Raw genomic sequence first — 54,960 nt, 5'->3', positions numbered from 1 at the left:
GCAGCACCTTGGGATCGCCGGCGAGGGCACGGGCGATGCCGACGCGCTGCTTCTGGCCGCCGGAGAGCTGGGCGGGGTGGGCCTTGGCCTTGTCGGCGAGTCCGACCAGGTCGAGGAGTTCGAGTGCCTTGCGGGACCGTTCCTTCCCCGACTTGCCGAGGATCTCCAGCGGCAGTTCGACGTTGTCCTGCACGGTGCGCGAGGAGAGCAGGTTGAAGTGCTGGAAGACCATGCCGATCCGGCTGCGCGCGCGGCGCAGCTCCTTGCCGGCACGCGGGCCGCGCCCGGCGAGGGCGGTGAGGTCCTGTCCGGCGACGGTCACGGTGCCGGAGGTGGGGCGCTCCAGCAGGTTGACGCAGCGGATGAGGGAGGACTTGCCGGCGCCGGACTGGCCGATGACGCCGTAGACCTCGCCTTCGCGGACGTGGAGATCGACGCCGTCGAGGGCATGTACCTCACGGCCGCGGGAGCGGTAGACCTTGGTCAGGCCCGAGGTGGTGATCACAGGATTTCCGTCACTGTCAGTTGCGCGGGCGTGGGTGTGCCCGGGCACGTGTGCATGCGGTCAGGCATGAGGAGTGGATGTGCGTCTCGTACGGAATGCGGCGCACGGACATGCCACGGCTCTCGCTTCGGGGCGCGAGGCTCAGCTGATGCGGGGGCCCTCTAGAAGGCGCACATTCGACACATCAGGCGACACATACAACGAGCACCGGGCGTCATGGTCGCCTCGGTCGCAAGGATGCGGCAGCTCGTCGTGGTCATGCGATCAGTAAAGCAGACGTACGGTGCTGACCGGCCGCCGCCGTCCGCATGGTGGACAGCGGCGGACAGCCGGTGACGTGGCGTCAGCGGCGGACGGAGACCTGCACGCCCCCGTCGGTGACCAGTGCCGACAAGGCCGACAGGTCCTGGACCACCAGGTCGGCGTCGAGTTCCTCGGCGCGATGGGTTGTGGCCAACGCCACGGTGGTCATTCCGGCGGCGCGGCCCGCCTGGAGTCCGGCCGGGGCGTCCTCGAAGACGACGCAGTGGGCCGGGTCGACACCGAGCTGCCGGGCGGCGAGCAGATACGGCTCGGGGTCGGGCTTGCCGCGCGTGATGTCGTCGGCGGCGATCAGCGTCTTGGGCAGGATGCCGACGGCGTCCAGGCGGGCCTCGGCGAGCCGCCGGGTGGCGGAGGTGACGACGGCCCACCGGTCGGCCGGCAGGGAGGCCAGGAAGTCCCGGGTCCCGGGCAGCAGCCGTACCCCTCCGTCGGGTACGTCGTCCACCTCCAGCTGCTCGACCCGTGCGACCGCCTCCGCCACCAGATGGGCGGGCAGCAGGTCGGCGACTATCTCGGCGGCGGGCCGGCCGTGCAGGGCCACGCGCGCGAAGTCCTCGGCGGTGACCCCGTACTCCTGGGTCCAGCGGGTCCAGCAGCGCTCGACGGAGTCGAGGGAGGAGACGAGGGTGCCGTCGTTGTCGAACAGGAGGGCGTGCGCGTGGATCGTCATGCCTGGACCCTACGGCGTGGTCTAGACCCTATGACCCACGGGCGGGGTCGGCGGCCGGCGCCCGTTTCGGCCGTAATAAGGTCACCGCATGCTCAATGCCCTGACGCTGGTGACCGGTGTCGCCGCGCTGCTTCTCGCCGCCTGGTGCGGCTGGGCCGCCTGTCGCGACCAGCCGACCAAGGACTGGCACTTCATCGGCATGGCCGTGGTGTCGCTGCTGGCCGTGGTCCAGTTGGTGGTCGGGATCGTGCAGCTGGCGCGGGGCGAGAAGCCGGAACAGGGCACGACGATCTTCGTGGCGTATCTGCTGGGCGCGTTCGCGTGCGTTCCGGCAGCGGGATTCATGTCACTGGCCGAGCGGACCCGTTGGGGCTCGGTGACGGTGGCGGCCGGCGGTGTGGTGCTGGCCGTGCTGGAGGTGCGGCTCTATGACATCTGGGGAGGCTGAGGTGACGGCGGTGGAGGAGAAGCCGACCCGGTTGATCAGCGGGCCGGGCATGCTGCTCGTCTGGTTCTACGGCGTGATGGTGGTCGGCGCGGTGTCGCGTTCCGCGTTCGAGATCAGCACGGAGTTCGATCGGGCCCCGCTGGCGTACTCCTTGTCGGCCGTGGCCGGGCTCGTCTACGCGTTCATCACGTACACGCTGGTCCGGGGCGGGGAGACGGCTCGGCGGGCGGCAATGGTGTGCTGCGCCGCCGAGCTTGCGGGAGTGCTGATCGTGGGGACGTGGACGATCGTGGATCCCTCGGCGTTCCCCGACTCGACCGTGTGGTCGAAGTACGGGATGGGCTACATCTTCATCCCGGTGCTGCTGCCGCTCTCCGCGATGTACTGGTTGCGGAAGGCACCCGCGCAAAGGGACGCCTGAGGAACGCCGGCGAGTGCGGGAGCTCTGCGGTCGCCGGCGCAGTGACCCGGCGCCCCTTTCGGGCGCCCCGGCTCACGCCGTTTGGACGAAAGCCCCTGCGGGCTTCTCCAGGATGATCATCTCCACCCCGTCGGCGCCCCTGGAGCGGCCCACCGTCTCGTAGCCCGAGCGGCGGTACAGGCGGAGGTTGCCCTCGCTGCGGTGGCCGGTGAAGAGGCGGAAGCGGGTGGCGCCGCGCTCCTCCGCCAGTGCCGCTTCGGCCGCGCGCAGCAGACGTGCGCCTATGCCGTGGCCCTGGAGGCGCGGGTGGACGCAGAGCTTGCCGATGGCGGCCGTGCCGTCCTCGGTGACCTTGCCGCGCACCGAGCCGACCACCTCCTCGCCGAGCCGGGCGACGAAGACGCAGTCGGAGGCGACCTCCTGGCGGACGGAGTCCAGGGTCTGGACCAGCGGGTCGATGCGGTAGTTGCCGTACAGCGCCGCCTCGCTCTGGAAGCACAGGTACTGGAGCCTGAAGATCTGCTCCGCGTCCTGCTCGGTCGCCACCGAGATGGTCACGCTCATGCCCATGTGCGCATGCCTCCCGCTCACCTGATCACCTGTCGTTCCTCACTCCTATCCCCGCACTTCGCGGGAAGCAACCTCCGGTGTGAGCAATCGGCGCAGACAACCCAGACATCTGGAGCGTTCCGGACCAAGACTGCCCTGTGAGATACCCAACTCCCCCGCGATCTCCCGGTATGTCAGGTCCTTCGGGGAGAGCAGGGCCTCGATGAGCCGGGGGCAGCGGCCGGGCAGGCGGCGCACCGCGTCGCGCAGGGCGCGATGCCGGGCGGTGGTGAGAACGTGCTGCTCGGGGTCGGTGCGGGCGTCGTCGGCCGGCTCGGCGCCGTACGGACGTTCCCGGCGGCTGGTACGGCGGCTGCGGCGGACCTCGGCGCGCACCGCCTTGCGCAGCCAGCCGTGCGGGTCCGGTGGCGGACCGTCGGTCTCCAGGCGCTCCAGCAGGCGGAGCCAGACGGCCTGCTCCAGGTCGCCGGGCTCGCTCCCGGCCGCATATGCCTCGGCCGATGCCTCGGCGGTGAGCAGCGGATGCAGGGCGGCCACCAAGTCGTGCGTCATATGCGGAACGACGTGCCGCCCCGGGAGCAGGTTGCCGGGGCGGCACACAGCCACCCGAACGTGGTGCGGGAAGGGCCGTTGGTTGACGAGGTCAGCCCGCCAGGAAGTCCGCGCGGGCGAGCACGCCGGTGTCGGCGTTGTCGGTGAAGACGCCGTCGATCCCGGTGGCGAAGTACCTCTTGAACGCGCCGAAGGAGTCGCCGTAGGCGTCGGCCGCACTGCCCTTGCGGAACTCGGCCGGAAGGAAGGGGTTCTCGTTGCGCATGGTGTAGGGGTGAAGGATCAGTCCCACCTTGTGCGCGTCGGAGACCAGGGTGGTCGGCTTGCCCAGGGTGCCGTCGGCGTTCTTCGGGATGATCAGGTCCAGGGTCGGGCCGATACCCTGGGCGTAGCCGGCGATCTCCCGCAGGCCCTTGGGGGTGATGAGGTCGGCGACGGTGCGCGGGTCGCCCGACTCGACGAAGTCGTAGGGGCGGCTGTCGGCCGAGGAGAGCAGCACGACGAGCGGGTTGTCGACGAGCTGGTTCAGCTTCTGGATGCTGGTGGGCTCGAAGGACTGCAGGATGACAGGCGAGTTCCGGCCGTCCTTGCCGTACTTGCGCAGCAGCTTCGCGACCCGCTCCTCCAGGCCGAGCCCGAGCCTGCGGAAGTAGGTGGGGTGCTTGGTCTCGGGGTAGATGAAGACCTGCTTGCCGCGCTTGCGGGTCTGCTCGTCCTGCCACTTCAGGACCTCTTCGAACGTCGGTATCTCCCAGCGCCCGTTGTAGAGGGTGTTGTGCGGACGGTTGGCCGGGATGCGCTCGATGGCGCGCAGGGTCTTCAGCTCGGCGAGCGTGAAGTCTTCGGTGAACCAGCCGGTGGTGGAGACGCCGTCGAGGACCTTGGTGGTCTTGCGGTCGGCGAACTCGGGATGCGCGGCGACGTCCGTGGTGCCGCCGATCTCCGGTTCGTGCCGGCAGACGAGATGACCGTCCTTGGTGGGCACCAGGTCACCGGCCTCGACCACGTCGGCGCCCAGATCCAGGGCCAGTTCGTAGGAGCCGAAGGTGTGCTCGGGGCGGTAGCCGCTCGCGCCGCGGTGGCCGATGATCGTGGGCACCGGCAGGCTCTTCAGCCCCCGGCCGCCGTACCCGCCCGTCCGGGCCCCGGCCGCCTCGGCCATGCCCGGCAGCCCGAGGACCGCTCCGCTCGCGCCGAACACCGCCGCGCCGAGGATCGCCCGCCGTCCGGTGCCCTGCGTCTTGTCGTTCGCCTGGTCGCTGCCCATCAGCGCCCTCCTGCCGTTCGCTCGTGAGTGCGGGCCGATCGTAGGGGCGCGGACATGACCGAAGGGAGTCCTGGGCTCGAACACGCGGGTGGTGCGGGGTGTCCTGTGGGAGGCACGCATGACGGGCCGTCGGCGGAACGGGAGAAGTGACGGGCCGTCGGGGTGGGACGACGACCGCCCGGGGAGGCGAGTGACGGCGGCCGCGGGCCGGAGCCGAGTGCGGCGGCCGTGAGGCGAAGCCGAGCAACGGCGGGCGTGGGGCGAAGCCGAGTGCGGCGGGCGTGGGGCGAAGCCGAGTGCGGCGGCCGCGGGCCGGAGCCGAGTGCGGCGGCCGTGAGGCGAAGCCGAGCAACGGCGGGCGTGGGGCGAAGCCGAGTGCGGCGGCCGCGGGCCGGAGCCGAGCAACGGCGGCCGCGGGGCGAAGCCGAGCAACGGCGGCCGCGGGGCGAAGCCGAGCAACGGCGGGCGTGGGGCGGAGCCGAGTGCGGCGGGCGTGGGAGGCCGGTGATGGCGGGGCGTCGGACGGGCGCGTGGGGTCGTGCCGCCGGACTGGAGGGGCGTCCCGCGCGATCTCCGTCACACCGTCACCAGGCCGTTACGGCCCGTCCCCGGCGCGTCACCGCAGGTAAACCCGCGTCAACTCTTCGTAAGACCTCGGTGAACCGGGCGCACCCGATGTGCGCCCGCCCCGGGGCCGCGAGTAATGTCCTCACCTGCACAGACACATATCGATCCCCTCGACATCGGAGGACCCGTTGTCCCGCTTCGCGCTCATCAAGGCAGTGCTCGGACCGATCATGCGCCTGATGTTCCGCCCACAGGTGGAGGGCGTGGAGCACATTCCGGGAGACGGCCCGGTCATTCTGGCCGGGAACCACCTCACCTTCATCGACTCGATCGTGCTGCCGCTTGTCACCAAGCGGCAGGTGTTCTTCATCGGCAAGGACGAGTACGTCACCGGCAAGGGCGCCAAGGGCCGGCTGATGGCCTGGTTCTTCACCGGCGTCGGCATGATCCCGGTGGACCGGGACGGCGCGAGCGGTGGTGTGGCCGCGCTGATGACCGGGCGGCGGATCCTGGAGGAGGGGAAGATCTTCGGGATCTACCCCGAGGGCACGCGCTCGCCCGACGGCCGGCTGTACCGGGGCCGTACCGGTATCGCGCGGCTGACGCTGATGACCGGTGCGCCGGTGGTCCCCTTCGCCATGATCGGCACGGACAAGCTGCAGCCGGGCGGCCGTGGCATCCCGCGGCCCGGCCGGGTCACCGTCCGGTTCGGCGAGGCCATGGAGTTCTCGCGGTACGACGGGATGGACCGGGACCGCTATGTGCTGCGGGCCGTGACCGACTCCGTGATGGCCGAGGTCATGCGACTGTCCGGGCAGGAGTACGTGGACATGTACGCCACCAAGGCGAAGGCCGCCTAGACCTTCCGGTGGACCGGCACATGAGCGGGCCGGTGCACCGCCACCGTCCGCCTGCCGGTGTAATCTGCTCCGACACTTCAGCCATTCCGCCGCAATCTACCGGCCATATGAGCACACAACATGTCTTATTCAGACATGCAGAAACCTTCGCGGCGTACCCTGCTCCGTGCTCCGATCGCCACCGCCGGGGCGGGGCTCCTGGCGGCCTGCTCCGGTTCCGGCTCCGAACACCCGTCCCGCCCCCAACAAGGAAACGGGACGGGCAGATTCGTGCCACCGGGACCCAAGGGGTACGTCAACCCGTCGGATCCGGAGGTTCTTGCCGCCGAGCGCAAACGCGGGGCCGGGCCCGTACGCACGTTCAGGTTCACTGCTGCCGAGTCGACACTGGACCTGGGCGGGAAGTCCGTCCGGAGCTGGGCGTACAACGAGACGCTCCCGGGCCCGCTGGTCCGCGTCACCGCCGGTGACGTCCTCGACCTCACCCTCGCCAACCGGCTGCCCACCACGACCACACTGCACTCCCACGGGCTGCGTCTGCGCTGCGACATGGACGGCACCCCGGACCTGACCCAGAACGCCATTCCCTCCCGGGCGGACTTCACCTACCGCTTCGTCGCCGCCCACCCGGGCACATATCTCTTCCACTCGCACGTCGGTCTGCAGCCCGACCGCGGCCTGTACGCGCCCTTCATCGTCGACGATCCCAAAGAGCCCCTCGCCTACGACAAGGAATGGGTCGTCGTCCTGGACGACTGGGTGGACGGGGTGGACGGCTCCACCCCGGACGAGGTGCTCGCCCAGCTCAGGCCCGGCGGGAGCGATCCCGCGATGACGGGCATGGCCATGGGCCCCGGACACGGCACCCAAAGTCCCGGCGGATCGGCGACCGGACACGCGAGGCCGCCGAAGCGGTCAGCGGCGGGCGGGCACGGATCGTCGTCCCGGACACGCGCGGGGGGTCCGTCCCGGGTGCTGCACGATTCCCACAGCCGCCTGCTCCACGGCGAGGGCGGCAGCGTCGCCTACCCCCACTACCTGGCCAACGGGCGGCTGGGCACCCGCCCCTCGCTCTTCCGCTGCCGCCCCGGCGACCGGGTCCGGCTGCGGCTCATCAACGCGGGCTCGGAAACCGCCTTCCGGGTCGCGCTCGGCGACCACAGGATGACCGTCACCCACACCGACGGCTATCCCGTGGAGCACAAGGAGACCGACGCCCTGCTCATCGGGATGGCGGAGCGGTACGACGTCCTGATCACCGCCAAGGACGGTGTCTTCCCCCTCGTCGCCCTCGCCGAGGGCAAGAAGGGCACGGCGCTCGCCGTTCTGCGCACCGACAAGGGGAAGGACCTTCCGGCACCGGACGTCCGCCCGGACGAACTCGACGGCAGGGTCGTCCCCGCCCGCCGGCTCAAGCCCGCCGATTCCGTCGCCCTCGCCGACCGCGACCCCGACCGCGAGATCCGCATCCGGCTCACCGGCACCATGGAGAAGTACGACTGGGGGTTCGACCACAAGCCCTTTGACGTGCGGCAGCGGCATCCCGTCCGGGCCGGCGAGCGCGTCCGGCTCACCCTCATCAACGCCACCGGCATGTGGCACCCCCTGCATCTGCACGGCCACACGTTCGCGCTCGCGGGGCTGGATGCGGTGGGGGCCCGCAAGGACACCTCGATCGTGCTGCCGCATCGCAAGCTGGTTGTCGAGTTCGACGCCGACAACCCCGGGTTGTGGATGCTGCACTGTCACAACCAGTACCACTCGGAGAGCGGGATGATGACGGTGCTCGGTTATCTCCGCTGACCTTCGGGACGGTTCAGGAGCGTTGCCGGGTGGCTCACCCTGCGCTTTCCAGTTTCTGGCCCTTCAGCAGGAACCAGGCCGCGACCGACGCCAGCAGCAGGACCGCCGCTCCCACGCCCGAGGCCAGGGCCAGGCCGTGGACGAAGGATTCGCGTGCCGCCGTCAGCAGGGCGTCCGCCGTGCGGGCCGGCAGGTGTGCCGATGCCTCGACCGCCGCGCCCAGCGACTCGTGGGCCGCGGCCGGGGTGCCCTTGGGGCCGGTGAAGTCACGGTAGACACCCGTCACGACGGAGCCCAGCAGGGCGATGCCGAGAGCCGCGCCCAGTTCGTACGCCGTCTCGGAGACCGCCGAGGCGGCGCCCGCCTGGTCCTTGGGGACGCTGGAGAGGATGACGTCCGCGGTGACCGTGAAGGAGAAGCCCGCGCCGATCCCCACGACCAGGAGGGCGGCGCCGAGAACCGGGTAACCGGTGGACTGGCCGAGCGCCGCCAGCGCTGCCAGGGCCAGGCCGACGGCCGCCAGACCGCCCGAGACCACCGCCCGCACCGAGAAGCGGCGAGCCGCGCGGCCCGCGACCAGACCGGCCGCCACCGCACCGACCGCGGCGGGCAGTTCGGCCAGGCCCGCCTCGAACGGGCGCCTGCCCTGGACGAGTTGCAGGTACTGGGAGAGGAAGAAGACCAGCCCCGACATGCCGAGCACGGTCAGCAGGTCGGCGAGGACCGCCCCGCTGAAGCCGCGACGCCGGAACAGGCGCATGTCCAGCAGCGGGGCCGGCATGGTGAGCTGGCGGTGCACGAAGCCGTGGAGCGCGGCGGCGCCCAGCAGGCCGGCGGCGAGCGTGGGCCAGGTGAAGCCGTGGGTCGCCGCCTCCTTGACGGCGTACACGATGCCGATCACACCGACCAGCGACAGGAGGACGCTGCTCAGGTCCCAGGGACCGGGGTCGGGATTGCGGGACTCGGGCAGGGTGCGGATGCCGACCAGGACGAGGACGGCCATCACAGGCAGGTTGATGAGGAAGACCGAGCCCCACCAGAAGTGTTCGAGGAGAAAGCCGCCGGTGATCGGGCCGACGGCCGTGCCGGCGGAGGCGGTCGCGCCCCAGATGCCGACGGCAAGGCTGCGCTCGCGCGGGTCGGGGAAGATGTTGCGGATCAGGGCGAGGGTCGCGGGCATCAGCGTCGCACCCGCGACACCGAGCAGGGCCCGCGCCAGGATCATCAGTTCGGGAGTCGTCGCGTAGGCGTTCAGGACGGACAGCGCGCCGAACGCCGTGGCACCGCCGAGCAGGATCCGCTTGCGGCCGATGCGGTCGCCGAGGCTGCCCATGGAGACGAGCAGGCCGGCGATGACGAAGGAGTAGACGTCACCGATCCAGAGGAGCTGGGTGCCGGAGGGAGCCAGGTCTTCGCTGATGTACGGGGTTGCCAGACCGAGGACGGTGGCGTCGACGGCCACCAGCAGCACGGCCAGGACGAGGACGGAGAGCGCGAGCCAGCGGCCCGGGCGCTTCACCGCCTCCGTCGCCTTCGCCGGCTGCAGGGTGCTGGTCATGATTCCTCTCTTCGTTGTGCATGGGTACGTCGGGCGCCGCCGAGCAGCAGCTCGACGATCATGTAGGTGAAGTCCTTGGCGGCCACCCGGCCCTCCGCCACCGCCCAGGCGCCGGAGGCCAGCAGGCCGTAGAGCGCCTCGGTGAGCCAGGCCGGGGTGAGGTCGATGCGGAACTCGCCGCTCTCCTGACCGCGCCGGAACAGGGCCGTGAGGCGTTCGTCGATGCGGGCCCAGCCCTGGTTCTGTTCCTCGCCCTCGAAGAGCTGGTTCTCGGTGTAGAGGAAGGCCAGGAGGCCGGCCGAGGGCTCGATGGCCTGGATCAGCCGGTGGACGGCCTGGCCCGCCGGGCCCTCGTCCAGGCGGGCCGCGTCCAGGGCCGCCTCGCACTCCTGGATGCCGAGCGCCTCCAGCGCCCGGACGAGCGCGTCGCGCCCGGCGAAGTGGCGGTGCAGCGTGGCCCGGCTGATCCCGGCGGCCTTGGCGACCTCGTCCATGGTCGCGGTGGATTTACGGGTCAGCAGGGCGGCGGCGCTGCGCAGCACCTGGTCACGATCGAGGGCCATGAGACAAGGATAGCCCATGTGAGACATTCATGTCTCACATTAGGCATGAGTGACTCTCCACTGCTGGTCGGAGCGGGTGATCGTCAGTGCCAGGGCAGCTGTCCGCGCCGCTCCCAGTAGACGTGCGGGTCCTCGGCGAGCGCGGCGAGACGCGTCAGCTGGTCCGCGTCGAGGTCGACGGCGGGGGCGTGGAGGTTGGAGGCGAGCTGGGTGACGGTCGCGGCGCCGGAGAGCACGACACCCACCCAGGGCCGGCGCAGGATCCAGGCGAGGGCCACGGCGTCACAGCCGAGTGAGGCCTCCTCGGCGACCCTCTTCAGCGCCTCGGGTGCGTGCGGCTCCGCCAGCCGGCCATTGGCCATGCCCTCCTTGACGATCACGGTGAGCCCGGCGTCGTGCGCCTCGGCCAGTGCGGGGGCCGCCGACGTCTCCAGCACGTTGTACGTCGACTGGACCGTACGGAAGAGGGGCTCGCCGTCGACGGTCACGGCGAGCGCGGCGCGGACGGCGTCGGCCTGGTCGGGGCCGCTGGTGGAGAAGCCGACGGTCAGGCCCTGGGCGGCGGCCTCGGCGAGCCGGGCGTGCAGGTCCTTGTCGGTGAGGGCGGGGCTGTCCGGGGTCACCGAGTGGATCTGGTAGAGGTCGAGCCGGTCGCCGAGCAGTGCGTCGGTCTCGGCGCGCTGCCGCTCGTACGTGGCGAGGCTGTGGTCCTTGACCTCGTGCTGTTCGGCGTCGGTGGACCAGCCGGCGGTGTAGGTGTAGCCCCATTTGCTGCCGACGACCACGTCGTCGATGCCGGGGCGGGCGTTCAGCCAGTCGGCGAGGAACTCCTCCGAACGGCCGTAGGAGCGGGCCACGTCGAAGTAGCGCACGCCCTGGGCGTAGGCGGCGTCGAGGAGTTCGTGGGTACGGGTGCGCAGGGCGTCCACGGTGCGCTCGGCCGGGAGGTCGTCCTCCCGGCCGAGGTTGATGTAGCCCGGACGGCCGACGGCGGCGAGACCGAGGCCGAGGTGCGCGGTGGGCGTGGTCGCGGCGGCCAGGCGGCTGAACGGCATGGGGGCTCCCTGCACGATCGGCTGAGGATCTCCAATGTACCCAGCCGCGGGCGGTTCAGCCCGTGCTGACGCAGCGCGGCACGAAGGCGGGGTCGGCCGGCCCCTTCCGCCCCAGGGCGTTGAGGACCCACTGCTCGACCAGCGGGGACTTGGGCGCCTGGTCGTGCTCGGTGGTGTCGAGCGGGCAGCGGTCCTGGAGCAGCACGTTGGTCACGTAGGAGGCGGAGCCGTTGAGGAAGGCACTGGTGTACGGCACCACGACCTCGTCGTACTTGGTGGCGATCGCCGTGTAGTCCGGGCCGACCGGCGTCTCCGGGTCGGAGTTGAGCTTCTTCAGGAAGTCCGAGCCGGCGGTCTGGTCGACGCAGGAGGGGCAGACGGTGGCACCGGCCGCGAGGGCGAGCGGGTTGGTGGTGCCGTGGTTGGAGGGGACGATGCCGACCAGGTCGTCCACCTTGGTCGCGCCGCCGAGGAACTTCACGTAGTAGCGGGGCATCATGCCGCCCTGGCTGTGGCCGACGATGTCGACCTTCCTGGCGCCGGTCGCACCGAGCACGGCGTCCACGAAGTCGCGCAGCTCGGCGGCCGAGTCCGGGATCGGGGCGGTCTCCAGGTCACCGTAGTCGAAGGAGAAGACGCAGTATCCGGCGCTGACGAGGTCGGGCGAGAGGGTCAGCCAGTTCTCGTACGAGGTCTTGAAGGTGCCATTGACCAGGACCACGGGCTGCGGATGGGCCGAGTCCGGCTTGCAGGACCAGTTGTTGGCGCCGGGTGGCGGGGTGTCGGCGGCGCTCGCGGAGGTCGTGAGGCCGAGGGCGCAGAGCGCGGCCGCCGCGGTGACGGCGAGGAGGCGGGCTGTCCGTCGTGTACGTCTGGCGCGCATGACGTCCCTTTCATGCTCGACATTGATCGACCGGTGTTCGGCATTGCCGACCGGTAAGCGGAATAGTTACCTCCACGTATCCCGGCGTCAAGGTTTCGGCCACTGGCCGAATCTCATCTGTTACCCGAGCCGTGATCCGGCCCGCTGCCGGGTCTGTGACCCGAGCGGCCCCGGGCAGCACGAAGGGCCCGGACGAGATGTCCGGGCCCTTCGTCTTCTCGTACGGCTTCTCAGGCGCGCTTGGCCGTGGCCCACGCGTGCTGGGCGGCCACGTCCGCCTTGACCTCCGCCAGCTGTACGGCGACCGCGCTCGGGGCCGTGCCGCCCCGGCCGTTGCGGGAGGCGAGGGCGCCCGGGACGTTGAGGACGGTCCGCACCTCGGGAGTGAGGTGGGCGGAGATCTTCGCGAACTGTTCGTCCGTGAGGTCGTCCAGTTCCTTGCCCTCGGCCTCGGCGACCTTCACGCACTCGCCGGCGACCTCGTGCGCCACGCGGAACGGCACACCCTGCTTGACCAGCCACTCGGCGATGTCGGTGGCGAGCGAGAAGCCGGCCGGGGCCAGCTCCTCCATGCGGTCGCGGTGCACGGTGAGCGTCGCCGTCATCCCGGTGAACGCCGGGAGCAGGATCTCCAGCTGGTCGACGGAGTCGAAGACCGGCTCCTTGTCCTCCTGGAGGTCGCGGTTGTAGGCGAGGGGCAGGGCCTTGAGGGTCGCGAGGAGACCGGTGAGATTGCCGATCAGACGGCCGGACTTGCCGCGTGCCAGCTCGGCGATGTCCGGGTTCTTCTTCTGCGGCATGATCGACGAGCCCGTGGAGAACGCGTCGTGCAGGGTCACGAAGGAGAACTCCTTCGTGTTCCAGATGATGATCTCCTCGGCGATCCGGGAGAGGTTCACGCCGATCATCGCGGTGATGAAGAGGAACTCGGCGACGTAGTCACGGGAGGCCGTGCCGTCGATGGAGTTGCCGACGCTGCCGTGCTCGAAGCCGAGGTCCTGCGCCACCGCCTCCGGGTCCAGGCCGAGGGAGGAGCCGGCGAGGGCTCCGGAGCCGTACGGGGAGACCGCCGTACGCTCGTCCCACTGGCGCAGGCGCTCCGCGTCCCGGGACAGGGACTGGACGTGGGCCAGGACGTGGTGGGCGAACAGGACCGGCTGGGCGTGCTGGAGGTGGGTGCGGCCGGGCATCGCGACGTCGGGGTGGGCCTCGGCGAGGCCGATCAGGGCGTCCTGGAGGTCGGCGATCAGGCCGCCGATGATGCGGGCGTGGTCCCGCAGGTACATGCGGAAGAGGGTCGTCACCTGGTCGTTGCGGGAGCGGCCCGCGCGCAGCTTGCCGCCGAGGTCGGGGCCGAGGCGCTCCAGCAGGCCCCGTTCCAGGGCCGTGTGGCAGTCCTCGTCCGCCATCGTGCCCACGAACGAGCCGTCGGCCACGTCGGCTTCGAGCTGGTCGAGGCCGGCGATCATCCGGTTCAGCTCGTCGTCCGTGAGGAGCCCGGCCTTGTGCAGCACGCGCGCGTGGGCACGCGAGCCGGCGATGTCGTACGGCGCGAGCCGCCAGTCGAAGTGGACGGACGCGGACAGCTTCGCCAGGGCCTCGGCGGGACCGTCGGCGAAACGGGCGCCCCAGAGCCGTACGTCACCGCTGTTGCTGCTCACTTGCGCTGCTCCTAGAGAAAGTGGTGGATGTGGGGACCGTACTCACGCGAGGTCTCGCCTGGCGGCGATCTTCGACGACAGGCTGTAGATGTCGATGAAGCCCTTGGCGGCGGCCTGGTCGAAGGTGTCGCCGGTGTCGTAGGTGGCGAGGTCGAAGTCGTACAGGGACGACTCGGAGCGGCGGCCGGTGACGACCGCGCGGCCGCCGTGCAGGGTCATACGGATGTCGCCGCAGACGTGCCGGTTGGCCTCCTCGATGAACCCGTCGAGGGCACGCTTGAGCGGGGAGAACCACTGGCCGTCGTAGACCAGTTCGCCCCAGCGCTGCTCGACCTGCCGCTTGTAGCGGGCGAGTTCGCGCTCGACGGTGACGTTCTCCAGCTCCTGGTGGGCGGTGATCAGGGCGATCGCGCCAGGAGCCTCGTACACCTCGCGGGACTTGATGCCGACGAGGCGGTCCTCGACCATGTCGATCCGGCCGATGCCCTGGGCGCCGGCGCGGTCGTTGAGCTGCTGGATCGCCTGCAGGACGGTGACGGGCCTGCCGTCGACGGCGACCGGGACGCCCTCCTCGAAGGTGAGGATCACCTCGTCGGGCTCCCGGGGCGCCGCCGGGTCGGCGGTGTACTCGTAGATGTCCTCGACGGGGGCGTTCCAGATGTCCTCCAGGAAGCCCGTCTCGACGGCGCGTCCGAAGACGTTCTGGTCGATGGAGTACGGCGACTTCTTGGTGGTGGCGATCGGGAGCTGCTCGGCCTCGCAGAAGGCGATCGCCCTGTCCCGGGTCATGGCGTAGTCGCGGACCGGGGCGATGCACTTCAGGTCGGGGGCGAGGGCGGCGATGCCGGCCTCGAAGCGGACCTGGTCGTTGCCCTTGCCGGTGCAGCCGTGGGCGACGGTCGTGGCGCCGTGCTTCTTCGCGGCGGCGACCAGGTGCTTGACGATCGCGGGCCGGGACAGGGCCGAGACCAGCGGGTAGCGGTCCATGTAGAGGGCGTTGGCCTTGATCGCCGGGAGGCAGTACTCGTCGGCGAACTCGTCCCTGGCGTCGGCGACCTCCGCCTCGACGGCACCGCAGGCGAGGGCGCGCTTGCGGATGACGTCCAGGTCCTCGCCGCCCTGGCCGACATCCACCGCGACGGCGATGACCTCGGCGCCCGTCTCCTCGGCGATCCAGCCGATGGCGACGGAGGTGTCCAGGCCGCCCGAATAGGCGAGTACGACGCGCTCGGTCACGGGTCTCTCCTCAACACTGCACCTGCTGTCATGCATGAGTATGCAGAGGTCTGCATGATTCGTCAATTCTCGGGACCGTTGAACGAGGGCAACCGCTTTCCCGTAATCACCGGCAGACGCAGGCGCCGCGTCGGTCACCGCTGAACCCACTCCTGACCCAAGTGAGGCATCCGCATGTCCAGGGCTCTTCCGAAGTACCACAAGCGTCGCGTGGCGATCATCGGCGGCACCGCCGCCGTGGCACTCACCGGCGCGGTGATCGCAGGCTCCGCCCTCGCCGGAACGCCCCACCGGAGCGGCGCCACCGCGAACGCCCGCACCCTCGCAAGCCCCGGCACGATCACCTGCCCGGACGTCGCCTCCAGGCTCCCCGCCGTCCCCGCCGCCGCCAAGGCCGAGGTCGACCGCAATCTCACCCTGCTGCAGACCCAGATCCAGGAAGCCGACAAGCGTTTGCAGACCACCGTCGGCCAGGGCGGACCCAACTTCGTCAACAACGCCATCCTCGGCCCCCTCAAGGACAAACGCGCCTCCACCATCGACCGCATCACCATCGCCATCGGCCGCACCACCACCAAGCCGACAGGACTCGCCTCCCTGGCCGCCTGCGCCCTGAACGCGAGCGGCAGCGCGGCGGCCGGTACCGCCGCACCGAGCACGGCCGCCTCCGAGCAGACGGGAACCGTCGGGAAGCCCGGAGGGAACACCGGAGCCGGCACGATCACCTGCCCGGACGTCGCCTCCAGGCTCCCCGCCGTCCCCGCCGCCGCCAAGGCCGAGGTCGACCGCAATCTCACCCTGCTGCAGACGCAGATCCAGGAAGCCGACAAGCGTTTGCAGACCACCGTCGGCCAGGGCGGACCCAACTTCGTCAACAACGCCATCCTCGGCCCCCTCAAGGACAAACGCGCCTCCACCATCGACCGCATCACCATCGCCATCGGCCGCACCACCACCAAGCCGGAAGGACTCGCCTCCCTGGCCGCCTGCACGCTGTCCCGGTGAGGCGACAGGCAGCCGTGGCCGCCCCGGTCTGCGCCGGCCGGGGCGGTGGACCTTTCGCGGAATTCCTTAGACAAGCGAAGGAGTTGCGCCAATAATCGTTAGACATGGGAAAGACCTATGAGCGCATCGACGGCAGGCTCCGGACGTTCATCGAGGAGCAGCCCCTCTTCTTCACCGCGACCGCCCCACTGTCCGGCGACGGCACGGTCAACCTCTCCCCCAAGGGCCTCAGGGGCTCCTTCGCGGTCCTCGACGGACTGACCGTGGCCTACCTGGACTTCGCCGGGTCCAACGCGGAGACCATCGCGCACCTCAGGGAGAACGGCCGGATCACCCTGATGTGGTGCGCCTTCCAGGGCCCGCCGAACATCGTGCGCGTGCACGGCCGGGGCGAGCCCGTCTTCCGGGACGACCCTCGCTTCAAAGAGCTGCTCGCCCACTTCCCGGACATCGACCCGACCCCGCACGGACTGCGCGCGATCATCGTCGTACACGCGGAGCTGGTCCGGGACACCTGCGGGTACGCCGTCCCCCGCCTGGCGTACGAGGGCGACCGCGACCTGCACGAGAAGCGTTTCGCACGGGAGGACGACGTCACGCTGGGCGCGTACTTCGAGAAGAAGGAGCATGTCGCGAAGAGCCTGGACGGACTACCCGGGCTGCCGTTGCCGCTTCCGCCGTCTACCGTCTGAGCCATGCGCCCCGGTGTCGTACTGGCCCTCGTGTCCGCGTCCTCGCTCGCCCTGCTCGGCTCCGCCCCGGGCACCGGGTCCGAGTCGCTGCCCGCGCGGATGACGGACACCGGCGGCGGCAGCCAGCTGATCATCGCGCAGGCGGACAGCGCCGCCGCCACCACGGGCACGCTCAGCTGGTGGGACCTGAAGGGCGGGCAGTGGGTGCAGGCCGGTACGGCACCGGCGCGGTTCGGGGCGAACGGGCTCGTCGACGGCGGCTCACGCGTGCAGGGCACGGACACCACGCCGACCGGTCTGTACGCCCTTCCGTTCGGCTTCGGGATCAAGGCGGCGCCGAGCGGGACGAGCGTCGAGTACCGGGCGGTGAAGGAGAGCTCCTGGTGGTGCCAGGACAATGACTCGGCGTCGTACAACCGGTGGGTGGATCCGCTGCCGGGCGACTGCCGGGCGTCCGAGTCGGAGCACCTGATCTCCTACACGACGCAGTATGCGTACGGACTCGTCATCGGGTTCAACTACGACCAGCCGGTACGGGGGCGTGGCGCGGGCATCTTCCTGCATGTCAACGGGCGGGGGGCAACGGCTGGTTGTGTGTCGGTGCCGGAAGACGCGATGCGGCGGATTCTGCAGTGGGCCGAGCCCGGGAAGGACCCGCACATGGCCATCGGGACGGCGGACGGGGTGACATCTCTCACCCGGTACTGAACTCGCCGTACGCCCGCGCGGCAAAGCCGCATGTCGACAAAGCCTCGCGCCCTCAGGCCGGCAGGCTGACCCGGAATGTCGTGGAGCCCGGGGTGCTCGCCAAGTCCACACTGCCGCCGTGCGCCTCCGCCACCGCCGCCACGATCGACAGGCCCAGGCCCGTGCCGCCGCCGGGGGCGTCCGCTCGGCGGCGGTGTTCTGCTCGGGTGAAGCGTTCGAAGACGTCGGGCTGGATGCCCTCGGGGACACCGGGGCCGTCGTCGTGGACGGAGAAGAGGGCCGCGTCGGTGGTGGTCTCCAGGGTGACCGTGACCTTGGTGCCGACAGGCGTGTGCAAACGTGCGTTGGCCAACAGGTTGGCCAGCACTTGGTGCAGTCGGTGGGCGTCTCCCGTCACCGTCACCGGTTCCTCCGGGAGGTCCAGGGTCCAGCGGTGTTCAGGGCCGGTGGCGCGGGCGTCCGTGACCGCGTCCAGGACGAGGCGGGTCAGGTCGACCGGGCGGCGTTCCAGCGGGCGGCCGGCGTCGAGGCGGGCCAGCAGCAGCAGATCGTCGACCATCTCGCCCATGCGGGCGGACTCGGCCGTGATGCGCCGCAGGGCGCGGGTCACCTCCGGTGGTACCGGGCCCGGATGGAGGAGGGCCAGTTCGGCGTGGCCGCGGACCGAGGCGACCGGGGTGCGCAGCTCGTGGCTGGCGTCGGCGGCGAAGCGGCGCAGCCGTTCCTCGCTCGCGTGCCGCTTGGTCAGCGCGTCCTCGACATGGCCGAGCATGCGGTTGAAGGCCCCGGCGACCCGGCCGACCTCGCTGTCCGGGTCGGCGTCCGGAGCGCGCGCCGGCAGCGCCACCTCGCCGCTGGCCAGCGGAAGCTCACTGACCCGGGTGGCGGTGGCGGCGACCCGGCTGAGCGGGCGCAGGGACCAGCGGACCCAGAGGGCGCCGGCCACGCCGGTCATCACGAGCGCGAGGCCGAAGACGACCCCGGCGACCAGTTCCAGGCGGTGGACCGTGGCCTGGACCGGCTCCAGCGGCAGGCCGACGATCAGCACGTCCCCGTCCCGTCCGGCGCAGGCGACGACCCGGTAGTCGTCCAGGGCGGAGAGCTCGACGGTGTGGGGCCGGCCGTCGACCGGTACCCGGGCCAGGCGTGCGCTGTCCTGTGCCGTCAGGTCGACGTTCAGGTCGGCGGACGGGTCGCCGCCCCGGATGAGGCCCTTGTTGGTGACCGTGCCGTTCAGCAGACGCGCGCCGAAGGTGCCGGTCGCCATCCGACGGGTGTCGCCGTGTTCGTCCCCGTCATGGTCGTCGGGATGGTCGTCGGGCAGCCTGCCGCCGCGTTCCAGGCTCTCCGGGAACCGGGTGCCGACCTGGGTGAGCTGCTCGTCCAGGCGCTGGGTGAGGAAGCCGTTCAGCTCGACGACCGCCGCCAGGCCCACGGCCGCGCAGCTCACCGCCAGCAGTACCACCAGGCCGAAGGTCAGCCGGGCGCGCAGGGTCCGCAGGCGGGGCAGGCGCAGGTGTCGCACGGCCCTCACTTGGCCACCGGCTTCAGGACATAGCCCGCTCCGCGCACCGTGTGGATCATGGGATCGCGGCCCGCGTCGACCTTCTTGCGCAGGTAGGAGATGTACAGCTCCACGACGTGGGCGCGGCCCCCGAAGTCGTACGACCACACCCGGTCGAGTATCTGGGCCTTGCTGAGCACACGGCGCGGGTTGCGCATGAGGAAGCGGAGGAGTTCGAACTCCGTGGGCGAGAGTTCGATCAGTTCCGCGGCCCGCGTGACCTCGCGGGCCTCCTCGTCCATCACCAGGTCGCCCACGATCAGCCGCGGCCCCTCCTCCTGCTGCCGGGCCATGCCCGCCCGGCGCAGCAGACCGCGCAGCCGGGCGACGACCTCTTCCAGGCTGAAGGGCTTGGTGACGTAGTCGTCGCCGCCCGCGGTGATGCCCGCGATCCGGTCCTCGACCGCGTCCCGTGCCGTGAGGAAGAGGACACAGACGTCCGGCTTGACCTCGTGCAGGCGGCGCAGCACGGCGAAGCCGTCGGTGTCCGGGAGCAGCACGTCCAGGACGACCGCGTCGGGCAGCAGTTCGCGGGCGGTGGTCAGGGCCGAGGCGCCGTCGCCGGCCGCGCGGACCTCCCAGCCCTCGTAGCGCAGGGCGCCGGTGAGCACCTCCGCGAGGTCGGGGTCGTCGTCGACGACGAGGACGCGCAGCGGGGTGCCGTCGGGTCGGGTGAGGGCCGGGCGGCCGGAACGGGTGGTGTTCATCGCGCTTACCAGCATCACCCAGGTGGCCGAGTGGGACGTACCGCCTGTCCTCTGAGTTTTCTCTGAGTGCGGGCGACGATCAAGAGCGGCAGGCTCACGGACGTGACGGCCGTGCGGTACCCGCACGACAACGCCCGCGACCAGGAGATCAACAGCTACGCACTCCCCCAGCTGCGGCGTGCGGCGCTGGCCGCACAGAGCGCGCAGATCGACGCCGTGTCGGGAGCGACGTACACCAGTGACGGATACCGACGGTCACTCCGGTCCGCGCTGGACTCGGCCGGACTGTGAGGCGGGGGCCTCTGAACACCCAGCGCATGCGGCACGTATCTCTGGGCCAAGGGTCAAGTCCCCACGGAGGAACCGTGACCACCACGCTCGCAGGCGGACGTGCCGCCCGCCGCCAGACGATGCGCCGCATCCGCCCGCGCCGCTCCCCGGCCGTCCCGCTGCTGCTCGCCGTCTGGGCGGGCGCGGCGGCCGTGCTGTGGCTCTGGTGGCACAACACACCGGCCGTCGCCGACGACAACAGCAGGATCCTCAACGCGGGCCGGATCACCGGCCTGTTGGCCGGCTATCTGATGGCGCTGGTCGTGCTGCAGATGGCGCGCGTGCCGGCGCTGGAGCGGCGGGTCGGTTCCGACCGGGTGGCCCGCTGGCACGCGATGAGCGGCCGCTACACGCTCTGTCTGATCGTGGCGCATGTGTTCCTCACCATGTGGGGGTACGCGCTGCAGGCGGGCAAGTCGCTCGGCGACATCGTGCAGCAGACCGTCGACTCCATCAACCAGCTGCCGGACATGGGCAAGGCGGCCATCGGCACCGGCCTGTTCGTGCTCATCGGGCTGACGTCGATCGGCGGGATCCGCCGCCGGATGCCGTACGACACCTGGTACCACGTCCACCTGATGACGTACGCGGCGGTGTTCCTGACGTTCTGGCACCAGATCACCACCGGCAACGACTTCGCGGTCGAGCCCGCCGCCAAGACCTTCTGGTACGGGCTGTACGGCACGGTCACCGCGCTGGTGGTCTGGTACCGCATCCTCACCCCGATCCGGCTGAACCTCCGGCACCGGATGCGGGTGGAGGCGGTCATCGAGGAGACGCCGGGCATCGTGTCGGTGCTGATCGGCGGACGGAGGCTGCACCGGATGGGCGCGGAGGCGGGGCAGTTCTTCCGCTGGCGCTTCCTCGCCCCCGGGATGCGGTTCAGCTCGCACCCCTACTCGCTGTCGGCGGCGCCCCGCCCGGACATGCTGCGCATCACGGTGAAGGCGATCGGCGACCACAGCGAGCGGCTGCGGGAACTGACGCCCGGCACCCGGGTGTGGGCGGAGGGCCCGTACGGCGCGATGACCGCGCAGCGCCGCAGCCGGGGCAAGGTGCTGCTGGTCGCGGGCGGGGTCGGTATCACGCCGATGCGGGCGCTGTTCGAGACGCTGCCCGGCGCGGCCGGTGACATCACCCTGCTCTACCGGGCCAACAGCACCCAGGACCTGGCGCTGTGGGACGAGCTGGCGAAGATCGCCGACGAGCGGGGCGCCCGGCTGATGTACGCGGTGAACAGCCCCGAGGGCGAGCGGCCGGACATCTCCGCGGAGAACCTCCAGCGGAAGATCCCGGACATCGACCGGCACGACGTGTTCATGTGCGGTCCGGCCGGGTTCGCGCAGTCGGTGTACGAGGCACTGCGCGGCGCGGGGGTCCCCGCCCGCCGCATCCACCACGAGTCGTTCGAGATGTGAGCAGGAGCTGCGAAGCGATGAGGAAGAGCCACCCGATCCGGCGGGTCGTCCTGGCCACGGCCGCCACCGTGTCCGGTGTCGTGCTGCTGCTGTCGCTGAAGCCGGCGTCCGATCCGGCCTCGGCGTCGGCGGTGGGCGCGGCGCCGCCGCAGGGCGCGGCGGCCCAGCAGTCACCGCAGGGCGGCAGCCAGGCCTCCGCCGGCTCCGGCACGGTGACCGGTGACGCGGCGCAGACGCAGTACGGGACCGTGCAGGTACGGCTGACCGTCTCCGGCGGCAAGGTCACCAGGGCGGAGGCGGTACAGGCACCCAAGGGCGGCCTCAGCGACCAGAAGACCGCCCTGGCCGTGCCCAGGCTCAACCAGGAGGCCGTCGCGGCGCAGAGCGCGCAGATCGACTCGGTGTCGGGGGCGACGTACACGAGCGCGGGGTACAAGAAGTCGCTGCAGTCGGCGCTGGACAAGGTGAAGTCGGCGCCGGCGTCGAACGCCGGATCCTCGGGGACCGCGCAGGCGCGCACCGTCACCGGGAAGGTCGCGCAGACCCAGTACGGTCCCGTCCAGGTACGCGTCACCGTCGCCGGCGGCAAGGTCACCAGGGCGGAGGCGGTACAGGCACCCAAGGGCGGCCTCAGCGACCAGAAGACCGCCCTGGCGGTGCCGAAGCTCAACCAGGAGGCGGTGGCGGCCGGGAACGCGGACATCGACGCCGTCTCCGGCGCCACCTACACCAGCACCGGCTACAAGCAGTCGCTGCAGTCCGCGCTGGACCAGGCCGGTGACTGACACGGTGGCCGAGCCTGCCGAGGCTCCCGCCGCGGTGCGTCATGCGGAGGAGGTCATGGGGACCGTCTTCTCCTTCGACGTCCGCGGCGGGGATCCGCGTGCGGTGCGCGAGGCGCTGGCGGAAGCGGTCGCCGGGCTGCACCGGGCGGACGCGGTCTTCAGCACCTATCGGGAGGACAGCGAGATCTCGCGGCTGGCCCGGGGCGAGCTGACCGTGGCGGAGTGCGTGCCGGAGGTGGCCGAGGTGCTGGACCTGGCGGCCGAGGCGGAACGGGCGAGCGAGGGCTGGTTCAGCCCCCGGTACCGGGGCGCGCTGGATCCCACCGGGATCGTCAAGGGCTGGGCGGCGGAACGAGCCGCGCGGCTGCTGGCTCAGGTGGCCGGGGTGCGCGGGGTCAGTGTGAACGGGGGCGGGGACGTCCAGATGCTGGGCTCGCCGGCGCCGCACCGGCCGTGGCGTGTGGGTGTGGCGGACCCGTTGCGCCCGGGCGGGCTGGCGGCGGTGATCTCGGCGGCGGGAGCGGACGAACTGTCGGTGGCGACGTCCGGCACGGCCGAGCGGGGCGCGCACATCATGGACCCGCGGACGGGCAGGCCGGCGGTCACGGACCTGGTGGCGGTGACGGTGGTGGGACCGCGGCTGACCTGGGTGGACTGCTGGGCGACGGCGGCGTTCGCGATGGGGGCGCGGGCGGGACTGGCATGGCTGGAGTCGCTGCCGGACGTGGAAGCGCTGCTGATCACGGCCGGGGACGAGGTGCGGTGCACCGGGGGGCTGGCCGCTCGAATGGGTTGAAAATGGAATTTTTTCTGAAAACAGCCATCCGATGTCCGCCGTGACACGTATCTCCTGTGCAGCAAGTTTCGGGAGGAACGTAATGGCTATCTTCAGCAGTCTCATGCCGGCCATGCGCCGGGACCACGGCGACGACTCGTCGGGCCACGACTCCTCGGGGCACGGTCACGGACACGACCACGGCCACGACCACGGCCACGGACACGGCCACGGCGACCACGGTCACGGCGGCCACGGCGGCCACGGCGACCACGGTCACGGCGGCCACGGCGGCTACTGATCACCAACCAGGGCTGAGCGGACCGGGAACCGGAGGACCCGGTCCGCTTCGCCGGTCCCCGAGGAACGCATCCCATGGCGCATCCGCTGCGGCGTCTGCTGGCGGTGGGCGAGGGCTCCGACGCCGTCGTCGCGGCCGCGCCCACCGTCTCACCGCGTGAGGTGTTCCGGCGGTTCTGGCCCTACACGCGCGGGGGCCGCCGCTGGCTCGTTCCCCTGCTTCTGTTCAGCCTGTTCGGCCCGGCCGTCGACGCCGGGGAGATCTGGCTGTTCAAGTCCGTCGTGGACGGCGTGCTCGTCCCCCGCGACCTGCGGCCCCTGGAGTGGATCGCCCCCGCCTATCTGGGGCTCATCCTCTGCTCCGGGGTACTGGGGTTCGCCGACGACGTGACGTCCACCTGGGTCGGCGAGCGCTTCCTGCTCTCGCTGCGCTCCGCCGTGTTCCGGCACGTCCAGGGACTGTCGCTCGGCTTCTTCGAGCGCCGGCGGCTCGGGGACGTGCTGTCCCGTGTCACGGGGGACGTCGACGCGGTCGAGACGTTCCTGCTCTCCGGGGTGGCGGACGCCCTCTACTACGTCGTCTGCCTGGGCGTCTATCTGGGCCTGCTGTTCTACCTGCGGTGGGACCTGACCCTGCTCGCCCTCGCCGTCGTACCGCTGTTCTGGGCCGCCGCCCGGCACTTCTCACGGCTGGTCAAGACGGCGTCGCGGGAGCGCAGGCGCCGCAGCGGCTCACTCAGCGCGGTCGCCGAGGAGGCGCTCGGCAACGTCGCCCTGGTGCAGGCGTACAACCGGCAGGACTGGGAGACGCGCCGGTTCGACCGGGAGGGCATGGGCAGGTTCCGGGCGGCGATGGCCTCGGCCCGGATCCGGGCCGTGTACGCGCCCGTCGTCGAGATCATCGAGGTGACCGGCGGCCTGGCCGTGATGGGTCTCGGCACCTGGAAGCTGGCCCAGGGGCAGTTGACGCTGGGCGGACTGCTGGTCTTCCTGGCGCTGATCGGCAAGCTGTACGGCCCCGTACACGGGCTGTCCCGGCTCGGCACCAGCCTCTACTCCGCCTCCGCCGCGGCCGAACGGATCATCGAGCTGCTGGACCAGCAACCGCAGGTGGCCGATCCGCCGACCGCCCGGCGGATCGGCCGGGCGCGGGGCGAGGTGTCCTTCGACGGCGTCTGGTTCCGCTATCCCGGCACCTCCTCGTGGGCGCTGTCGGACGTCTCCTTCCAGGTGGCCCCCGGGGAGACCCTGGCGCTGGTCGGGGCGAGCGGAGCCGGCAAGTCCACGGTCGCCAAGCTCCAGTTGCGCTTCTACGACCCCGACCGGGGCGCGGTCCTGCTCGACGGAACCGACCTGCGGGAGCTGAGCCCGACCGCCGTACGGGAGAACGTCGCGGTGGTGCTCCAGGAGACGCTGGTCTTCCACGGCACCGTGCAGGAGAACATCGCCTACGGCCGGCCCGGGGCGAGCGAGGCGGACATCGTCGCGGCGGCGCGTGCCGCCGACGCCCATGAGTTCATCGAGCGGCTCCCGGAGGGCTACGACACGCTGGTCGGCCAGCGCGGCCGGACGCTGTCCGGCGGGCAGTGCCAGCGGCTGGCAATCGCCCGCGCGATGATCAGGGACGCGCCGGTGCTGCTGCTGGACGAGCCGACCACGGGGCTCGACGCCCGGTCCGGCCGGCGGATCATGGACCCCCTGCGCCGGCTGATGGCCGGGCGGACCACCGTCGTCATCTCCCACAACCTGCTGACCGTCCGCGACGCCACGCGGATCGTGGTGCTCGACCACGGCCGGGTCGTGGAGCACGGCGCCCATGCCGATCTGCTCCGGGTCGGGGGGACGTACGCCCGGCTGCACCGTCTCAGTGGGGGCGCGGTGCTGTCATGAGCGGTCCCGAGCCCCTCGCACCGGGCACCAGGCCGGCACCGGGATACGAGATCCTGGCGCAGCTGGCGCGCACCGGCTGGCAGGACGTCTACGACGCCTGGAGCGAGGAACGGGCCTGCCGCTGTGTGCTGAAGGTGGTACGGCCGGACCGGCGGAACGAGGCGCAGCTGGGCGAGCGGCTGCTGCGGGAGGGCCGGTGGCTGCGGGAGTTCAGCCATCCCCATCTGGTCCGGGGTTACGACGTCTTCACGTCACCCGAGCCGCTCGTCGTCCTGGAGACACTGACCGGTGAGACGCTGTCCCACCTCGTGCACCGGTTGCGGCGCCGGCCCGGCGCGGCGGACGTGGCGCTGCTCGGTGGGCAGCTGTGTTCCGCGGTCCACTACCTGCACGGCCGGGGCCTGCTGCACCTGGACCTCAAGCCGGCCAACGTGGTGGTGGAGCGCGGTCATGCGAAGGTGCTGGACCTGAGCGTCGCACGGCCGCCCGGACCGGCGCCCGCGGGCCTGGGCACCCGCTGCTACCTGGCTCCGGAGCAGGCCCGCGGGGGGCCGCTCACGGCCGCGGCCGACGTGTGGGGCGTCGGCGTCACGCTGTTCGAGGCCGCGTGCGGTCAGGGGCCGTTCGACCAGACCGGGGCCGGGTCCGGGGACAGGGGTGTCGGGGAGGGCGACGTCACCGACGGCCCGGAGGACCGGTATCCGCAGACGGAGGGGGCCGCCCCGCCGATCGCCTCCCGGCGGCGGCTGCCACCCGCGCTCGCCGCCGCCGTCGACGCCTGCCTGCTGATCGACCCGGCGAGCCGGCCCACGGTCGCCGAACTCGCCGCCGCCCTGGCAGCGACACTGCCCCCGGCGCACCGTCCGTGGGCCGGACGGGCGGTGTGTCAGGTGTCCTCCGGCTCGACCACCTGGCCCTTCTCCAGATGAGCCGTGGCGAGGACGGTGCCGTCCGGGGACGTCAGCCGGGCGCGGAGGACGGCCGACAGGTCGCCGGGGGTCCCCACGCCCCAGTCGCCGCGGCCGCCGCGCACGGAGAAACTCCCGATGTGGACCAGGCTGCCGTCCGCTCGCTCGAGAAGACAGGTGACCGTTCCGCTGTAGGAGCTGCGGCGCCCGGCGAGATCGACGGACATGAAGACCCAGGCGTGGCTGCCGGGGTGGGCGTAGAACTCGCCGACCGGCCGGCCGCTGGCCGCGATCATGTCGCCCATGAGCATGGGCTCGGACGCGGGGGCGGGCTCGCTCACCGTGACCTCCTGGAGGGCGGTGCCGACCGCCCAGCCGGCGAACCCGACGGCGACGGCGAGCGTGGTGGCGACCGCCGCGAGCCGCAGCCTGGCCCGGCGGGCACGGCCACGGAAGCTCCGGGGCGCACGGCCGCCCGCGCGCGCGGGCCCGCCACCCTCCTGCGCCGCCGCCTGCTGGGCCAGACTGCGCGCCACCCGGGCCTCGAAACCGGGGGGCGGGTCCCTGTCCGGCAGCAGGCCGATCAGCCGGTCGCCGACCAGGGTCAGCTGCCGGATGTGCTCCCGGCAGTCCGCGCACCTGTCCAGATGGGCGACCGCCTCGGCCCGCTCGCTGCCGCACAGCACGCCCAGCGCGAGCTCGGCACCGATCTCCCGCAGCTTCTCGCAGTTCGGGTCACTGGACATGGTCGCCTCGCTGCGGAGACGCGAGGGTGGTGCGCAGTTTGGCCATCGCGGCCCTGACCCGCGTCTTGGCGGTGCCCAGCGGGATCCCCTCCCGCTCGGCGATCTGCTGGGCCGTCAGTCCGTAGATGCCCGCCATCACCAGGGCCCGGGCCTGTTCCCGTGGCAGCCGGGCCACGGCGGCCCGCAGCTGGGAGGAGGCTTCGTCGGCCAGGGCCCACTGCTCGGGGGTCGCGGTGACGGCATCGAGGAGGGCGTCGAGGTCCTCGGACGCCATCGGCTCGGTCCGCCGTGCGCGGACGGCGTCGACGGCCAGGTTGTGCGCGATCGTCGTCAGCCAGGTGGCGACCGAGCCGCGGCGCGAGTCGTAGATCTGGGCGTGACGCCAGGCCCGCTCGAACGTCAGCTGGGCGACGTCCTGGGCGAGTTGCTGGTCGCGGGTGACCGCCATGGCGACTCCGTAGACCCGGTGCTGGAACCTGTGTACGAAAGTGTCCGCGAGTTCCGGATCACCGGTGGCCAGCCCGGACAGCAGAGCCTCGTCCGGGAGGCGGCTCACGGGGAACCGGAATCCCGACACACCTCTGTATACGGTCGAGGGCCGCCACGGGATTGCCGGCCTGCCTGCCCGCCCGCCGCGGAAGATCACATTCCCATTCTGCGCCGACCTGCAGGCCGCCGCATGTGGGGTCAGTGACCGTTCTGCGCCAGCCGCAGCAGATGGTCCGCGAGTGCCTGCCCCCCGCTGGGGTCCCGGCTGATCAGCAGCAGTGTGTCGTCACCGGCGATCGTGCCCAGGATGTCGTGCAGCTCCGCCTGGTCGATGGCCGAGGCCAGGAACTGGGCCGCCCCCGGCGGGGTGCGCAGGACCACGAGGTTGGCGGAGGCCTCCGCGGAGATCAGCAGCTCCTGGGACAGCCGCCGCATCCGCTCCTCCTTCGCCGACTCCCCCAGCGGCGCGCGCGGGGTGCGGAAGCCGCCCTCGCTGGGCACGGCGTAGATCAGCTCGCCGTCGGTGTTGCGGATCTTCACCGCGTTCAGCTCGTCGAGGTCGCGGGAGAGCGTCGCCTGGGTGACGCTCAGCCCGTCGTCGGCGAGCAGCTTCGCCAGCTGGCTCTGCGACCGCACCGGCTGCCGGTTGAGGATGTCCACGATCCGGCGGTGCCGCGCGGTACGGGTCTGCGGCACGGCGGGCCCGGCACCCGCCGCCTGCTCGTGGTCCTGCGCCTGGCTCATCGTCGTCCTATTCTGCGGATCGTCCGTCCCCATCCACTGGGTTCGCTGCGTCGAGGATTCCGGGCAGCGCCTGGAGGAAAGCACCCACCTCGGCGTCGGAGATGTTCAGCGGCGGCATGAGCCGTACGACGTCGGGGGCGGGCGCGTTCACCAGGAACCCGGCCTCCTGGGCCGCCTGCTGCACCTGCTGCGCGCGCGGCCCGGTGAGCACGATACCCAGGAGCAGGCCGGCACCCCGCACATAATCGATCAACGGGTGGCCCAGTCCCTCGATTCCCTCACGCAGCTTCTCGCTCTGCCGCTTGACGTTCTCCAGCAGTCCCTCGTTGGCGATGGTGTCGAGGACGGCGAGTCCGGCGGCGCAGGCGACCGGGTTGCCACCGAACGTCGTGCCGTGGTGGCCGGGCCCGAGCAGTTCGGCGGCCCGGCCGAAGGCCACTGTGGCACCGAGCGGCAGCCCGCCGCCGAGCTGCTTGGCGAGGGTGACGACATCGGGCAGCACGCCCTCGTGGGCCTGGTACTCGAACCAGGTGCCGGTGCGGCCGATGCCGGTCTGCACCTCGTCCAGGACCAGCAGGGCACCCGTGGCGGCGGTGATGGCGCGGGCGGCCTTCAGATAGCCGGCCGGCGGCACCACGACCCCGTTCTCGCCCTGGATCGGCTCGATGACGACCAGCGCCGTCTCCTCGGTGACCGCGGTGGCGAGCGCCTGGGCGTCGCCGTAGGGCACGTGGGTGACATCGCCGGGCAGCGGCCGGAACGGGTCCTGCTTGGCGGGCTGGCCGGTGAGCGCGAGGGCGCCCATCGTACGGCCGTGGAAGCCGCCGGTGGTGGCGACCATGTGGGTGCGCCCGGTGAGCCGGCCGATCTTGAAGGCGGCCTCGTTGGCCTCGGCGCCGGAGTTGCAGAAGAAGACCCGGCCCTCCCGGCCGAAGAGCTGCAGCAGCCGTTCGGCGAGGGCGACCGTGGGCTCGGCCATGAAGAAGTTGGAGATGTGGCCGAGCTGCCCGATCTGCCGGCTGACGGCCTCGACGATCGCCGGGTGGGCATGGCCGAGGGCGTTGGTGGCGATGCCCCCGACGAAGTCGTGGTACTCCCGGCCCTCGGCGTCCCACACCTTCACGCCCTCGCCGCGCACGAGGGGCAGGCGCGGGGTGCCGTAGTTGTTCATGAGCGCGCCCTGCCAGCGCTCGGTCAGCTCCTGGTTGCTCATGACTCCCCCTGTCCGCCCGGAATGCCGTCGGGCACGACCATGGTTCCGATGCCTTCGTCGGTGAAGATCTCCAGCAGGATCGAGTGCTGGACCCGGCCGTCGATGACGCGGGCGGTGGTGACGCCGTTGCGCACGGCGTGCAGGCAGCCCTCCATCTTCGGCACCATGCCGGAGCTCAACTCCGGCAGCAGCTTCTCCAGTTGGGAAGCGGTGAGGCGGCTGATCACCTCGTCGGAGTTCGGCCAGTCCTCGTAGAGACCCTCGACGTCGGTGAGGACCATGAGGGTCTCGGCGCCCAGTGCCGCAGCGAGTGCCGCAGCCGCCGTATCGGCATTGACGTTGTAGACATGGTGGTCGTCCTCGGACCGGGCGATCGACGACACGACCGGGATGCGGCCGTCGGCGAGCAGCGCCTCGATCGCGCCGGTGTCGATCGCGGTGATCTCGCCGACGCGGCCGATGTCGACCAGTTCGCCGTCGATCTCGGGCTGGTGCTTGGTGGCGGTGATGGTGTGCGCGTCCTCGCCGGTCAGGCCGACGGCGAGCGGCCCGTGCTGGTTGAGCAGACCGACCAGCTCGCGCTGCACCTGCCCGGCGAGCACCATCCGTACGACGTCCATGGCGTCCTCGGTGGTGACGCGCAGGCCCGCCTTGAACTCGCTGACGATGCCGTGCTTGTCGAGGGCGGCGCTGATCTGCGGGCCGCCGCCGTGGACGACGACCGGCTTGAGGCCGGCGTGCCGCAGGAAGACGACGTCCTGGGCGAAGGCGGCCTTCAGCTCCTCGTTCACCATGGCGTTGCCGCCGAACTTGATGACGACGATCTTGCCGTGGTGCCGGGTCAGCCAGGGCAGCGCCTCGATGAGGATCTGGGCCTTGGGCAGGGCGGTGTGTTTCCGCGTCGTGGTCATGAGGAGTAGGCGCTGTTCTCGTGGACGTAGTCGGCGGTGAGGTCGTTGGTCCAGATGGTCGCGGTCTCGGTGCCCGCGGCCAGGTCGGCGACGATGTGCACCTCGCGGTAGCGCATGTCGACCTTCTCGCGGTCCTCGCCGACGCTGCCGTTCTTGCACACCCACACGCCGTTGATGGCCACGTTGAGCCGGTCCGGGTCGAAGGCGGCCTTCGTGGTGCCGATCGCGGAGAGCACCCGGCCCCAGTTGGGGTCCTCGCCGTGGATCGCGCACTTGAGGAGGTTGTTGCGGGCGATGGAGCGGCCCACCTCGACGGCGTCCTCCTCGCTCGCCGCGTTGACCACCTCGACCTTGATGTCCTTGCTGGCGCCCTCGGCGTCGCCGATGAGCTGCCGGCCGAGGTCGGCGCAGACCTGCCGTACGGCGTCGGCGAACTCCTCGTACCCGGGGGTGAGGCCGGAGGCGCCGGAGGCGAGCAGCAGCACGGTGTCGTTGGTGGACATGCAGCCGTCGGAGTCGACGCGGTCGAAGGTGACCTTGGTGGCGGCCCGCAGGGCCCGGTCCAGGGTCTCGCTGTCGAGGTCGGCGTCGGTGGTGAGGACGACGAGCATGGTGGCGAGGCCCGGGGCGAGCATGCCCGCGCCCTTGGCCATGCCGCCGACCGTCCAGCCGTCCTTCGTCACCACGGAGGTCTTGTGGACGGTGTCGGTGGTCTTGATGGCGATGGCGGCCTTCTCGCCGCCGTGCTCGGACAGCTGGGCGGCGGCCGTCTCGACGCCGGGCAGGAGCTTGTCCATGGGCAGCAGGACGCCGATGAGACCGGTGGAGCAGACGGCCACCTCGATGGCGCCCCGGCCGAGCACCTCGGCCACCTTCTCGGCGGTGGCATGGGTGTCCTGGAAGCCCTTGGGGCCCGTACAGGCGTTGGCGCCGCCCGAGTTGAGGACGACCGCCGAGACCTGGCCGCTCTTCAGGACCTGCTCGGACCACAGCACCGGCGCGGCCTTCACACGGTTGGAGGTGAAGACGCCCGCGGCGGCACGGCGCGGCCCGGTGTTGACCACGAGGGCCAGGTCGGGGTTGCCGTTCTCCTTGATCCCGGCGGCGATGCCCGCCGCCGTGAATCCCTTGGCTGCCGTGACGCTCACGGTGCGACTCCGATCGTGGAAAGCCCAGTGGTCTCGGGGAGACCCAGGGCGATGTTCATGCTCTGGACGGCACCGCCCGCGGTGCCCTTGGTCAGGTTGTCGATGGCGCTGATCGCGATGATGCGGCCCACGGACTCGTCGTACGCGACCTGCACCTGAACGGCGTTGGAACCGTAGACGGACGCCGTCGCGGGCCACTGGCCCTCGGGGAGCAGACGGACGAAGGGCTCGTCGGCGTAGGCCTTCTCGTAGGCGGCGCGGACGGAGTCCGCCGTCACGCCTGCGACAGCGGACGCGCTGCACGTGGCGAGGATCCCGCGCGGCATCGGCGCCAGGGTCGGCGTGAAGGACACCTTCACGGACTCGCCGGCGACCCCGCTGAGGTTCTGGATCATCTCGGGGGTGTGCCGGTGGCCGCCGCCGACGCCGTACGGCGCCATGGAGCCCATGACCTCGCTGCCGAGCAGATGCGGCTTGGGTGCCTTGCCCGCGCCGGAGGTGCCGGACGCGGCGACGATCACCGCCTCGGGCTCGGCGAGTTCGGCGGCGTAGGCCGGGAACAGGGCCAGGGAGACGGCGGTGGGGTAGCAACCGGGCACCGCGATGCGCTTGGACCCCTCCAGCGCGGCGCGGGCACCCGGAAGTTCGGGGAGGCCGTAGGGCCAGGTACCGGCGTGCTCGGAGCCGTAGAAGGCCTCCCAGTCGGCCGGGTCCTTCAGCCGGAAGTCGGCGCCCATGTCGACCACGAGGACGTCCGGGCCGAGCTGCTCGGCGACGGCGGCGGACTGTCCGTGCGGCAGCGCGAGGAAGACCACCTCGTGCCCGGCGAGTGCCTCGGCCGTGGTCGGGGCGAGCACGCGGTCGGCCAGCGGCAGCAGATGCGGCTGGAGCGCGCCGAGCCGCTGGCCGGCGTTGGTGTTCCCGGTCAGGGCACCGATCTCGACCTCGGGGTGCGCGAGGAGCAGGCGCAGGAGTTCTCCGCCCGCGTATCCGCTCGCTCCGGCCACCGCCGCACGTACCGCCATGTCCATTCCTCCTCGTGATGGCATGACTATACGTAGCGCTGCACTTTTATGCAACGACTATGCGATCGGCCTGGGGAGCATCACCCAGCCGGAGACGACGAACGCGACCGGGATCCGACCATGCTCGGTGAAAAAGTGAGACCATGCGCGGCCACGCAGGGAAGGTGTACATGAACCGTGTGCCGCGGGAAGGAGGAGCGATGGGCGAGTGCTGGCCCGTGGCCGACGTGCTGGCCCATCTGGCCGGGCGGTGGCGGGTTGAGCGGAGGGTGCGCGATCTGGCGAGCGGGGACGAGGGACACTTCGAAGGGGTCGTCGTCTTCAGCCCGCTGGACGGGGGCGGTCTGCTGCACGAGGAGTCGGGGACCTTCACCTGGCAGGGCGTCGCGCGGCCCGCGACCCGGACCCTGCACTTCCTGCCGGGCGGCGCGCCGGGCACGGCGGACGTGCGGTTCGCCGACGGGCGGCCGTTCCATGACCTCGACCTGACCTCGGGCCGGTATGTCGCCGACCACCCGTGCGCGGCCGATCTCTACCGGGGCGAGTTCACCGTCCAGGACGCCGACCACTGGAGCACGGTGTGGCGGGTCGGCGGCCCGGCGAAGGACCTGGTGCTGAGCACGGACTATGTGCGCGAGGGCTGAGCCGGCACACCGTCGAAGCGCAGGTTCCAGCGGCCGGAGCGGCCCGTCACCGTGGTCGTCGACAGCGGGCGGACGTCGATGTTCCAGTAGCTCGCGGGTGGTGCCTTCAGGGCGTACACCAACGCGGCACGGATCACGGAGGGCTCGGCGACCGCCACGATCCGGCAGCCGTCGTCCGGCGGGCGCGTGTCCAGCCAGCCGCCGACCCGGGAGATGAAGGCCAGCAGGGACTCACCGCCGTGCGGGGTGGCGCGGGGGTCGGCGAGCCAGGCGTCCACGGATTCCGGCTCGCGGGCCATCGCCTCGCCCAGCGTCAGCCCGCGCCAGCGGCCCATGTCGCAGTCGCGCAGGGCGAGCTGGACCAGGGGGGCGTACCCGAGGGCGTCGCCGGTGGCGCGGCTGCGCGGGGTCGGCGAGCAGTAGCGCAGCTCGGCCGCCGCCAGCGGCAGCAGGTCCCCGGCGGCGCGCTGCACCTCGTCCCAGCCGGCCTGGTCCAGCGGCCGGTCGTCCTCGAAGCGCTCAGCGAGCAGCGGGGAACTGCGCGCGGCGGCGACGAACGTCACCCTCAGTGGCATGCGGTGATGGTGAGCCGTGCAGGTACGCAGGTCAAGAGCTGTTGCCCAGGAGTTGCCCGGGGTATGCGAATGCTTACTCGAAGGGGTGCACCATCCACTGATCCGGGCGGTCCAGCGGCCGGAAGCCCACCTTCTCGTACACCCCCTGCGCGTCGTGCGTGGCGAGCAGCATGCGGCGCAGGCCGTACGGCTTCAGGTGGTCGCGGATGCGGCCGACGAAGGCGGTGCCGACGCCCTTGCCGCGCACCGGGGGATCCACGTACACATCGGCGAGCCAGGCGAACAGCGCCTGGTCGGTCACCACGCGCGCGTACGCCACCTGCTCCCCCGAGGCCTCGTCGTACACCCCGAAGTTCAGCGAGGACGCCATGGCCCGCTCGTGCTTCTCGCGGGTCCGGCCGATCGCCCAGTAGGCGTCGGCCGACAGCCATCCGTGGACGCGGTCGACGTCGACGCGGGCGGTGTCGGCGGAGAACTCGTAGCCGGCGGGGAGGGCGGGTGTGTCGCTCATGGTCCGGATCCTCACAGGCGCCGGGCACGTGCGTCGACCGGATTTACCCGTACCGGCGCCCTGGAACACCTGGTCAGAACACCTCGTCGCAGGCCGTCCGCAGCCGTCGTACCCCTTCTGTGATCTCCCCGGTGCCGGCGACCGCCGCGAAGCTCAGGCGGAGGTGGGCCGCGGGGGGTTCGGCGCTGAAGTAGGGGCGGCCGGGGGTGAGGGCGACGCCGGCGCGGAGGGCGGCCGAGGTGAGGGCCGATTCGTCGGTGCCGTCGGGGAGGCGGAGCCAGAGGTGGTAGCCGCCGGACGGGATGTGCGGCAGGGCGAGTTCGGGCAGGTGGGCGGCGAGCGCGGCGGTCATGGCGTCGCGGCGGGTCTTCAACTCGGCGGACAGGTTCCGCAGATGCCGGGGCCAGGCCGGGGAGCCGACCAGTTCCAGCGCCGCCTCCTGCAGCGGCCGGGGAACGAAGAAGCTGTCCACGACCTGGATGGCGCGCAGGCGTTCCAGCACCGGGCCGCGCGCGGCCAGGGCGCTCACCCGGAAGCTGGGCGAGGTCGCCTTGGTCAGCGAGCCGACGTGCACGACCACCCCGTCCGGGTCGTCGGCGGCCAGCGGGCGGGGCAGCGGGCCCGCGTCGGCGTGCACCAGGCGCCGGACGAAGTCGTCCTCGATGACGAACGCGCCGGCCTCGCGGGCGATGCGCAGCACCTCGGCGCGCCGGCCGGGGGCCAGGACGGCACCGGTCGGGTTCTGGAACAGCGGCTGGCAGACGAACACCCGGGCGCCGCTGGCCCGGAAGGCGTCGGCGAGCAGGTCGGGGCGTACGCCGTCGGGGTCGACGGGCACCGGGACGGGGCGCAGCCCGGCGGCGCGGGCGAGGGCCAGCATGCCGGGGTAGGTGGGCGACTCGACGAGGACCGGGGCGCCGGGCTGGGCGAGCGCGCGCAGGGCGGTGGCCAGGGCGGACTGGCCGCCGGCCGCGATCAGCACCTCGGCGGCGGTGACGGCGCCGCCGATGCCGCGTGCGAACCACTCCCGCAGCTCCGGCAGTCCCTCCAGCGGCGGCCTCCCCCAGGCGCCCGGCCGCCGCCCGGCCCGGGCCAGGGCAGCCGCCATGGCCCGCTCCGGCTGCAGGGAGGGATGCGGATAGCCGCCGTTGAACTCCAGCACGCCGGGCGGCGGCGCGGCCAGTGACACGGTGACCCCGGAGGCGTCGACCGTGCGCGGTACGAGCTCGGCGGCGCCGTCGGCGCTCAGCGCGACCTCCTGCCAGGAGGTGTCCCCGGCCGGCGTCTCCGCCGGGCGTGGTCCGGCCCGGAACGCACCGGCTCCGGGGCGGGTGACGACCAGCCCCTCGGCGGCCAGCTGGGCGAGGGCGCGGGAGACGGTCACCGGACTCACGCGGAACTGCTCGACCAGCGCCCGGCTCGACGGGAGCTTTCCACCCGGAGAGTAGCGGTTGAGGTCGCGGCGGAGCTCTTCTGCCAGTTCGCGGACACTGCTACGCTGGTTCATGAGAACACAGAGTAGCGCTACTGTCCCGAGCGCGATAGCGGTCACCGCTCCCCGCGAGCGCCGCGGCCTCGGCACCGGTCTTGCCGCCCTCGGCGTCGCCTCCTTCTCGCTGACCTTCCCGGCCACCGCCTGGGGCCTGGAGGGATTCGGCCCCTGGTCGCTGGTGGCCGTGCGCAGCGTCCTCGCCGCGCTCGTCGCGGGCGGCTGTCTCCTCGTCCTCCGGGTGCCGCTGCCCGAGCGCCGGCATCTGCCGGGTCTCGCCGTGGTCGCCGCCGGTGTGGTGCTCGGCTTCCCCATGCTGACCACGCTCGCCCTGCAGACCTCCACGACCGCGCACGCGGCCGTCGTGGTGGGGCTGCTGCCGCTGACCACCGCCGTGTTCTCCGCCCTGCGCACCGGCAGCCGCCCCTCGCGCCGGTTCTGGCTGGCCGCCCTGGCGGGGGCCGCGGCCGTGGTCGCCTTCACCGTGGCGCAGAGCGGCGGCGCGCTCACGGCCGCCGACGGCTATCTGTTCGCGGCCCTGCTGGTGTGTGCGGCCGGCTACACGGAGGGCGGCCGGCTGGCCCGGGTGATCCCGGGCTGGCAGGTGATCGGCTGGGCGCTGGTGCTGTGTCTGCCGCTGAGCGTGCCCGCCGCCGCGGTGGCGCTGTCGTACGAGCCCGTGCAGCTGACCGGGCACGGCATCGCGGGTCTGCTGTGGGTGGCGCTCGGCTCGCAGTTCCTCGGCCTGGTCGTCTGGTACCGGGGCATGGCGGCCATCGGCATTCCGCGGGCGAGCCAGTTGCAGTTGGCCCAGCCCCTGCTCACACTGGTGTGGTCGGCGCTGCTGCTGGGCGAGCACTTCACGGCGGCCGCCCCGGTGACCGCCGTCGCCGTGCTCGTGTGCATCGCCGTCACTCAGCGGTCGTGATCATGAGGAGGGCCTGCAGATGCGTGCATCCAAGGGCGATCGTCTTGTCCAGCACGGCAGGGTGGTCGGCCAACACGACCAGGTCTCTGAAGTAGTCGAAGTCCTGGGTTCCGAGGGCAACCCGCCCTACCGCGTCCGGTTCGAGGACGGGCACGAGGCGATCATGTCCCCCGGACCCGACTGCCAGGTCAAGCACCGGGACGAGCAGGCGATGGATCAACGGGGCGGCTTCGCCGATCGCCCGTAGTGGTCGGCGATCACGCGTGACATCGCCCCGATCGGGTCGGCCGCCACGTCCCTGGCGGCGAAGAACACATGCCCGCGCACCTGCGGGTGGCGAGCGGCGAGGGTGAGGTGCCGGGACAGCTCGACCGGGTCCTGCCAGGCCGAGGGCTGCCCGGCGGCCCCGGCCTTGTACAGGGCCTCGCCGAGGTACAGGTGTGTCCCGGTGCCCTGGGCGACCGACGCCCACCAGTCGGCCAGTCTCGCGTAGTCGGCGTCCGCGAAGCCGATGTGCCAGTACAGCTGCGGGACGATGTAGTCGATCCAGTGCTCTCGCACCCAGGTACGGGTGTCCGCGTACAGGTCGTCGTACGTCTGCACGCCCGCCCGGGTGTCCGAGCCGCGCGGGTCGGTCGAGGCGTTGCGCCAGACCCCGAACGGGCTGATCCCGAACCGGGTGCCGGGCCGGACCCGTTGGATACCGGCGGCCATCTCCTTCACCAGCGTGTCGACGTTGTCCCGCCGCCAGGCGGCCCGGCTGGAGAAGTCGTCGCCGTACCGGTCGTAGGCGTCATCGTCGTCGAAGGTCTGGCCGGCGACCGGATACGGATAGAAGTAGTCGTCGAAGTGGACGGCGTCGACCGGGTACGTGGCGACGGCGTCGAGCATCGCCCGCTGGACGAAGGCGCGGACCTGAGGCAGACCGGGGTTGTAGTACAGCTTCCCGCCGTACCGCACCACCCAGTCGGGGTGCTCACGGGCCGGGTGCCGGGCGGCGAGCCGGCCGGGGTCGGCATGGTTCGCGATCCGGTACGGATTGAACCACGCGTGCAGCTCCAGTCCCCGGGCGTGCGCCTCCTGCACCGCGGTGCCCAGCGGGTCCCAGCCGGGGTCGCCGCCCTGGGTACCGGTGAGGTACTCGGTCCAGGGTTCGTACGGTGACGGCCACAGGGCGTCGGCGGTGGGCCGCACCTGCAGGATCACCGTGTTGAGCCGGTCACGGGCCGCCTTGTCCAGATGGGCGGCCAGCTCCCCCCGCTGCGCGGCCGCGGTGAGGCCCGGACGGGACGGCCAGTCCCGGTTGGCCACCGTCGCGATCCACACACCCCGCATCTCGGTGGCCGAGCGCGGTCGACGAGCCGGTGCCGCGACCGCGCACGGCGCCGTGACCAGCGAGGACAGTGCCGCCAGCGTGAAGGCCCGCCGTGCCAGCCGCCCCATCCGCACACCCCCGTACGCCATGGATCCGCTCCGTCACGGATCGTTTCGCGCCCCAGGATGCACCGCCCCGGGCGATCGATCATCGATACTTGGCGGTAACGTGCACGATCGGAGCAGGCGCCGAACCCGGAGGTCTGCCAGCGAGAGCCGGAACACCAGCGAAGGGGACGATGTAATGGGCTTCCCATCGGGAGACATTGCGCGGGTCGGAGTCGTGGGCTGCGGCCAGATGGGCGCGGGCATCGCCGAGGTGTGTGCCCGCGCGGGGCTGGAGGTGAAGGTCGCCGAGACCACCGGCGAGGCCCTGGAGATCGGCCGTACCCGGCTGTACAACTCCCTGGCCAAGGCAGCCGAGCGCGGCAAGATCAGCGAGGAGGAGCGGGACGACACTCAGGCGCGCCTCAGCTTCACCACGGACCTCGGCGAATTCGCCGACCGTGACCTCGTGATCGAGGCCGTCGTGGAGAACGAGCAGGTGAAGACGGAGATCTTCCAGGTGCTCGACCAGGTGGTGACCCGCCCGGACGCGATCCTCGCCTCCAACACCTCCTCGATCCCGCTGGTGAAGCTGGCGGTCGCCACCTCCCGCCCGGACCACGTCGTCGGCATCCACTTCTTCAACCCGGCCCCGGTGCAGCAGCTCGTCGAGCTGATCCCGGCGCTCACCACCTCCGAGGGCACCCTCAGCCGTGCCCAGGTCTTCGCCGAGAAGGTGCTCGGCAAGCACGCCATCCGCGCCCAGGACCGCTCCGGCTTCGTGGTGAACGCGCTGCTCGTGCCGTACCTGCTCTCCGCGATCCGGATGTTCGAGTCGGGCATCGCCAGCCGTGAGGACATCGACAACGGCATGGAGATGGGCTGCGCCCACCCGATGGGCCCGCTGAAGCTGTCCGACCTGATCGGCCTGGACACCATCGTCTCCATCGCCAACTCGATGTACGCCGAGTACAAGGAGCCGCTGTACGCCGCTCCCCCGCTGCTCCAGCGCATGGTCGAGGCGGGCCGGCTCGGGCGGAAGACCGGCTCGGGCTTCTACACCTACAGCTGATCACACAGAGCTACGCCTTACGGGCCCGGCACCGAACTCGGCGCCGGGCCCGTCTGTTTCACACGCCGTGTGCGCGCCGGGCACGCATATGCCCGTCGCACACGCTCCCCACGCGCCCACCAGGCGAGTTGACTCACCATGCGCATGCAAGGGACGCGGAACCATCCATGCCGACTACCGAAAGGAGCGCACCCGTGACCGCCGATCCGGAGCATCCCGTGGTCCACGGAGAACTCGCAGAGTTACGACGCCGCCTCGACGTGGCCTATGCCCGAGTCGAGGGAGGGCTGGCGTTGCTCAGTCATCGCACCGAGGAGACCGCCAAGGACCTGGACGAGCTGAACTCCCGCATGGTCTCACTGGAACACGCACGCTGGCCGCTGCCCTCCCTCGCCGCGCTCACCGCGCTCGGCGCGCTCGTCGTGACGGTCTGGCAGGCGCTGGCCCGCTAGCCCTCGGCGAGCCTGAGGTGGTGCAGCAGGAGTAAGGCGGCCGCCATGTTGGCGGCCGGGACCTCCCCACGGGCGATCAGGTCGGGGACGAGTTTGAGGGGAACCCATTCCCGGCGGTCCGACTCGAAGTCGTCCACGGGATGCCCGAGGTACTCGCCCCGGTCGGACCAGTAGATGTGGTGCCGGGCATCGGTGAGGCCGTTGGACGGCTCCACGCTCATGAGGTGGTGCAGGGGCCCCGGCCGCCAGCCGGTCTCCTCCTCCAGTTCTCTGGCAGCGGCGCTCGCGATGTCCTCACCGTCCTCCACGACGCCCGCTGCCAGTTCCCACCCCCAGCTGTCGGTGATGAACCGGTGCCGCCACAGCAGCAGCACCTCGTTGGCGTCGTTGACGACCGTGGCCACCGCCACGGGCCGCAGCCGGATCAGGAAGTGGTCGAGATGCCGGCCGTCCGGCAGCTCGACATCTGCGAGATTGACGCTGAACCAGCGGTTCGCATACACAGTTTGTTCGTTCTGTTTCGTCCACTGCACGGTTCTGCCACCTTCCGCTGAGTAAGTGGCAATATCGCAGCAGGGACTGTGCACCTACAGTGGGCCTACAGCGGTACGCGCAGTGCCCCGTCGATGAGTTCGGCGGCCTCGGCGGTCCCGGCCGAGCCACAGCGCACCAGGTGTTCGCGTACCGCGCGGAGTCTGTCGCGCAGCCGCTGGGACTCCATCCCGCGGGCCTGCTCGGCCATCTGCACGGCGGTGGCCACCGCTTTGTCGGCGTTGCCCTGGCGCAGCTCGATGGTGCTGAGCATGGCGAGCCGGTGCACCCGCCCCCGGTCGTGGGCGGGGTTGTCGACCGCCGCCGCGGCATGCTCCCGGGCGGCGGCCAGCTCACCGAGGCTCAGCAGCGCCTCGGCCACCTGCACATTGACCAGGCCCGGCTGGACATAGCCGGTCTCGTCGGGTTCGTAGCCGCGCCGGATCCGCTCGGCCGCCTGCTCCGCGCGCCGGATGCAGGACAGGGCGCTGCCGGAGTCGCCGAGGTGGGCGTACGCCTTGGCCTGCATCGCGTACAGGTCCGAGGCGAGCGCCGGGGTGATGTGCTTGCCCGCGGCCCGCAGCGCGGCCTCGGCGAAGGCGACGGCCTGCCGGTACTCCCGCATGAACAGCGACTGGTTGACCAGCAGGGCTATGACGTAGGCGCCAAGTCCCCGGTCGCCGCTGGCCTTCGCCAGTCTGAGCGCCTGGTGGAAGTAGCGCTGCGCGAGACCGTGCGCGTCGGAGTCGTAGGCGCAGATGCCCGCGATGGCCACCAACCCGCCGGTGGCCCGGTGCAGTTGGCGGCCGGTGGCGTCGGTGTAGCTGCCGCGCAGCAGAGGTGCCGCCTCCGCGTTCAGAAACCCGACGATCCGCGTCCGGGTCGCGATGCCGCCGGCCTTGCGGTACATCTGCTCGTAGTGTGTCCGCGCGGCCCGCAGCATCCCGATGTCGGCCGCGGTGACCCGGTGCCGGCCGCCGCGCGAGACATCGACGTCCTCCGGCGGGTTCTCCCACTCCCACACCGGCATGACGGCCGGGGTGCCGGTGACGGCGGGAGCGCCCAGCACATGCGGCCGCTGCTGTTCGTCGGAACGCCACAGAGCGGTGGCGCGTTCCACGAACCCGTTGAGCGAACCGGCATGCGGTGTGCTCGGCTCACCCGGCACTCCGAGGCCGATGTCGTCCAGGGTGACCGGCCGGTGCAGGCGCGCGGCCAGCACTTCGCAGATCAGGTCGGGCACCTGGCCGCGCGGCCGCTGGCCCTTCAACCAGCGGGCCACGGCGGTGTGTTCGTACCGGAGCACAAGGCCCCGTCTCCGGCCCGCCTGGTTGACGTGGGCGGCGAGGCCGGCGTGCGAGATCCCCGCCTCGTCCAGGATCGCGTCGAGCAGAGTGTTGGGCTGCATGGGATGCCCCCCGAGTGGCCTGGTGCGCTCAGCGTAGTGGCTCCGCCTTCACACGGGGTGTGAACGGAACACGTGCATCCGCGCTGTACGCGCGCTGTCGCTCAGCGTGTTCCGCCGGTTGACTGAGATGCCTCGCAAGAGGTTGGCCGGGCCGCCGGCTCCCCCTCGAAACAGCGGCGGCCCGGCTGCGGGTACGCGGGTGCGGGTATGCCGGTATGCGGGTGCGGCTAGTGGTGCGTTGTCGGCTGCGGGTCTGTGGGGGCTTGTCGCGCCCGCGCGGCGGAGCCGTACATCTCACTGTCCCGCGCCCCCGGGCAGGAGAGCTTGTCCCTCGTTCGATCGTTGCGCAGGACCAGTACCGCTATGTCGTCCCTCGGACCGTTGCCCGTGTGGTGCAGGAGGGCTGTGAAGAGCGTGCGCAGGATCGTCTGAGGGGAGACCGGCTGATCGCGTACGGCCTCGCGCAGTGCCGTCGGCAGAGAGAAGAAGCGTCCCTTGGCGTCCCGGGCGTCCTCCACACCGTCGGTGAAGAGGACCAGCGAGTCACCGGGGAGCAGGGGGCCGCAGGGGTGGGCCTCCAAGGCCTTCGGCAGGGGGAAGGGACCCAGCGGCGGAAGCGGATCCACCCGGCTCAGCGGCTCGACCCGCGCATTGCTGATCCGGTACGGCCACGGATGACCGCAGTTGAGAGCCCGCACACCGCCCTCCCTGTCGATCTCCAGGAGCAGCACGGTGACGAACTCCTCGGCGACCGGATGGTCGGGGTCCGGGCCGCCGTGCGCGGGGTGTTCGGCGCGGGACCGTTCACGCAGGTGCCGGGCGAGGGCGCGCTCCAGCCGGCGCAGCACGCCGCCGAGTTCGGGTTCGTCGTGGGCCGCCTCGCGGAAGCTGCCGAGGACGGCGGCGACGGTGCCGAGGGCGGTCAGACCGTGCCCGCGTACATCCCCCATCACCACCCGCACCCCGTGCTCGGTGGCGATCGCCTCGTACAGGTCGCCGCCGACGCATGCGCCGCGCTCCGCGGACAGCTGGGCGGCGGCCAGAACCAGCCCGTCGAGGCGGGGCGGCGGCGGACGCAGGACGACGCTCTGCGCGGCCCGGGCCACCCTGCGGGCCTGCCGCAGCTCACGCAGCAGCGCGCCGCGGACATGGAGTATCAGCCCGGCACCGACGGCGAAGAACACGGCGCTGGTGACGACGCGCGCGCCGAACCCGTCCTGCTGGGCGGTCGGACAACCCCACTTGTAGCCGACCGCCACGGCCCCCCAGACCATGGTCAGTACGACTCCACGCGCGGTGGGCGCCCGTGCCTTGATGCGGTTCATGCCGATGGTCCCCCAAGTGGGCCCTGACAGAGCAGACGGACCGACCCCGAAAGGCCGGTCCGATTCTGTCGACGCCATGGCCCGGAAGGACCAGATCGCCTCCCATTCCCACCCGAACGAGTGAGAACTCCCAGGCCACCGTGCATTTATGCAGCTGACGGAAGGACCACCGGCCCAGGGGTGCGGGGAACTGCGCGACGAGCCACGGGTCACCCGAGGCCGCCGAACAGGAACAGCTCCCCGCCCCTTGGGCGCACTAGCCCCGCAGAACCGCCCCGGTCCGCTCACCCGCAAGGGCAACAGCCGCATCCCTCGCAGCCGACGCCTCATCCACGGTCAGCGTCCGGTCACCCGCGCGGAAGCGCAGCGCATACGCCAGCGACTTCTTCCCGTCCCCCAGCTGCTCGGTGTTCTCGTACACGTCGAACAGCCGGATGGACTCAAGAAGTTCCCCGGCACCGTCGCGCAGCGCCGCCTCGACCTCCGCGGCCGGGACGGGCAGGTCGACCACGAGGGCGACATCCTGCGTGGCGACCGGGAAGGTGGAGATGCTCGGCGCCTGCGGGGCACCGTCGCCCACCGCCTCCAGGGCGTCCAGGTTCAGCTCCATCGCGCAGGTGCGCTCGGGCAGACCCAGGGCCTTCAGGACACGCGGGTGCAGTTCTCCGGCGTGGCCCACGACCTTCTCCGTGCCGTCGGCGAAGACCACCAGGTCGGCGCAGCGGCCGGGGTGCCAGGGACCGTACTGCCCCTTGCGCACGACCAGCTCCGCACCGGCCTCCCGGGCGACGGCACGCGCCGCCTCGACCGCGTCGGCCCACCCGGCCGGGCGGCCCTTGCCCCACCAGCCGGCCTGCTCACGAGCGCCGGTGAGGACGGCTGCCACGTGCCGCGGCTGCTCGGGCAGCGCGGCGTTCAGCGCGGCGATCTCGTCGTCGGTGGGACGCCGGTCGACGGGCAGGTGCCCGGCGACACGCTGCTCCCGAGCGGGGTGGAACACCAGCCCGGTCTCGAACAGGGCCAGATCGTGCGAGCCCCGGCCGTCATTGCGCCGCAAGGCACCCAGCAGACCCGGCAGCAGCGTCGTGCGCAGCGCGGGCTCCTCGTCGCTGAGCGGGTTGACCAGCCTGACGACGCGGCGGACCGGGTCGTCGGACTCCAGGCCGAGCTGGTCGAAGACCTGCTCGCTGACGAACGGGTAGTTCGGTGCCTCGACGTAACCCGCTCCGGCCAGCGCGCGGCCGACCCGGCGGTGCAGCCGCTGGCGGTGGGTCAGACCGCGGCCCGAGGGCAGCTTGGGCAGCGTGGAGGGCAGGTTCTCGTAGCCCTCCAGGCGGATGACCTCTTCGGCCAGGTCGTTCGGGTCCACGAGGTCGGGCCGCCAGGAGGGCACGGTGACGATCAGCTCGTCCTGCCCGTACACGTCGCAGCCGACCTCCTGCAGGCGGCGGACGACCGTCTCACGGCCGTACACGACACCCGCCACCTTGTCCGGGTGGTCGGCCGGGAGGGTGATGGTGTGCGGGGCCGAGGGCGCGACGACCTCGGTGACACCGGCCTCGGCCGTGCCGCCCGCGAGCAGCACCAGCAGGTCCACGGTGCGCTGCGCGGCGGCCGCGGCGGCCTGCGGGTCGACGCCGCGCTCGAAGCGGCGGGACGCCTCGGACAGCAGCTTGTGGCGGCGGGCCGTACGGGCGATGGAGACGGCGTCGAAGTGGGCCGCCTCGATCACCACGTCGGTGGTGCCGTTGACCCCGTCCTCGGTGACCTCGTGGTCGGCGATCTCCGTGTTGGCGCCGCCCATCACGCCGGCGAGGCCGATGGGGCCGCGGTCGTCGGTGATGACCAGGTCCTCGGCGTGCAGCTTGCGCTCGACGCCGTCGAGGGTGACGAGCTTCTCGCCCTCCTGCGCGCGGCGCACGCCGATGGTGCCCTGGACCAGCGTGCGGTCGTAGGCGTGCAGCGGCTGGCCCAGCTCCATCATCACGTAGTTGGTGACGTCGACGGCGAGCGAGATCGGGCGCATGCCGACCTTCTGCAGCCGGCGCTGCAGCCAGATCGGGGAGCGGGCCTCGGGGCGCAGGCCGGTGACCGTGCGGGCGGTGAAGCGGTCGCAGCCGAACGGCTCGGAGACCTGGACCGGGTAGCCGAAGGCGTTCGGGGCCGGTACGTCGATCAGGGCCGGGTCGCGCAGCGGCAGGCCGTAGGCGATGGCGGTCTCGCGGGCGACGCCGCGGATGGACAGGCAGTCGCCGCGGTTGGCGGTGACGGCGATGTCCAGGACCTCGTCGACCAGCTCCAGCAGCTCGATGGCGTCCTTGCCGACCTCGGTCTCCGGCGGCAGCACGATGATGCCGTGGGTGCCGTCGTCGCCCATGCCCAGCTCGTCGGTCGAGCAGATCATGCCGTGGGACGTCTTGCCGTACGTCTTGCGGGCGGCGATGGAGAAGCCCCCGGGGAGCGTGGCGCCGGGCAGGACGACCACGACCTTGTCGCCGACCGCGAAGTTGCGGGCGCCGCAGACGATCTCCTGGGGCTCGCCGGTGCCGTTGGCCTGGCCGACGTCGACGGTGCAGAAGCGGATCGGCTTCTTGAAGCCCTCCAGCTCCTCGATGGTCAGCACCTGGCCGACGACCAGCGGGCCCTTGAGGTCGGCGCCGAGCTGTTCGACGGTCTCGACCTCCAGGCCGGCCGAGACGAGCTTCTCCTGGACGTCGCGGCCGGTTTCCGTCGCCGGCAGGTCGACGTACTCCCGCAGCCAAGAAAGCGGGACCCGCATCAGATCTCCATCCCGAACGGCCGGGTGAACCGGACGTCACCCTCGACCATGTCTCGCATGTCCTCGACGTTGTGGCGGAACATCAGCATCCGCTCGATGCCGAACCCGAAGGCGAAGCCGCTGTACTTCTCCGGGTCGACGCCGCAGGCGGTGAGCACCCGCGGGTTGACCATGCCGCAGCCGCCGAGCTCGATCCAGCCCTCGCTGGAGCAGGTACGGCAGGGGCGGTCGGGGTTGCCGACGGACTCGCCCTTGCAGACGTAGCAGAGCATGTCCATCTCGGCGCTCGGCTCGGTGAAGGGGAAGAAGTTCGGCCGCAGCCGGGTCTTCATGCCCTCGCCGAACAGGGACTGGACCATGTGGTCCAGGGTGCCCTTGAGGTCGGCCATGGTCAGGCCCTCGTCCACGGCGAGCAGTTCGACCTGGTGGAAGACGGGCGTGTGCGTGGCGTCCAGCTCGTCGGTGCGGTAGACGCGGCCGGGGCAGATCACGTAGACCGGCAGCTCGCGGTCGAGCAGGGAGCGGATCTGGACCGGTGAGGTGTGGGTGCGCAGTACGACACCGGACTCGGTGCCGCCGTCGGGCCCCTGGACGAAGAAGGTGTCGGCCTCGCCGCGGGCGGGGTGGTCCGGGCCGATGTTGAGGGCGTCGAAGTTGAACCACTCCGCCTCGACCTGCGGGCCCTCGGCGACCTCGTAGCCCATGGCCACGAAGATGTCCTCGATGCGGTCCGAGAGCGTGGTCAGCGGGTGGCGGGCGCCGGCCGGTACGCGGTCGTGCGGCAGCGTGACGTCGACGTCCTCCTCCACGAGCACGCGGGCGTCCCGCTCGGCCTCCAGCTCGGCCTGGCGGGCGGCGAGAGCCTTGTTCACGGCGCCGCGGGCCATGCCGACGCGCTTGCCGGCCTCGGCCTTGGCGTGCGGGGGCAGGGCGCCGATCTCGCGGTTGGCGAGGGCCAGCGGAGAGGTGGGTCCGGTGTGGGCGACCTTGGCCTCGTGGAGCGCGTCGAGGGAGTCCGCGGCGGCGAAGGCGGCGAGCGCCTCGTCCCGCATGCGCTCGATCTCTTCCGGTTTCAACGCCTCGACCTCGACTGGGTCGTACGACTTATTGGGTGCCGACATCTCTTCCCGTGCTTCCGATTGTCCCCCAGCTGACGCTGGGAGGTGCCCCCTGGCGGATGGTCCCCGTCACCGACTCGCGAGGGCCGCGTGAAGGACACAAAGGTGCCAAAGGCCGAGTCTAACGGGGTGGAGGTGTACGAAGAGCCCGTGGGCCGTCAGGCGAGATACGCCGGGGCCGCCACGGGCAACGTAAATCGGAACTCGGCGCCGCCGACGGAGGCGCGGCCGACCGTGATGGTGCCGCCGTGTGCCTCGACGATGCCCTTGACGATGTACAGCCCGAGGCCCGTGCCGCCGCGCTTGCTGCCCCGCCAGAAGCGGGTGAAGACGCGGTTCATGGACTCCTCCGGGATGCCGGGGCCCTCGTCGCTCACCGTGACCGACGTGCCGGTTTCCTCGCCCTCGCGCGGGGATGCGCAGGGCGTGACGTCAATGGTGACGGTTCCCTCGCCGTGCCGCACGGCATTTTCGATGAGATTGCTGAGCACCTGGTCGACCTTGTCGGGGTCGGCCCACAGGTCGGGCAGCGGCTGTTCGATGCGCAGCAGGAAGCGGTCGGCGGGCTGGCCGGCGGCGACGTAGGCCTGGATGTGCCGGGAGACGGCGGCCCCGATGTCGACGGGCTGCCGGCGCACCTCCAGGCGCCCGGAGTCGATCCGGGAGATGTCGAGCAGCTCGGCGATGAGCCGGGTCACGCGGTCGGCGTCGGCGTCGACGGTCTCCAGCATCAGCCGCTTCTGGTCGTCGGTGAAGCGCTCCCACTTGGCGAGGAGCGTGGCGGTGAAGCCCTTCACGGAGGTCAGGGGCGAGCGCAGTTCATGGGCGACCGTCGCGATCAGCTCGGCGTGGCTGCGCTCGGTGCGGCGACGGGCCTCGGTGTCCCGCAGGGACACGACGACCCGCTGGACGGGCCCGAGGGGCTCGTCGCGCACATACTGCGCGCAGACCAGCACCTCCCGTCCCCCGGGCAGCAGCAGATTGCGCTCCGGCTGCCGCGTCCGGATCGCGAGCCCGCCGTAGGGGTCGACGAGCTGCCACCAGCGGCGGCCTTCCAGGTCCTCCAGCGGCAGCGCCTGCTCCAGGGGCCGGCCGAGGGCGTCGGCGGCGCGCTGGGCGGTGATACGGGCGGCGGCGGCGTTGAAGCAGACCACACGGCCGTGTTCGTCGGCGACGACAAGGCCGTCGGGAAGCTGGTCGGGGTCGAGGCCCGCGGGATCGCCCTGCCGGGGCACAGAAGTGCGCTGCGCGTCCCGTCCACCCGGCGCGGTGCTCGTGCCGGCCACACTCATCCCCGTACCCCACCTCTCAGACGGCGCAGGGCCCCGAGCTGGTCACCCTACTAGCTCGCAGTGACGGAGCGGCACCCTCCGGAGGCGCGCTGTGCACGGGCCGACGCGTAGAGACATACGGCGGCGGCGGTGGCGAGGTTCAGGCTCTCGGCCTTTCCGTGGATGGGGACGCGGACGACGGCGTCGGCGAGCGCGCGGGTCTCCTCCGGGAGTCCCCAGGCCTCGTTGCCGAACACCCAGGCGGTGGGACCGCCCATGGTCCCCTTGTCGAGTTCGGCGTCGAGATCGTCGGTCCCGGCGCCGTCGGCGGCGAGGATCCTCACGCCCGCGCCCTTCAGCCCGGCCACGGCCCGCTCGACGGGGACGCCCACGGCGACGGGCAGATGGAAGTGGGAGCCCACGGAGGCGCGTACGGCCTTGGGGTTGTACAGGTCGACGGAGGCGTCGGTGAGGATCACGGCCTCGGCGCCGGCGGCGTCTGCGCACCGCAGCACGGTGCCGGCGTTGCCGGGGTCGCGCACATGGGCGAGCACGGCGACCAGCTTCGGCCGGGCGGCGAGGATCTCCTCGAACGGCGTGTCCAGGAACCGGCAGACCCCGACCAGGCCCTGCGGGGTGACGGTGGTCGAGATGTCGGCGATGACGTCCTCGGCGGCGAGATGCACCCGGGCGCCGGCGTCCCGCGCCGCGCCGATGATGTCGGCGTAGCGCTCCGCGGCCTCGACCGTGGCGAACAGCTCGACGAGGGTGGGGGTGCCGTCGGCCCGATGCCCGGCCGCCTCCCTGACGGCCTGCGGCCCCTCCGCGAGAAACAGCCGGTCCTTGCCCCGGAAATTCCGCTTGGCGAGCCGCCGGGCGGCTGCGACACGGGCGGACCGGGGGGAGATCAGCTCGGGGCTGGGCATCCTGTTCTTCACCTTCAAGAAAGTCTTCACTTTGTGGTGCCGGCAGGGTGAGCGCCCCCGGGGGGCGGGGAACTGCGCGACCGGCCACGACGCACCCGCGGGCGAACGACCACCGATGGCCCCCCAACAGCAGGACCCGCAAGCCATAGAGCCTGCGGGTCCTTCAGTGAGCGTCGGCCGAGAGCCGGCGCAGCGTCACGCAGCCTTGGGCGCGTTGACGTCCGACGGCAGCGCCTTCTGCGCGACCTCGACGAGCGCGGCGAACGCGTTCGCGTCGTTCACGGCCAGCTCGGCCAGGATCTTGCGGTCGACCTCGATGTTCGCGGCCTTCAGACCCTGGATGAAGCGGTTGTACGTGATGCCGTTGGCGCGGGCAGCGGCGTTGATGCGCTGGATCCACAGCTGACGGAAGTCGCCCTTGCGCTTCTTGCGGTCGTTGTAGTTGTAGACCAGCGAGTGGGTGACCTGCTCCTTGGCCTTGCGGTACAGGCGCGAGCGCTGACCGCGGTAGCCGGAGGCCTGCTCGAGGATCGCCCGGCGCTTCTTGTGGGCGTTGACTGCCCGCTTGACGCGTGCCACTTGTTAACTCCTTGTAGCGGGGTCGTGGGGGTACTCACACGACCCGGAATCGATTCGGTCCCGGTCCAGACGCACGGCGCTCAGAGCGCCGCCGCGTCACTTGCCGAGAAGCTTCTTGATCTTCGCGGCGTCGCCCGGGGCCATCTCGGCGTTGCCGGTGAGGCGACGCGTGATGCGGGACGACTTCCTCTCGAGCAGGTGGCGCTTGCCGGCGCGCTCGCGGAGCACCTTGCCGGAGCCGGTGACCTTGAAGCGCTTGCTGGCACCGCTGTGCGACTTGTTCTTCGGCATAGCGCCGTTCTCTCCTCGTCGGTGGCGCTCCGGTGCCCGGTCGCAAAACCGGGCACGGTGGAGCGTCGTTCTTCTATCGGTTACATCCTCGGGGACGTGCGTCCCCCGGGATCACGCCTCGGCAGGCTCCTCGGACGGCGCCTCAGCCTCGGCAGGGTTCTGCGACTTGCCGGGGTTCGCCTTCGCGGACGCCTTGCGGGCCTCCTGCGCCTGGCGGGCCTCGGCCATCGCCTCGGTCTTCTTCTTGTGCGGACCGAGGACCATGATCATGTTCCGGCCGTCCTGCTTCGGGTTCGACTCCACGAAACCGAGGTCCTGGACGTCCTCCGCGAGGCGCTGCAGCAGTCGGTAGCCCAGCTCGGGCCGGGACTGCTCGCGACCACGGAACATGATCGTGATCTTGACCTTGTCGCCCTGCTTGAGGAACCGGACGACGTGACCCTTCTTGGTGTCATAGTCGTGCGGGTCGATCTTCGGCCGGAGCTTCATCTCCTTGATGACCGTGTGCGCCTGGTTCTTGCGCGCCTCACGGGCCTTCATGGCCGACTCGTACTTGAACTTCCCGTAGTCCATGAGCTTGCACACGGGCGGACGGGCGTTCGCCGCGACCTCGACCAGGTCCAGGTCGTACTCCTGCGCAAGCTCCAGTGCCTTCGCGAGCGGGACGATGCCCACCTGCTCGCCACTGGGACCGACAAGTCGCACCTCGGGAACGCGAATCCGGTCGTTGATGCGGGGCTCGGCGCTGATGGATCCTCCTCGGTAGCACCACGCGACGGTCTGGCGGACAGCCGCGTAACGTCTTTGTTCGTAAGACCTAACCGCGCCGACGCACAAAAAATGCCCCGGACGATCACAGGCGGGGCTCCAATGACTACCGGAGCACCGCCGCGGTGACCGCGGGGCGCACTTCGGGCGACTCCATCGTCCGTACGGAACGATGGTGGCCGCCTGACCGGGTGACCCGCCGCCCCGGAGGACGGTCAGGTGGGAGATCGGAGCCTCCACTTGTGGGCCGGACGCTCTGTTGTTCGCAGGGCTGTCCAGCCGGTCGTTACACAAGGTTAGCAGCACCGCCGGGGAAGGGCTAATCGGAGGCCCCGCCGGAGTACCGCCTATGGTGTGGGGCATGAGTGAGACCCCTCCTGAGAACCCCGACTTCGACGCGATGACCCGGGACATCGCCGAGGTCCCCGCCGTCGAGGTGATCGTGACGGTCGCCGTCAACCTGATGAGCGCCGCCGCCGTGAAGCTCGGGCTGAGCGAGGAGGGCGAGAAGTACAAGGACCTGGACGAGGCCCGCAAGCTGATCACCGCCCTCGCCGGCCTGCTGGACGCGAGCGCGACCGAGATCAGCTCCTTCCACGCGGCCCCGCTGCGCGACGGCCTGAAGTCGCTGCAGCTGGCGTTCCGCGAGGCGTCGGTCGTCCCGGACGATCCGGGCCAGGGGCCGGGCGAGAAGTACACCGGCCCCGTCTACAGCTGACCTACTCCTTCACATACAGGGGCTCGCCCGGAGGCGTGGTCCCGGCCGGCAGCAGTGCCAGGTCGAGACCGCGCACCAGGCGGGCCCTCAGTGTTTCGTCGGCGGCGAGCCGCTCGGCGACCGCACGGGCCGCCTCGGCGGGCGCCGCGGCCGGGTCGAGGACGAGGGCGAGGGTGCCGTCGGCCTGCCCGGGCCCCAGGTGGGCGCGCAGCACGGCGGGCTCCGCCGCCACCGCCGTACGGACGGCGTCGATCACGGCGGGGTCGGCGAGCGGATCGGTGCTGGTGCGGCCCTCGGCGAGGGCGAGCAGTGCCGGGCCGGTCAGCTCGAACGGCACCGGTCCCGCGAGGTCCAGCACGACCGTGTCGGCCTTCTCGTGCGCGGCGGCCTGCAGCGCCTGGTGCAGGGGTACGGCGACCGGGCGGGCCTCGGGGTCCCAGCGGGCGAGGGAGTCGGTCGAGGTGAACGCGGGCAGGGCGGTGCGGTGGCCGGCCTTCAGGGTGGGTACGGCCATGTCGCTGGTCTTCTCGCGGCGCAGCCCGTTCTCGTCCTCCTCGACCTCGCCGAGCACGGCGACGACGGGGACGAGCAGGCGGGCACCCTTCAGCGCCTCGAGCACCGGCCCGAGGGCGCTGCGGTCCTCGGCCCAGGCGGCGAGCGCGGCGCTCAGCCGGGGGTCGGCGGAGCCGTCGTCGTCGGAGAAGCCGGGGTCGGGAATGTTCTTGTTCGCCACGGTCACCGACCCTAATCCAGGGTGTGAGCAGCGCGTAGCGGCCCCCCGCAGGAACCCGGGACACGCCGCGGGCGCACGCGGGCCCCGCGGCCGTATCGTCGGCGGCGCCCTCGGTCTCCTCCTCGGCCGGGGGGAAGGGAGCATCCATGACGGGGGCGGCGATGGGCCGGGGCGCGCTGCTGAGCAGGGCGATGACGGGGGTGAGCGTGCCGGCGGGCGCGCAGGTGTCGGTGGCGGTGCTGGAGGTGGCCTCCGGTGCGAGCGCCGTATACGGGGACGCGCCCTTCGACACGGCCAGCATCGTCAAGGTCGACGTCCTGGCCGCGCTGCTGCTCCAGGCGCAGGACGCGGGCCGGCGGCTGACGACGGCCGAGCGGGCGTACGCCGCGAAGATGATCGAGAACAGCGACAACGCGTCCGCGACCGCGCTGTGGCACACGATCGGGCGGGCGGACGGCCTGGACACGGCGAACAGGCGCTTCGGGCTGACCGCGACCTCCGGGGGCGGGGGCGGGCTGTGGGGCCTGACGCAGACCACGGCCGCCGACCAACTCCGCCTGCTGCAGCAGGTGTTCGGGGAGGACTCCGAGTTGAGCAAGTCCTCGCGGAGGTATGTGCAGGGGCTGATGGAGTCGGTCGAGGCGGACCAGCAGTGGGGCGTGTCGGCCGCCGCGGACGGCAACTGCTGGGCGCTGAAGAACGGTTGGCTGCCGCGCAGTACGACGGGGCTGTGGGATGTGAACAGCATCGGGCGGGTGACGGCGGACGGCACCGACTACCTGGTGGCGGTGCTGTCGAAGGGCACGGAGAGCCGGGCGAAGGGCATCGCGCTGGTGGAGACGGCGGCGCAGGCGGCGGTGTCGGCGTTCGCCGGTGACTGCTCGGGCTGAACCGGTGACGCCCCATCGCGGACCGACTCTCGGCCGGGGCAGCCCAGCGGGCACTGAGGGCCGCTTCCATGGCGCGGTGGACGGCTGCGTGCTCCCCCCGGTGCGGACGGGACGGCAACCTCGACGTCGAGCGGCGCCGCCGGCTGCGGCTCGCGGACTCCGGCCACCGTGCGTGCGCCGAGGGCCCGGGGGCCTGCCGCGGACGTCCTCAGGCCGTCTGCCTGCGGCCCCGCCACAGCACCACGCCCGCCACCAGGAGAACCCCGCCGGCGCCGCCGGCCAGCGGGCCCGCCCAGTCGGAGGCCGAGGTGGTGACCTTGGGGGCGTCCGGGCCGGTGCCGAAGTACTTCTCGCCGGACGACGCCGCGCTCAGGCTCTGCGGCTTCAGGCTCGCGGCCGCCTGCAGCGCCGCCGCCGGGTCGATCATGCCGAAGCCGCGGGAGTCGTCCCGGCCGCCGACCGGCGCGTCCTGGGCGGTGCCCTCCAGGAGCGTCTTGATCTGGGCCGGGCTCAGGTCCGGGTGGGCGGCCTTGATCAGGGCCGCGGCGCCGGAGACGAAGGCGGAGGCGGCCGAGGTGCCCCAGCCCTCGTAGTACTTGTGGTCGGGGTCGGCGATGACCACGTTGACCCCGGGCGCGCTGACGGCCGCGTACCAGCGGCGGGTCGAGAAGGAGGCGCGGGTGCCGAAGCGGTCGACGGCGGTCGCGGCGATGACACCCGGGTAGGCGGCCGGGTAGGAGACGTGGTCGCCCTTGTCGCCGCCGTTGCCCGCGGAGGCGACGACCACCACGCCCTTCTTCAGGGCGTACTGCACGGCCTCGTCCTCGCTCGGTTCGGGGTGCGCGGAGTTCGAGTCGTCGCCGAGGGAGAGGTTGATGACGTCGGCGCCGTGGTCGGCAGCCCAGCGGATGCCGTCGGCGAGGGCGTTGCCGCGGCTGGTACGGGCCTTGGCGCGGGCGGGGTCGCCGTCCTCCAGGATCACGCGCACCGGCAGGATCTTCGCCTCGGGAGCGACACCCATGACACCGGCGGTGCCGCCCGGGCCGTGGCCGTGCCCCGCGATGATGCCGGCCATGGCCGTGCCGTGCCGGGCCCAGGTGCGGTCGCCCTGCTCGGCGCCGAAGCCGATCATGTCCTTGGCGGGCAGGACGTTGCCGGCGAGGTCGGGGTGGTCGGCCTCGACGCCGGTGTCCAGGACGGCGACGGTGACACCGCGGCCCTTGGTGGTGCGCCAGGCCTCGTCCAGGTTCAGCGCCGACAGGGCCCACTGCTGGGCGCGGATGCCGTCGGCGTGGGCGGCGGTGGAGGGCAGCAGGGCGAGGGCACCGGCGAGCAGCAGGCTCACCGCCGCCCCGGTCGGGTGCACGCGGCGGTGGCCGCATATCGATCGCCTCATGAGGGTGTCTCCGTGGCCGTGCCGATGCTCTGGCGCAGGCGCCGCTCGACGCGGTCGGCCAGGCCCTGGGCCTCGTTGCCGAGACCGGCCTGGGCCGGTGCGGTGGTCGCTCCGGCGCTGACGGCGTCGGCGGCGGGCTGCGGCGCGTCGACGCCGCGGCCGTCGGCCCAGCCGGAGACGGCGTAGGCGACGACGGGGGCGTCGGTGAGGACGGAGATGGTCCAGGAGGCGCGCTGTTTGTCACCGAAGCCGGCCGCGGGGGTGCCCTTGGCGGGGTACGGACGGGGCATCAGATCGACGCGCCGGTCCAGGCGCTCGGTGCCGAAACGGTGGGCCAGCGCGGACATGGCGGCGGGGTCGGCCTTGGTGAACAGCAGGCCGACGGTGGTGACGTAGCTCTGGGTGGCGTCGGTGTAGGTGGCGCGCAGCAGCCGCCGGCAGCCGACGGGGGCGAGGACCTTCTGCAGCAGCGGGTCGAAGGCGTGGGCACAGCCGCCGTCCGGGGCCACGGCGATCCTGGTCCAGGTGCGGTCGGCGCCGCCGGGTCCGGCGCCCGTGCCCTGGACGGTGGGCGGGAAGAGCTGGTCCACGGGCACGTTGTGCCAGAGCGTCCCTGCGGTGGCGAAGTGGTCGCCGGTGGTGTCGTCCCCGTCGTCGCCGGTGAGCCAACTTCCGGTCGCCGCACCGCCGATGAGACCGAGGCCGAGCACGAGGCAGGCGGCAGCGGCGACGGTGCGGGAGCCCACCCGGTGCCGGGCGGGCCCGCCGAACGCCTCGGGCTCCGCGAACGACACCACGGGCCGCGCGGCCCCGGCGGCGCTCCAGGCCAGCGCCGG

Annotated in this window: 57 protein-coding genes and 1 pseudogene (2 of these 58 only partly in view); 21 read left to right on the top strand and 37 right to left on the bottom strand. The window is 71.7% G+C overall.

Annotation, left to right across the window (positions count from 1 at the left end; genetic code table 11):
• Together ACIGXP_RS23750 and ACIGXP_RS23745 are read right to left on the bottom strand one after the other, a co-directional pair.
• Positions 1-505: the 5' portion of an ATP-binding cassette domain-containing protein gene (locus tag ACIGXP_RS23750; protein WP_363215936.1), read on the bottom strand. 530 nt of this gene lie to the left of the window's left edge; the window shows 505 of its 1,035 coding nt (coding positions 1-505); it begins with the start codon at positions 503-505; its stop codon lies off the left edge, out of view.
• Between the two features lie 343 nt (positions 506-848).
• Entirely contained in the window at positions 849-1,499 is a 651-nt protein-coding gene (locus ACIGXP_RS23745) for an HAD family hydrolase (RefSeq protein ID WP_399771262.1), read from the bottom strand.
• A gap of 88 nt (positions 1,500-1,587) precedes the next feature.
• On the opposite strand from ACIGXP_RS23745, the gene ACIGXP_RS23740 reads away from it, so the two are divergent.
• The gene (locus ACIGXP_RS23740; RefSeq protein WP_399771259.1) at positions 1,588-1,947 is read left to right on the top strand and encodes a hypothetical protein; all 360 of its coding nucleotides are present in this window, start codon (positions 1,588-1,590) and stop codon (positions 1,945-1,947) included.
• Positions 1,928-2,368, top strand: coding sequence for a hypothetical protein (locus tag ACIGXP_RS23735; RefSeq protein ID WP_399771257.1), 441 nt, complete (start codon positions 1,928-1,930; stop codon positions 2,366-2,368). Before ACIGXP_RS23740 ends, ACIGXP_RS23735 begins: the two co-directional genes overlap by 20 nt.
• 72 nt (positions 2,369-2,440) lie before the next feature.
• Here ACIGXP_RS23735 and ACIGXP_RS23730 read toward each other — a convergent pair whose 3' ends face one another.
• The 3 genes from ACIGXP_RS23730 to ACIGXP_RS23720 form a co-directional block, all read right to left on the bottom strand.
• Complete coding sequence (locus ACIGXP_RS23730; RefSeq protein ID WP_399771580.1) at positions 2,441-2,938, bottom strand: GNAT family N-acetyltransferase; 498 nt, start codon at positions 2,936-2,938, stop codon at positions 2,441-2,443.
• Between the two features lie 45 nt (positions 2,939-2,983).
• Positions 2,984-3,490 carry a sigma-70 family RNA polymerase sigma factor gene (locus ACIGXP_RS23725; RefSeq protein ID WP_363215941.1) on the bottom strand — a complete coding sequence of 169 codons (507 nt, stop codon included), beginning with the start codon at positions 3,488-3,490 and terminating at the stop codon, positions 2,984-2,986.
• A gap of 91 nt (positions 3,491-3,581) precedes the next feature.
• Positions 3,582-4,757: a glycerophosphodiester phosphodiesterase gene (locus tag ACIGXP_RS23720; protein WP_399771256.1), complete on the bottom strand. Its 1,176-nt coding sequence runs from the start codon at positions 4,755-4,757 to the stop codon at positions 3,582-3,584.
• A gap of 755 nt (positions 4,758-5,512) precedes the next feature.
• Between ACIGXP_RS23720 and ACIGXP_RS23715 the strand changes: the two genes are divergently transcribed.
• Positions 5,513-6,184 carry a lysophospholipid acyltransferase family protein gene (locus ACIGXP_RS23715; RefSeq protein WP_399771252.1) on the top strand — a complete coding sequence of 224 codons (672 nt, stop codon included), beginning with the start codon at positions 5,513-5,515 and terminating at the stop codon, positions 6,182-6,184.
• A 135-nt stretch (positions 6,185-6,319) separates the two neighbouring features.
• Positions 6,320-7,987, top strand: coding sequence for a multicopper oxidase family protein (locus ACIGXP_RS23710; RefSeq protein WP_399771250.1), 1,668 nt, complete (start codon positions 6,320-6,322; stop codon positions 7,985-7,987).
• A gap of 34 nt (positions 7,988-8,021) precedes the next feature.
• On the opposite strand, the gene ACIGXP_RS23705 is transcribed toward ACIGXP_RS23710, so the two are convergent.
• From ACIGXP_RS23705 to ACIGXP_RS23680, 6 genes are all read right to left on the bottom strand, one after another.
• Positions 8,022-9,545, bottom strand: a complete 1,524-nt coding sequence (locus tag ACIGXP_RS23705) for an MFS transporter (protein WP_399771247.1) — start codon at positions 9,543-9,545, stop codon at positions 8,022-8,024.
• Positions 9,542-10,108: a TetR/AcrR family transcriptional regulator gene (locus ACIGXP_RS23700; protein ID WP_399771245.1), complete on the bottom strand. Its 567-nt coding sequence runs from the start codon at positions 10,106-10,108 to the stop codon at positions 9,542-9,544. The genes ACIGXP_RS23705 and ACIGXP_RS23700 overlap by 4 nt, the downstream gene beginning before the upstream one ends.
• An 83-nt stretch (positions 10,109-10,191) precedes the next feature.
• Positions 10,192-11,163, bottom strand: a complete 972-nt coding sequence (locus ACIGXP_RS23695; RefSeq protein WP_399771242.1) for an aldo/keto reductase — start codon at positions 11,161-11,163, stop codon at positions 10,192-10,194.
• A gap of 55 nt (positions 11,164-11,218) precedes the next feature.
• Positions 11,219-12,046: an alpha/beta fold hydrolase gene (locus ACIGXP_RS23690; RefSeq protein ID WP_363215948.1), complete on the bottom strand. Its 828-nt coding sequence runs from the start codon at positions 12,044-12,046 to the stop codon at positions 11,219-11,221.
• Between the two features lie 230 nt (positions 12,047-12,276).
• Positions 12,277-13,707, bottom strand: a complete 1,431-nt coding sequence (argH, locus tag ACIGXP_RS23685) for an argininosuccinate lyase (protein ID WP_399771239.1) — start codon at positions 13,705-13,707, stop codon at positions 12,277-12,279.
• Between the two features lie 42 nt (positions 13,708-13,749).
• Positions 13,750-14,943, bottom strand: a complete 1,194-nt coding sequence (locus ACIGXP_RS23680) for an argininosuccinate synthase (RefSeq protein ID WP_399771236.1) — start codon at positions 14,941-14,943, stop codon at positions 13,750-13,752.
• A gap of 174 nt (positions 14,944-15,117) precedes the next feature.
• Here ACIGXP_RS23680 and ACIGXP_RS23675 point away from each other — a divergent pair, with 174 nt between their 5' ends.
• The 3 genes from ACIGXP_RS23675 (at position 15,118) to ACIGXP_RS23665 (ending at position 17,348) form a co-directional block, all read left to right on the top strand.
• On the top strand, positions 15,118-15,948 hold the full coding sequence (locus ACIGXP_RS23675; protein WP_399771234.1) for a hypothetical protein: 831 nt from the start codon (positions 15,118-15,120) through the stop codon (positions 15,946-15,948).
• 104 nt (positions 15,949-16,052) lie between these two features.
• Positions 16,053-16,640, top strand: coding sequence for a pyridoxamine 5'-phosphate oxidase family protein (locus ACIGXP_RS23670; RefSeq protein WP_363215953.1), 588 nt, complete (start codon positions 16,053-16,055; stop codon positions 16,638-16,640).
• A gap of 3 nt (positions 16,641-16,643) precedes the next feature.
• Positions 16,644-17,348 carry a L,D-transpeptidase family protein gene (locus tag ACIGXP_RS23665; RefSeq protein ID WP_363215954.1) on the top strand — a complete coding sequence of 235 codons (705 nt, stop codon included), beginning with the start codon at positions 16,644-16,646 and terminating at the stop codon, positions 17,346-17,348.
• Positions 17,349-17,400: 52 nt separating this feature from the next.
• On the opposite strand, the gene ACIGXP_RS23660 is transcribed toward ACIGXP_RS23665, so the two are convergent.
• Both ACIGXP_RS23660 and ACIGXP_RS23655 read right to left on the bottom strand, forming a co-directional pair.
• A complete protein-coding gene (locus ACIGXP_RS23660; protein ID WP_399771231.1) occupies positions 17,401-18,873 on the bottom strand; it encodes a sensor histidine kinase in 1,473 nt (490 codons plus the stop codon).
• A gap of 5 nt (positions 18,874-18,878) precedes the next feature.
• Complete coding sequence (locus ACIGXP_RS23655) at positions 18,879-19,619, bottom strand: response regulator transcription factor (protein ID WP_399771229.1); 741 nt, start codon at positions 19,617-19,619, stop codon at positions 18,879-18,881.
• 66 nt (positions 19,620-19,685) lie between these two features.
• Here ACIGXP_RS23655 and ACIGXP_RS23650 point away from each other — a divergent pair.
• From ACIGXP_RS23650 to ACIGXP_RS23620, 7 genes and pseudogenes are all read left to right on the top strand, one after another.
• Positions 19,686-19,910, top strand: a pseudogene (locus ACIGXP_RS23650) (FMN-binding protein); the annotation flags it as partial.
• A 74-nt stretch (positions 19,911-19,984) separates the two neighbouring features.
• Entirely contained in the window at positions 19,985-21,367 is a 1,383-nt protein-coding gene (locus ACIGXP_RS23645) for a ferredoxin reductase family protein (RefSeq protein WP_363215955.1), read from the top strand.
• Between the two features lie 17 nt (positions 21,368-21,384).
• Positions 21,385-22,152: an FMN-binding protein gene (locus ACIGXP_RS23640; RefSeq protein ID WP_399771226.1), complete on the top strand. Its 768-nt coding sequence runs from the start codon at positions 21,385-21,387 to the stop codon at positions 22,150-22,152.
• A gap of 4 nt (positions 22,153-22,156) precedes the next feature.
• Positions 22,157-22,948 carry an FAD:protein FMN transferase gene (locus ACIGXP_RS23635; protein WP_399771577.1) on the top strand — a complete coding sequence of 264 codons (792 nt, stop codon included), beginning with the start codon at positions 22,157-22,159 and terminating at the stop codon, positions 22,946-22,948.
• A gap of 82 nt (positions 22,949-23,030) precedes the next feature.
• On the top strand, positions 23,031-23,228 hold the full coding sequence (locus ACIGXP_RS23630) for a hypothetical protein (RefSeq protein ID WP_399771224.1): 198 nt from the start codon (positions 23,031-23,033) through the stop codon (positions 23,226-23,228).
• A 74-nt stretch (positions 23,229-23,302) separates the two neighbouring features.
• On the top strand, positions 23,303-25,117 hold the full coding sequence (locus tag ACIGXP_RS23625) for an ABC transporter ATP-binding protein (protein ID WP_399771222.1): 1,815 nt from the start codon (positions 23,303-23,305) through the stop codon (positions 25,115-25,117).
• Positions 25,114-26,046 carry a serine/threonine-protein kinase gene (locus ACIGXP_RS23620; RefSeq protein ID WP_399771218.1) on the top strand — a complete coding sequence of 311 codons (933 nt, stop codon included), beginning with the start codon at positions 25,114-25,116 and terminating at the stop codon, positions 26,044-26,046. Before ACIGXP_RS23625 ends, ACIGXP_RS23620 begins: the two co-directional genes overlap by 4 nt.
• Here the strand turns inward: ACIGXP_RS23620 and ACIGXP_RS23615 are convergent.
• The 7 genes from ACIGXP_RS23615 to argC all read right to left on the bottom strand — a co-directional run bounded on the left by ACIGXP_RS23615 (position 26,004) and on the right by argC (position 32,301).
• A complete protein-coding gene (locus ACIGXP_RS23615; protein ID WP_399771215.1) occupies positions 26,004-26,771 on the bottom strand; it encodes a hypothetical protein in 768 nt (255 codons plus the stop codon). The two genes, ACIGXP_RS23620 and ACIGXP_RS23615, sit on opposite strands and share 43 nt — an antisense overlap.
• Entirely contained in the window at positions 26,761-27,348 is a 588-nt protein-coding gene (locus ACIGXP_RS23610; protein ID WP_399771212.1) for an RNA polymerase sigma factor, read from the bottom strand. Before ACIGXP_RS23610 ends, ACIGXP_RS23615 begins: the two co-directional genes overlap by 11 nt.
• 110 nt (positions 27,349-27,458) lie before the next feature.
• Positions 27,459-28,004 (bottom strand): arginine repressor, encoded by a 546-nt coding sequence (locus ACIGXP_RS23605; protein WP_055704023.1) that lies wholly within the window; start codon positions 28,002-28,004, stop codon positions 27,459-27,461.
• Positions 28,005-28,011: 7 nt separating this feature from the next.
• The gene (locus tag ACIGXP_RS23600; protein ID WP_363215964.1) at positions 28,012-29,217 is read right to left on the bottom strand and encodes an acetylornithine transaminase; all 1,206 of its coding nucleotides are present in this window, start codon (positions 29,215-29,217) and stop codon (positions 28,012-28,014) included.
• The gene (gene argB / locus ACIGXP_RS23595; RefSeq protein WP_363215965.1) at positions 29,214-30,128 is read right to left on the bottom strand and encodes an acetylglutamate kinase; all 915 of its coding nucleotides are present in this window, start codon (positions 30,126-30,128) and stop codon (positions 29,214-29,216) included. The genes ACIGXP_RS23600 and argB overlap by 4 nt, the downstream gene beginning before the upstream one ends.
• Entirely contained in the window at positions 30,125-31,276 is a 1,152-nt protein-coding gene (gene argJ, locus ACIGXP_RS23590) for a bifunctional glutamate N-acetyltransferase/amino-acid acetyltransferase ArgJ (RefSeq protein ID WP_399771208.1), read from the bottom strand. The genes argB and argJ overlap by 4 nt, the downstream gene beginning before the upstream one ends.
• Positions 31,273-32,301: an N-acetyl-gamma-glutamyl-phosphate reductase gene (gene argC / locus ACIGXP_RS23585; protein WP_399771204.1), complete on the bottom strand. Its 1,029-nt coding sequence runs from the start codon at positions 32,299-32,301 to the stop codon at positions 31,273-31,275. The genes argJ and argC overlap by 4 nt, the downstream gene beginning before the upstream one ends.
• A 200-nt stretch (positions 32,302-32,501) precedes the next feature.
• Between argC and ACIGXP_RS23580 the strand changes: the two genes are divergently transcribed.
• On the top strand, positions 32,502-32,945 hold the full coding sequence (locus ACIGXP_RS23580; protein WP_399771574.1) for a DUF6314 family protein: 444 nt from the start codon (positions 32,502-32,504) through the stop codon (positions 32,943-32,945).
• Here the strand turns inward: ACIGXP_RS23580 and ACIGXP_RS23575 are convergent.
• From ACIGXP_RS23575 to ACIGXP_RS23565, 3 genes are all read right to left on the bottom strand, one after another.
• Positions 32,927-33,520 carry a histidine phosphatase family protein gene (locus ACIGXP_RS23575; RefSeq protein WP_399771201.1) on the bottom strand — a complete coding sequence of 198 codons (594 nt, stop codon included), beginning with the start codon at positions 33,518-33,520 and terminating at the stop codon, positions 32,927-32,929. The two genes, ACIGXP_RS23580 and ACIGXP_RS23575, sit on opposite strands and share 19 nt — an antisense overlap.
• Before the next feature lie 73 nt (positions 33,521-33,593).
• On the bottom strand, positions 33,594-34,031 hold the full coding sequence (locus ACIGXP_RS23570; RefSeq protein WP_399771199.1) for a GNAT family N-acetyltransferase: 438 nt from the start codon (positions 34,029-34,031) through the stop codon (positions 33,594-33,596).
• 73 nt (positions 34,032-34,104) lie between these two features.
• Positions 34,105-35,538 (bottom strand): PLP-dependent aminotransferase family protein, encoded by a 1,434-nt coding sequence (locus ACIGXP_RS23565; protein ID WP_399771196.1) that lies wholly within the window; start codon positions 35,536-35,538, stop codon positions 34,105-34,107.
• Here ACIGXP_RS23565 and ACIGXP_RS23560 point away from each other — a divergent pair.
• Together ACIGXP_RS23560 and ACIGXP_RS23555 are read left to right on the top strand one after the other, a co-directional pair.
• Positions 35,537-36,448 (top strand): DMT family transporter, encoded by a 912-nt coding sequence (locus tag ACIGXP_RS23560; protein ID WP_363215973.1) that lies wholly within the window; start codon positions 35,537-35,539, stop codon positions 36,446-36,448. The two genes, ACIGXP_RS23565 and ACIGXP_RS23560, sit on opposite strands and share 2 nt — an antisense overlap.
• Before the next feature lie 19 nt (positions 36,449-36,467).
• A complete protein-coding gene (locus ACIGXP_RS23555) occupies positions 36,468-36,695 on the top strand; it encodes a DUF1918 domain-containing protein (RefSeq protein ID WP_363215974.1) in 228 nt (75 codons plus the stop codon).
• On the opposite strand, the gene ACIGXP_RS23550 is transcribed toward ACIGXP_RS23555, so the two are convergent.
• Complete coding sequence (locus ACIGXP_RS23550) at positions 36,665-37,912, bottom strand: glycoside hydrolase family 10 protein (protein WP_399771191.1); 1,248 nt, start codon at positions 37,910-37,912, stop codon at positions 36,665-36,667. The two genes, ACIGXP_RS23555 and ACIGXP_RS23550, sit on opposite strands and share 31 nt — an antisense overlap.
• Positions 37,913-38,066: 154 nt before the next feature.
• Here ACIGXP_RS23550 and ACIGXP_RS23545 point away from each other — a divergent pair, with 154 nt between their 5' ends.
• Positions 38,067-38,939: a 3-hydroxybutyryl-CoA dehydrogenase gene (locus ACIGXP_RS23545; protein WP_363215976.1), complete on the top strand. Its 873-nt coding sequence runs from the start codon at positions 38,067-38,069 to the stop codon at positions 38,937-38,939.
• Between the two features lie 194 nt (positions 38,940-39,133).
• On the top strand, positions 39,134-39,391 hold the full coding sequence (locus tag ACIGXP_RS23540) for a hypothetical protein (RefSeq protein ID WP_360097962.1): 258 nt from the start codon (positions 39,134-39,136) through the stop codon (positions 39,389-39,391).
• Here the strand turns inward: ACIGXP_RS23540 and ACIGXP_RS23535 are convergent.
• The 10 genes from ACIGXP_RS23535 to infC all read right to left on the bottom strand — a co-directional run bounded on the left by ACIGXP_RS23535 (position 39,388) and on the right by infC (position 50,369).
• Complete coding sequence (locus ACIGXP_RS23535; RefSeq protein WP_363215977.1) at positions 39,388-39,924, bottom strand: NUDIX hydrolase; 537 nt, start codon at positions 39,922-39,924, stop codon at positions 39,388-39,390. The genes ACIGXP_RS23540 and ACIGXP_RS23535 overlap by 4 nt on opposite strands.
• Before the next feature lie 65 nt (positions 39,925-39,989).
• A complete protein-coding gene (locus tag ACIGXP_RS23530) occupies positions 39,990-41,330 on the bottom strand; it encodes a transcriptional regulator (protein ID WP_399771187.1) in 1,341 nt (446 codons plus the stop codon).
• 227 nt (positions 41,331-41,557) lie between these two features.
• Entirely contained in the window at positions 41,558-42,655 is a 1,098-nt protein-coding gene (locus ACIGXP_RS23525) for a PP2C family protein-serine/threonine phosphatase (RefSeq protein ID WP_399771185.1), read from the bottom strand.
• A 256-nt stretch (positions 42,656-42,911) separates the two neighbouring features.
• Positions 42,912-45,434 carry a phenylalanine--tRNA ligase subunit beta gene (gene pheT / locus ACIGXP_RS23520; RefSeq protein ID WP_399771182.1) on the bottom strand — a complete coding sequence of 841 codons (2,523 nt, stop codon included), beginning with the start codon at positions 45,432-45,434 and terminating at the stop codon, positions 42,912-42,914.
• Positions 45,434-46,555, bottom strand: coding sequence for a phenylalanine--tRNA ligase subunit alpha (pheS, locus tag ACIGXP_RS23515; protein ID WP_363215981.1), 1,122 nt, complete (start codon positions 46,553-46,555; stop codon positions 45,434-45,436). Before pheS ends, pheT begins: the two co-directional genes overlap by 1 nt.
• A 155-nt stretch (positions 46,556-46,710) precedes the next feature.
• Positions 46,711-47,844, bottom strand: a complete 1,134-nt coding sequence (locus tag ACIGXP_RS23510; protein ID WP_363215982.1) for an ATP-binding protein — start codon at positions 47,842-47,844, stop codon at positions 46,711-46,713.
• Positions 47,845-47,894: 50 nt separating this feature from the next.
• Complete coding sequence (locus ACIGXP_RS23505; RefSeq protein ID WP_363215983.1) at positions 47,895-48,749, bottom strand: RNA methyltransferase; 855 nt, start codon at positions 48,747-48,749, stop codon at positions 47,895-47,897.
• A gap of 195 nt (positions 48,750-48,944) precedes the next feature.
• A complete protein-coding gene (gene rplT / locus ACIGXP_RS23500; RefSeq protein WP_016642495.1) occupies positions 48,945-49,328 on the bottom strand; it encodes a 50S ribosomal protein L20 in 384 nt (127 codons plus the stop codon).
• A gap of 96 nt (positions 49,329-49,424) precedes the next feature.
• Complete coding sequence (rpmI, locus tag ACIGXP_RS23495; protein WP_360097938.1) at positions 49,425-49,619, bottom strand: 50S ribosomal protein L35; 195 nt, start codon at positions 49,617-49,619, stop codon at positions 49,425-49,427.
• 111 nt (positions 49,620-49,730) lie between these two features.
• Positions 49,731-50,369: a translation initiation factor IF-3 gene (gene infC / locus ACIGXP_RS23490; protein ID WP_399771571.1), complete on the bottom strand. Its 639-nt coding sequence runs from the start codon at positions 50,367-50,369 to the stop codon at positions 49,731-49,733.
• A gap of 379 nt (positions 50,370-50,748) precedes the next feature.
• On the opposite strand from infC, the gene ACIGXP_RS23485 reads away from it, so the two are divergent.
• Positions 50,749-51,105: a DUF1844 domain-containing protein gene (locus ACIGXP_RS23485; protein WP_363215984.1), complete on the top strand. Its 357-nt coding sequence runs from the start codon at positions 50,749-50,751 to the stop codon at positions 51,103-51,105.
• A gap of 1 nt (position 51,106) precedes the next feature.
• On the opposite strand, the gene ACIGXP_RS23480 is transcribed toward ACIGXP_RS23485, so the two are convergent.
• Positions 51,107-51,838, bottom strand: coding sequence for an SseB family protein (locus ACIGXP_RS23480; protein WP_399771176.1), 732 nt, complete (start codon positions 51,836-51,838; stop codon positions 51,107-51,109).
• Between the two features lie 146 nt (positions 51,839-51,984).
• On the opposite strand from ACIGXP_RS23480, the gene ACIGXP_RS23475 reads away from it, so the two are divergent.
• Positions 51,985-52,728, top strand: coding sequence for a serine hydrolase (locus ACIGXP_RS23475; protein ID WP_399771173.1), 744 nt, complete (start codon positions 51,985-51,987; stop codon positions 52,726-52,728).
• 208 nt (positions 52,729-52,936) lie between these two features.
• Here the strand turns inward: ACIGXP_RS23475 and mycP are convergent, their stop codons facing one another.
• Entirely contained in the window at positions 52,937-54,124 is a 1,188-nt protein-coding gene (gene mycP, locus ACIGXP_RS23470; RefSeq protein ID WP_399771171.1) for a type VII secretion-associated serine protease mycosin, read from the bottom strand.
• Positions 54,121-54,960, bottom strand: the 3' portion of a protein-coding gene (locus ACIGXP_RS23465; protein WP_399771168.1) for a hypothetical protein. 57 nt of this gene lie beyond the right edge of the window; only the last 840 of its 897 coding nucleotides appear in the window; its start codon lies off the right edge, out of view — the gene reads right to left on this strand; the stop codon is at positions 54,121-54,123. The genes mycP and ACIGXP_RS23465 overlap by 4 nt, the downstream gene beginning before the upstream one ends.

Source organism: Streptomyces sp. NPDC053069 (assembly GCF_044546895.1).
GTDB lineage: Bacteria > Actinomycetota > Actinomycetes > Streptomycetales > Streptomycetaceae > Streptomyces.
Note: the sequence above shows the minus strand (reverse complement) of the source record. Positions and strands in the feature narration are given on the sequence as shown.

Coding starts and splice junctions, on each gene's coding strand:
- ACIGXP_RS23525 (WP_399771185.1), bottom strand. CDS start 42,655: ATGAACCGCATCAAGGCACGGGCGCCCACCGCGCGTGGAGTCGTACTG.
- ACIGXP_RS23670 (WP_363215953.1), top strand. CDS start 16,053: ATGGGAAAGACCTATGAGCGCATCGACGGCAGGCTCCGGACGTTCATC.
- ACIGXP_RS23710 (WP_399771250.1), top strand. CDS start 6,320: ATGCAGAAACCTTCGCGGCGTACCCTGCTCCGTGCTCCGATCGCCACC.
- ACIGXP_RS23620 (WP_399771218.1), top strand. CDS start 25,114: ATGAGCGGTCCCGAGCCCCTCGCACCGGGCACCAGGCCGGCACCGGGA.
- ACIGXP_RS23605 (WP_055704023.1), bottom strand. CDS start 28,004: ATGAGCCAGGCGCAGGACCACGAGCAGGCGGCGGGTGCCGGGCCCGCC.
- ACIGXP_RS23530 (WP_399771187.1), bottom strand. CDS start 41,330: ATGCAGCCCAACACTCTGCTCGACGCGATCCTGGACGAGGCGGGGATC.
- ACIGXP_RS23630 (WP_399771224.1), top strand. CDS start 23,031: ATGGCTATCTTCAGCAGTCTCATGCCGGCCATGCGCCGGGACCACGGC.
- ACIGXP_RS23555 (WP_363215974.1), top strand. CDS start 36,468: ATGCGTGCATCCAAGGGCGATCGTCTTGTCCAGCACGGCAGGGTGGTC.
- ACIGXP_RS23675 (WP_399771234.1), top strand. CDS start 15,118: ATGTCCAGGGCTCTTCCGAAGTACCACAAGCGTCGCGTGGCGATCATC.
- ACIGXP_RS23730 (WP_399771580.1), bottom strand. CDS start 2,938: ATGGGCATGAGCGTGACCATCTCGGTGGCGACCGAGCAGGACGCGGAG.
- ACIGXP_RS23505 (WP_363215983.1), bottom strand. CDS start 48,749: ATGCCCAGCCCCGAGCTGATCTCCCCCCGGTCCGCCCGTGTCGCAGCC.
- ACIGXP_RS23560 (WP_363215973.1), top strand. CDS start 35,537: ATGAGAACACAGAGTAGCGCTACTGTCCCGAGCGCGATAGCGGTCACC.
- ACIGXP_RS23735 (WP_399771257.1), top strand. CDS start 1,928: ATGACATCTGGGGAGGCTGAGGTGACGGCGGTGGAGGAGAAGCCGACC.
- ACIGXP_RS23485 (WP_363215984.1), top strand. CDS start 50,749: ATGAGTGAGACCCCTCCTGAGAACCCCGACTTCGACGCGATGACCCGG.
- ACIGXP_RS23570 (WP_399771199.1), bottom strand. CDS start 34,031: ATGAGCGACACACCCGCCCTCCCCGCCGGCTACGAGTTCTCCGCCGAC.
- ACIGXP_RS23700 (WP_399771245.1), bottom strand. CDS start 10,108: ATGGCCCTCGATCGTGACCAGGTGCTGCGCAGCGCCGCCGCCCTGCTG.
- pheS (WP_363215981.1), bottom strand. CDS start 46,555: ATGTCGGCACCCAATAAGTCGTACGACCCAGTCGAGGTCGAGGCGTTG.
- ACIGXP_RS23510 (WP_363215982.1), bottom strand. CDS start 47,844: ATGAGTGTGGCCGGCACGAGCACCGCGCCGGGTGGACGGGACGCGCAG.
- mycP (WP_399771171.1), bottom strand. CDS start 54,124: ATGAGGCGATCGATATGCGGCCACCGCCGCGTGCACCCGACCGGGGCG.
- ACIGXP_RS23695 (WP_399771242.1), bottom strand. CDS start 11,163: ATGCCGTTCAGCCGCCTGGCCGCCGCGACCACGCCCACCGCGCACCTC.
- ACIGXP_RS23565 (WP_399771196.1), bottom strand. CDS start 35,538: ATGAACCAGCGTAGCAGTGTCCGCGAACTGGCAGAAGAGCTCCGCCGC.
- ACIGXP_RS23545 (WP_363215976.1), top strand. CDS start 38,067: ATGGGCTTCCCATCGGGAGACATTGCGCGGGTCGGAGTCGTGGGCTGC.
- ACIGXP_RS23665 (WP_363215954.1), top strand. CDS start 16,644: ATGCGCCCCGGTGTCGTACTGGCCCTCGTGTCCGCGTCCTCGCTCGCC.
- ACIGXP_RS23580 (WP_399771574.1), top strand. CDS start 32,502: ATGGGCGAGTGCTGGCCCGTGGCCGACGTGCTGGCCCATCTGGCCGGG.
- ACIGXP_RS23690 (WP_363215948.1), bottom strand. CDS start 12,046: ATGCGCGCCAGACGTACACGACGGACAGCCCGCCTCCTCGCCGTCACC.
- pheT (WP_399771182.1), bottom strand. CDS start 45,434: ATGCGGGTCCCGCTTTCTTGGCTGCGGGAGTACGTCGACCTGCCGGCG.
- ACIGXP_RS23600 (WP_363215964.1), bottom strand. CDS start 29,217: ATGAGCAACCAGGAGCTGACCGAGCGCTGGCAGGGCGCGCTCATGAAC.
- ACIGXP_RS23720 (WP_399771256.1), bottom strand. CDS start 4,757: ATGGGCAGCGACCAGGCGAACGACAAGACGCAGGGCACCGGACGGCGG.
- rpmI (WP_360097938.1), bottom strand. CDS start 49,619: ATGCCGAAGAACAAGTCGCACAGCGGTGCCAGCAAGCGCTTCAAGGTC.
- ACIGXP_RS23550 (WP_399771191.1), bottom strand. CDS start 37,912: ATGGCGTACGGGGGTGTGCGGATGGGGCGGCTGGCACGGCGGGCCTTC.
- argB (WP_363215965.1), bottom strand. CDS start 30,128: ATGACCACGACGCGGAAACACACCGCCCTGCCCAAGGCCCAGATCCTC.
- ACIGXP_RS23475 (WP_399771173.1), top strand. CDS start 51,985: ATGACGGGGGCGGCGATGGGCCGGGGCGCGCTGCTGAGCAGGGCGATG.
- ACIGXP_RS23740 (WP_399771259.1), top strand. CDS start 1,588: ATGCTCAATGCCCTGACGCTGGTGACCGGTGTCGCCGCGCTGCTTCTC.
- argC (WP_399771204.1), bottom strand. CDS start 32,301: ATGGCGGTACGTGCGGCGGTGGCCGGAGCGAGCGGATACGCGGGCGGA.
- ACIGXP_RS23625 (WP_399771222.1), top strand. CDS start 23,303: ATGGCGCATCCGCTGCGGCGTCTGCTGGCGGTGGGCGAGGGCTCCGAC.
- ACIGXP_RS23615 (WP_399771215.1), bottom strand. CDS start 26,771: ATGTCCAGTGACCCGAACTGCGAGAAGCTGCGGGAGATCGGTGCCGAG.
- ACIGXP_RS23655 (WP_399771229.1), bottom strand. CDS start 19,619: ATGAACACCACCCGTTCCGGCCGCCCGGCCCTCACCCGACCCGACGGC.
- ACIGXP_RS23575 (WP_399771201.1), bottom strand. CDS start 33,520: ATGCCACTGAGGGTGACGTTCGTCGCCGCCGCGCGCAGTTCCCCGCTG.
- ACIGXP_RS23705 (WP_399771247.1), bottom strand. CDS start 9,545: ATGACCAGCACCCTGCAGCCGGCGAAGGCGACGGAGGCGGTGAAGCGC.
- ACIGXP_RS23640 (WP_399771226.1), top strand. CDS start 21,385: ATGAGGAAGAGCCACCCGATCCGGCGGGTCGTCCTGGCCACGGCCGCC.
- ACIGXP_RS23745 (WP_399771262.1), bottom strand. CDS start 1,499: ATGACGATCCACGCGCACGCCCTCCTGTTCGACAACGACGGCACCCTC.
- ACIGXP_RS23725 (WP_363215941.1), bottom strand. CDS start 3,490: ATGACGCACGACTTGGTGGCCGCCCTGCATCCGCTGCTCACCGCCGAG.